Here is a 57,028-nt window from a genome sequence, read left to right on the forward strand (position 1 = left end):
GGGAAGGCGACCGGGCCGAGGTCCTTCTCCAGGTTGCGCATCAGCGCGTCGCGGATCCGCTCACCGTGCAGCACCCGGCCGGAGACCAGCGACCGGGTGATCGTCCCGGTCGTGGGTGAGCCGCGCAGCAGCAGTCCGACCTCGGTGACCCGGCCGTCGGGGTCGACACGCACCGGGACCGCCTCCACGTAGAGGATGGGCACGCGCCCGCGGGTCTCGCCCAGCTCCTCCTCGGAGAGCCACCCGGGCTCGGTGTCCCACTCGTTGCCGAAGGGCTCCTCAGGGAAGGACTGCTCGCCGAAAGCCTCCATCGTCATGCGTCGATCCTGCCAGACACAGGCGTACGTCACGGAGCAACGGCGCCGCAGTGTGGACTCTCACCGACGCAGGGCCAGGAAGCTGTCGGCCTTGAACGCCTTCTCGACCATCCACCAGGAGAAGCCGTCGTAGTAGGGACGCGCCTCGTCGCGGTCGAGGATCCGCGGCTGGGTGGCGGCGTGGTCGCGGCCTTTCCAGGTGATCGTGCACTCGCCGGCGGCCAGCACGTTGCGGACCCAGTTGGTGCCGGCACCCCACGGGAGCGTGATCACGAACTCGTCCTCGGTGTGCAGCAGGGCGACCGGGAGGCTCAGGTCGCGTCCGGTCTTGCGGCCGCGGTGGTGCACCACGGCCCAGAGCGGAAAGAGGCGGCGCCCGGCCATCCTCCGCATCATCGGGGCGGTCGCCTTCGCCATCCGCCAGGAGTCGTTGCTGGGAGTGATCGTCGTCGTCATGCTCCCACTGTGCCCAGGGTCGCGGGGTCGCCGCTTCCCGGACAGTGGGCAGCCGGGCTGACGGGTTCCCGTCAGTGCTTCCTCAGGCCGCGCCGTTGCGGATCGCCCAGGCGGTGGCCTCGGCGCGGCTGCGTACGCCGAGCTTGCGGTAGAGGTTGGCGGCGTGGCGCTCGACGGTGTGCTCGGCGATGCCGAGATCTCGGGCGATCGAGGCGTTCGTACGTCCCGTGGCGATCAGCCGCAGCACCTCGCGCTCGCGCGTGGTCAGTGCCGTCGGCCCCGTCGTGGCCGGTCCCGAGCCGGTCGCGGACCCGCGGTGCACCTCGCCGGTCAGGAACCAGCGGCTCACCATGGCGAGGTCGCGGGCTCCGCCCTCGACGAACAGCGTCGGGGTGCTGCCCTCGAGCTCGACCAGCGTTCCGTTGCGTACGCCGTCGGCCAGGCGCCGGGACACCTCGACCGGGATCTGGCTGGCTGCCTGCCGGTGCAGCACGAGCGTCGGCGCCACCACCTGGTCGAGGAGGTCGCTGACGTCCATCCGGGCGGCCTCCGCGAACCAGTCGCGGGCGACCGCGGGCGTCGCTGCGGTGCGGAACGCCTCGGCGACCCGGCCGGCGTTCTCACCCGACCCCCATCCCAGCCAGGCGGTCGCGGCGGCGTCGGCGAAGAGGTCCCAGTCCTGCTCGACCAGCGACAGCAGCGCCTGTGTCTGCGCGGGGCCCATCGCCTCGCGCATCCGCGCCGCCCCTCCGAACAGGAGCATCCGGTCGACGCGTTGCGGGTTGGTCGCTGCGTACGCCACCGCGGCCGCGACCGCGTGGTAGTAGCCGAGCAGGTTGACCCGGTCTGCCCCGACCGCCTCGATGACCGCCTCCAGGTCGCGCAGGTGTGCGTCGAGGCCGAGGTCGCCGGCGCGTCGGTCCGAGGAGCCGGTGCCGCGGCCGTCGTAGAGCACGAGCGTCAGGTCCTGACTGAGCCGTTCGTAGGCCATCCGCAGCGCGGGCACCCGCCACTGCGCCCGGATGTTGCTGAGCGAGGGCATCCAGATCATCACGGGCCCGCTCCCGACGGCCTGGTAGGCGATCGCGATGTCGTCGCTGGTCTGCGCGTAGCGCACCTCTGGCTCGCCGGTCACGCGGCCATTCTTGCGCGTGGGAGGGGTGAGTAGCGTCGTTGTCATGAACCGAGTCCTCCTCATCGGGCTGGCGCCCGAGGCAGTCGACCTCTCCGACGCACCGATCGACCTCGCTACGTTGAAGGAGCGGATCGCCGTCGGCAACGCCGAGGTCGCCGATGCCGGCTACGACGCGCTCTCCTGCGAGATCGGCACCGGTGTCGACGACGCCGTCGCGCAGGTGCGCGAGGCGCTCGGACAGAAGACCTGGGACATCGTCATGATCGGCGGCGGTGTCCGGGCCGTCCCTGCCCACACCGAGCTCTTCGAGGCGATCGTGAACCTGGTCCACGAGCTCGCGCCCGGGGCACGCTTCGCCTTCAACGCGGGCCCCGACACGACCCTGGCGGCGCTGCGCCGCGCGGCCGGCGCTCGAACCTGAGTCGGCTGACTCAGGTGTCGAGCCGCGCCACGGCGGCGTCGTACAGCGTCTGCGCGGCCTCCGCGGCCGCGTCGGCGGCGGCGTGCGTGACCGGCTTGCCGAGATAGTTGTTGGCGTTGCGGTCCAGGCGCATCACGTCGTAGTGGGCGGCCGCGTCGCGCGGCGGCGGGGTGTCGAAGATGGCGGCGAGGAACCTGCCGACCTTCACATGGCCACCGGCGCCGTACGTCGTCTTGTAGCCGTAGCCGGCAAGGACGGCCTCGCCGACGTCGTGGGCGGCCTTGTAGGCGAGGTTGTAGCGGTTCTCGGTCCGGGTGACGTTGGGTACGTCAGCGAGGGCCGACTCCGCGCCGGCCAGGAAGGCACGGGCCTTCTTCTCATCGGGTCTCACGGCGCGCAGGGCGCCGGAGCGTACGAGCGCGTCAACCGCCTTCTGCTGCGCCGGGGTCAGCGGCAGGGGCATCCGGTCCTCCTCCATAGATCTCGATCACCGGGCTGGCCCGGACCTCCTCGAGGAACCCGGTCTGCTCCTCGGCCTCCTCCGGGCTCATGATCGTCGGGTTCACGATGCGTCCGACGCTGTCGGAGACCTCCCGGCAGACGCGGTAGACCGCCCGTGCGTCGGGACTGCCGATCACCATCAGATCGATGTCGTTCGGCGGCGGCCCCGGCTCGCCCTTCGCCCTGGCCGCGAACGAGCCGAAGAGGAAGGCCCGCTCGATCCCGTCGAGGTCCTCGAGGGCCTCCCGGAGCAGCACGACCGGACCGGTGACCGTCAGCAGGATCTCTCGCGTCGGCGCCAGCAGCGGGCTCTGCTCGTTTCCCCTGATGAGCCGCGTCCTTCCGACTCGGCGGTCGACGAGCAGACCCGCCTCGAGCAGCCGCGCGACCTCGCGATGGACCGTCGGATAGGGCAGCCCGGCCCGCTCGGCGAGGTCGGTCATGCTCATCTCCTCGGCCGGCAGCAACAGTTCCGAGAGCAGCAGCGCCTGCGCCTCCGACCGGAACAGAGGCGCGAGCACCGGAGCCTGATTTCTCACAAAATGGATAATAACCTCCATTTTGTGGATATGGAACCCTCAGGTGAGCGGGTCGACGATCGCGTCGATGACGACCCTGGCCCAGTCGAGGAGATCCGGGCCGTCGAGGGGCTTGGCGGGGAAGCCGGAGGAGACCGGGCGCGGGACCATGATGGTGTCCAGCTGCGGCTTGACCAGGGACTTCGGGTACATCCGGTTCAGCCGGACGACGCGGGAGTCGGGCAGCGACACCGGGTGGAAGCGTACGTTCTTGCCGGCCAGGGTGACCTCGGAGACGCCGGCCTGGCGGGCGCGGGCGCGGAAGCGGGCGACCTGGAGCAGCGAGGAGACCTCCGCGGGCGGCTTGCCGTAGCGGTCGAGGAGCTCGGCGGCGACCGACTCGACGTCCTCGTCGGAGCGGACCTCGGCCAGGCGCTTGTAGATCTCGAGCCGCAGCCGCTCCGAGGGGATGTAGTCGTGGGGCAGGTGGGCGTCGACGGGGAGCTCGATGCGTACCTCGTTGAGCTCTTCGGCGGCGCCGTCCGGGCCGGCCTTGAACTCGGCCACGGCCTCACCGACCAGCCGCACGTAGAGGTCGAAGCCGACGTCGGCGATGTGGCCGGACTGCTCGCCACCGAGCAGGTTGCCGGCGCCGCGGATCTCGAGGTCCTTCATCGCGATCGCCATGCCGCCGCCGAGGTCGGAGTGTTGCGCCAGGGTGGCCAGGCGCTCGTGGGCGGTCTCGGTGAGCGGCTTCTCGCCGGGGTAGAGGAAGTAGGCGTAGGCGCGCTCACGCGAACGGCCGACACGTCCGCGGAGCTGGTGGAGCTGCGACAACCCCAAGGTGTCGGCGCGCTCGATGATCATCGTGTTGGCGTTGGAGACGTCGAGGCCCGACTCGACCAGCGTGGTGCACACCAGCACGTCGAACTCCTTCTCCCAGAAGTCGACCATCACCTGCTCGAGCTGCTTCTCGTTCATCTGGCCGTGGGCGACCGCGACCCGCGCCTCGGGCACCAGCTCGCGGATCCGCGCGGCCGCCTTCTCGATCGAGTTGACCCGGTTGTGGATGTAGAAGACCTGTCCCTCGCGGAGCAGCTCGCGCCGCACCGCGGCAACGATCTGGCGGTCCTCGTAGGCCCCGACGTACGTCAGGACCGGGTGTCGCTCCTCGGGCGGCGTGGTGATCGTGGACATCTCCCGGATGCCGGTGATCGACATCTCCAGGGTGCGCGGGATAGGCGTGGCCGACATGGACAGGAAGTCGACCGAGGTGCGCAGGCGCTTCATCGCCTCCTTGTGCTCGACTCCGAAGCGCTGCTCCTCGTCGACGACGATCATGCCGAGGTCCTTGAACCGGATGTCCTTGTTGAACAGGCGGTGGGTGCCGACGACGATGTCGATGGTGCCGTCGGCGAGGCCGGCCATGACCTCGGCGGCCTCCTTGTCGGTCTGGAACCGGGACAGCCCGCGTACGTTGACCGGGAAGCCCGACATCCGCTCCATGAAGGTCGACAGATGCTGGGAAACCAGCAGCGTCGTCGGCACCAGCACGGCGACCTGCTTGCCGTCCTGGACCGCCTTGAACGCCGCCCGCACCGCGATCTCGGTCTTGCCGTAGCCGACGTCACCGCAGACCAGCCGGTCCATCGGCACCGGCCGCATCATGTCCTGCTTGACCTCGTCGATGACGGCGAGCTGGTCGGCGGTCTCCTGGAACGGGAAGGCGTCCTCGAGCTCGCGCTGCCAGGGGTTGTCGGGGCCGAACTGGAAGCCCTTGGTCGCCTGCCGCGCGGCGTAGAGCTTGATCAGCTCGGCGGCGATCTCGCGTACCGCCTTGCGCGCGCGGGCCTTGCGCTTCTGCCAGTCGGCGCCGCCGAGCCGGTCGAGGCTGGGCTGCTCGCCGCCGACGTACCTGGTGACCTCGTCGAGGGCGTCGGCCGGGACGTAGAGCCGGTCGGCCGGTCCGCCGCGCTTGGAGGCGCCGTACTCCAGGACGAGGTATTCGCGGGTCGCGCCCTGCACCTCGCGCTGCTTCATCTCGATGAACTGGCCGACGCCGTGCTGCTCGTGGACGACGTAGTCGCCTGGCTTGAGCTCGAGCGGGTCGATCTGCTTCTTGCGCCGCGCGGGCATCTTGACCATGTCGCGCGTGGACGACTTCTGCCCGGAGATGTCCTCACCGGTGAGCACCACGAGCTGGTTGCCCTCGTCGATGAAGCCGTGGTTGAGCCGGGCGTGGACGACGGTGACCGTCTTGTGGACAGGCTTGGCGCTCTCTTCGTCACCCTCTGCCAGGCGGGCAGGGACGTCGCGCTCGCCCAGGGCTTCGACCGTACGCTGCGCCGTGCCGTGCGCGGGCTGGACCACGACCACGCGATAGGAGTCGTCGCGCCAGCTCTCGATGTCGGTCAGCGCGGCAGCGGTGTCGCCGCGGTAGGCCTTCGCGGGCTGCCAGTCGATCTTGCGAGTGGCGACGCCGACGACGTCGGGGTCGGTCTCAGCGGCCTGGTCGTCGAGGCCGAACGGGCTGACCGACCACCACGGCTTGCCCAGGGCGATGGCGTGCGCGCGTACGTCGGCCAAGTCCTTGTAGGAGGCCGCGGAGAGGTCGATCGGGGCGACTCCCCCGCTGGCCGCGGCGGCCCAGGAGGCGCCAAGGAACTCCTCGGCGGTGGCGACCAGGTCGTGGGCGCGGCTGCGGATCCGCTCGGGGTCGAGCAGCAGGACGTGGCTGTCCTCCGGGATCAGGTCGAGCAGCAGCTCCATGTCGTCGACGAGCGCGGGCGCCAGCGACTCCATGCCGTCGACCGCGATCCCGGCGGCGATCTTGTCGGTGAGCTCGATCAGGGTGGGGTGGGCCTCGCCGAGCGCCTTGGCGCGCGCCCGGACCTCCGGGGTGAGCAGGAGCTCGCGGCACGGCGGGGCCCACAGCCGCTCGGTCTCGCCGCCGTGCTCGGCAGGGATGGCACGCTGGTCGGCGACCGCGAAGTGACGGATCGAGTCGACCTCGTCGCCCCAGAACTCCACGCGTACGGGGTGCTCCTCGGTCGGCGGGAACACGTCCACGATGCCGCCGCGGACGGCGAACTCGCCGCGCTTCTCGACCAGGTCGACGCGGGAGTAGGCCGCGTCGGCGAGCTTCTGGACGACGACGTCGAGGGTCGCCTCCTGACCGGTGATCAGCTCGACCGGCTCCAGGTCGCCGAGGCCCTTGACCTGCGGCTGCAGCACGCTGCGGACCGGGGCGACGACCACCTTCAGCGGGCCGTGGGCACCGTCAGCGTCGGGGTGGCGGAGGCGACGGAGCACGGCGAGCCGACGTCCGACGGTGTCCGACCGCGGGGAGAGTCGCTCGTGCGGCAGCGTCTCCCAGCTCGGGTAGTAGGCGACCGAGTCGGGCGGGAGCAGGTCGGTCAGGTCGCTGACCAGATCCTCGGCCTCGCGAGAGGTCGCGGTGACCGCGAGGACGGTGCGCTCCTGGCGTACGAGACCGGTGACCACGAACGGGCGGAGCGCCTCCGGCCCGGTGACGTCGAGCGCGAGCATCCGGCCGCCCTTGGCCTCCGCCATCACCTCGCTCAGGGCAGCATCGCGCAGGACGAGATCGGCGAGCGGGGCGAGGATCACGGGTGACTCCAAAAAGACAGGCAAGCACGAGAGCCCCCGGCCGGGAAGACAGGGGGTGCTGGACCCAGTCTAGAAGACGTGTGTAAAGACGTTTGACTTCGAGCGCACGCGAGGCCGGAGCGTGGATCGCATGAGATACACGACCATCGGAACAGGCGCCGGGTCACGGCGCGTCAGCAAGCTCGCGCTCGGCGTGATGCGGTTCGGGACGGACACGGACGTCGAGACGTCGTACGCGATCCTCGACCGCTTCGTCGAGGCCGGCGGCACCTTCGTCGACACCTCCAACAACTACGCCTACTGGGCCAACGGCACCCAGGGCGGCGAGAGCGAGACCGTGCTCGGGCAGTGGCGCCGAGACCGCGGGATCAGCGAGGAGCTCGTCATCTCCACCAAGGTCGGCGCACGCCCGACGGACGTCGTCGAGCGGGTCGAGAACGGGTGGGCGAACCAGCGCAACCGCACCTGGGAAGGGCTGGCACCGGAGAACGTACGCGAGCAGGCCGACCGCTCCCGCGAGCGCCTCGGCGTCGAGCGGCTCGACCTCTACTACGCGCACGTGCCGGACATGAACGGCGTGCCGCTGGAGGAGTACGCCGCGGGCTTCGCCGCCCTCGTGAAGGACGGTGTCATCGGCCAGTTCGGACTGAGCAACCACTGGTCCTGGCAGGTCGAGCGGGCGCGGGCCGTCAACCCGGAGGAAGCCCGGCCGGGCGTGCTGCAGTATCACCACACCTATCTGCGGATGCGTACCGACATCCCCAACCCACGGCTCTCGGTCGACGGCGAGATCGGCGTGGCCGACGCATCCCTGCTCGCCTACCTACGGGCGACGCCGGGGCTGACGCTGGTGGCCTACACGCCGCTGCTCACCGGCGCCTACACGAATCCTTCGAAGCCGCTCGATCCCGCCTACGACCATCCCGGGACGACTGCGCGGCTCGCGGTGCTCGACGAGGTCGCGGCCGAGACCGGCGCGACCCGCAACCAGGTCGTGCTGGCCTGGATGCTCGGCGACGCCCTTCCGGTGATCCCGCTGGTCGGGGCCTCATCGGTCGCCCAACTCGACGAGAGCCTGGCGGCGGTCGACCTGGAGCTCAGCGAGGAGCAGAGGGCTCGGCTCGACGCTGCTGGGCGATGAGCTCGGCGTCGGGATCGGTCTCGCCGACCGCCGCGGCGTAGTAGGAGACCTTGAACTCGATGGCGTCGAGATGGGCAGCCGTCTCCTCCAGCTGCGCGCGCACCCGGTCGCGGTGTGCGCGCAGCAGGGCGAGGCGCGCCTCCTCGTTGCCGGAGCCGTCGCGGACCATCTCGGCGTAGCGCCGGATCTCCCGGATCGGCATCCCCGTCGAGCGCAGTCTGGTGATCAGGGTGATCCAGCCGAGGTCGCCCTCGGTGTAGGCACGGTGGCCCGACCCGTTGCGGCCGACGCCGAGCATCAGCCCGTCACGCTCGTAGTAGCGCAGCGTGTGCGCGGTCAGGCCGGTCCGCTCGGCCACCTCGGCGATGCTGAGCCCGTTGCTGTGCGCCTGCGTCGTCATGGACCCCAGTGTCCTGGTTCGAGTGCACTCGAAGTCAAGCCATTCAGAGGGCCGACCCGCCGGTCAAGTCGAGCGTCTCGCCGGTGACCCAGCGCGCCTGGGGCGAGGCGAGGAAGCCGACCGCGTCGGCGACGTCCTCCGGCGTGCCGATCCGGCCGAACACGGAGAGCGCGTCGGCCTGCGCCCTCGGCCCGGGCAGGTTGATCCAGTCGGCGTTGATGTCGGTCTCGATCACGCCGGGGAGAACCGCATTGACCGTCGCGCCACGTGCGGCGAGCGGCGCGGCCAGCGAGCGGGTGAGGTTGTTGATCCCGGCCTTGGCCGCGGCGTACGCCAGGTGGGTCGGCGCCGCGACCCGCGTGTAGCCGGTCGACACGTTGATGACGCGGCCACCCTCGCGCAGGTGCGGAGCGACCGCCTGGGTCAGGAACATCGGCGCGATCAGGTTGACCTCGAGCACGCGGCGCGCGGTGGCCGGGTCGAGCTCGTGGAGCTCCTGGTTGCCGTTGATGCCCGCGTTGTTGACCAGGATGTCGAGGCCGGCAACCTCATCGAGCACAGTCTCCTCGAGGGCAGCCGCCGTCCACGCCTCCGCGATCTCGGCCGCCGCCTTCGCGCCGTCCTCGCCGAGGTCCGCCCCGATCAGGACCGCCCGGGCCCCGGCCGCCTCGACGAGCCGCGCGGTCTCCTCGGCGGCCGCGCGGTTCGAGCCGTAGTGGACGCCGATCAGGCCGACGCCGTCGGCGGCCAGACGTACGGCGATGGCGCGGCCGATCCCGCGCGAGGCTCCGGTGACGAGTGCGTTGCGAGTCATCTCGGTCTCATTTCTGTAGTAGTCGCTAAATAATGCGGTGAGGGTTAATGTAGGGATCACTATGGAAATGCGCAAGCCCTCCCGCGGACGTCCGCGCTCCTTCGACGAGGACGCGGTGCTCGACGCCGTGATGCGGGCGTTCTGGGAGCACGGGTACGAAGGCACGAGCGTCGCGACGCTCGAGGCCGCGACCGGGCTGAAGGCACCCAGCCTCTACGGGGCGTTCGGCTCCAAGGAGCTGCTCTACCAAACCGCCCTCGAGCGCTACGCGAGCGAGCACGGCACCGTGCTACGGCCCAACGGGCCGGCTCGCGAGGCCATCTCGGAATTCCTGTACGAGGCCGCCGACCGGTTCAGCGAGAGCGGCCTTCCGCCGGGCTGCATGGTCTCGACGGCCGCGCTGGCACTGGGCACCGCCCAGCGCGGCGTCGCCACCCGCCCGGCGAAGATGCGCTCGGAGACGCTCGCCGGGATCGAGCAGCGATTGCGGACCGCGGTCACCGAGGGTGAGCTGCCGGACGGGACCGACGCGGGCGCCCTGGCGCGGCTCTTCGGCGCGGTGATCCAGGGCATGTCGGTGCAGGCGATCGACGGCGCCACCCGGCAGGAACTGCGCGGGCTCGCCACGGCCGCGATGGCTGCGTGGCCGCGATGACTTTGGGCGGATCGCTGAGAACCAGGACGTACGTCGCCGGGGCTGCGGTCCTTCTGCTCGCACTCAGCGCCTGCGGCGGGGCGCCCGAGGCCGAGCCGTCGCCGACGACCAGCGCCTCGGCTCCTTCGACCTCGGCGGAGCCGTCACCCAGCGACGTACCTTCGTCTTCTTCTCCGGCTGTCGCGAAGCCGGGGACCGTGCCGCCACCATGGCTCGGCACCCGGGTGCTGACGGAGGACGCGGAGGGCTACGGGATCGCCGGGCCGACGCCGAAGGAGCTGCGCAACCGGGCGTGGACGCTGCCGGACATGATGCCGATGCTGCCCGGTGACGGCTTCGCGGCTGAGGTCGACATCGCGCCGGACGACGTGATCGCGCGCTCGACCTGGGTGCCGGGGTGCCCCGTCTCGCGGCAGGAGCTGGCGTGGGTGCGGATGACGTTCTGGGGCTTCGACGGCGCCCGCCACACCGGCGAGATGCTGATCAACGCGCGAGTCGCCGAGGACGTCGTCGGGGTCTTCCGGCGGCTCTACGAGGCGAGGTTCCCGATCGAGCAGATGGACATCACCACGAAGGCGGCCCTGGACGCGCCACCGACCGGCGACGGCAACGGCACCGGCGGATTCGTCTGCCGCCCCTCAGTCGGCCAGACCTCGTTCTCCCAGCACGCCTACGGCCTGGCGATCGACCTGAACACCTTCCAGAACCCGTACGTCAAGGGCGACCGCGTCATCCCCGAGTTAGCCCGCTGGTATCTGGACCGGTCCAGGAAGGCGCCCGGGATGATCCACGAGGGTGACGTCGTGGTCCAGGCCTTCGCCGACATCGGCTGGGAGTGGGGCGGCGACTGGAACTCGCTGAAGGACTACCAGCACTTCAGCGAGAACGGCACCTGATACTCAACGCCGAGTCAGGCGGACTCGGCCTCGGCGAGCTCGCGCTTCCAGTCGCGGAAGGTCTCCTCGGTGCGGCCGCGGCGCCAGTAGCCGGAGATGGAGAGGTCGGCCTTCGGGACGCCGCGCTCCTTGAGGAGGTAGGGGCGGATGCCGTGCATGGTGACCGCGGCCTCGCCGTGGACGAAGGCGTGGACGCGGCCGTCGAGCCACTTCAGGTCGCGGATGGCAGTGACCAGCGGCTGCTCGTGGCCCTCGGCGTCCTCGGCGGCGTGGTGGGTGTGACCGCCGGTGACCAGCCAGGTCACCTCGACGCCGGCGGGGTGGTCGAGCGGCTGCTCGTGGCCCGGCGCCGGAATGTCGATGACGGCGTAGCCGCGGGCGTCGGCCGGCAGCGCTGCCAGCGCGGCGCGGATGGCCGGCAGAGCGGTCTCATCACCGGCGATCAGGTGCCAGTCGGCCTCCGGGTCGGGCGAGTAGGCACCGCCGGGACCGCGAGCCGCGAGGGTGTCGCCGGGCTTGGCCGCGGCGGCCCAGGGGCCGGCGTACCCCTCCGTGCCGTGAACGACGAAGTCGATGTCGAGGGTGCCCTCCTCGACCGAGGGGTTGAGAGCGGTGTAGGTGCGCACCACCGCGCCGTCGTCTTGAGGAAAGACGAGCTTCACGTAGCGGTCGGTGAAGACGCTCGACGAGAAGGCGCTCAGGTCCTCGGAGCGGAAGCTCACCCGGATCATCGTCGGACTGAGCCGCTCGGTGGCGGTGACGACGAGGATGGTCTCGGGCTTGGCGGGACGGGTCATGTAGGCAACCCTAACTTGCCTTCAAACACGCCGGGGTCAACCCGCCGACCGGGTGGAGTGCACGGACCGGGGCTGGGTCGCGTCCGCCGGAGGGGCCGGCGAGGGGATGTCGGGAGCGGGGCGCTGGGGCTTGGCGACCAGCGACAGGCTCGGCTCGAGCACCCGCAGCAGCGACTCGACGTGGCCCCGGGCCTCGGTCACCAGCCGTCGGGCCTCGCGTGGGGTCCGCTTCCGCAGGTCGAGGAGGTCGTCGTCGGCCGGCCGCCGGACCCGCCGCCGAGCCTTCTGCAGCGGCGCGAGCTGGACGAGCGTACGCACCCGGGCGGCCGCATCCGCCTCCGAGCCCGCGGGGCCGCCCAGGGCGGTGCGTCCGAGCAGGTCGCCGAGCGCGGCGATCTCGACGAGGGTGAAGGTGCGCTTGACCGCGGAGGGAACCAGCCGGGCGACCTCGCTGCGGTGGGAGCGTTCGGCGGTGATGATCAGGTCGGCGCTCTCGATGTCGTCGACGTCGAGCGGGTAGGCCTGGTGCCTGGTCAGCCGGACCCCGGCGAGGGCCACCTCGGAGGCGATCATCGGGTCCATGTCGTAGCCCTCGAGCGCCTCGCTGCCGGCCGAGATCACCGTGATGCCGTGGCGCGCGAGCCCACCGATCTGGCCGACGCCCTCACGGAGCATCGCCTCGATCGCCGGCGATCGTCGTACGTTCCCGGTGCAGACGACCAGGATCGTCGCGGTGTCCATCCCTGCCTACCTTCGAAACAGTTGCCTGCCGGTTCTCGAGCGTGGACGTCACATCCACGCGGCCAACCCCCCGAACGTGACGGACAGACATTACGCAGTCGGCGTACGGCTCCAGAAACTGACGACGGATCAATCCCCCATTTGGGTGAACGGGCCGGACACCCGGCCCTGTCATCCCCAAAACGGGGTGAGGATGTGCGATGGCCCCGTGGCCCTGCCCTGACGGCGCCACCCATTGCCGCGGGCTCCGCTTCGGCGGGTGAGTCCCGGACAAGCAGCCTGGCAAAGACATCGGATGGAGTGACCTGTTGGACCTGCGCGACTATGTCGCTGCCCTGCGAAAGCGCTGGTACATCGTCGCGGTGCTCGCGATCATCGGCGCCGGCGCGGCCTTCGCGCAGGCGCACGCGAGCCCGCCGCAGTACCGCGCGCAGAGCACCGTCTTCGTCTCGATCGCGCGTGGCGCGACGACCCAGGAGCTGGTCCAGGGCTCGACCTTCACCCAGGACATCGTCCAGTCCTACGCCAAGCTGGCGACGATGCCGGTGGTGCTCGACCAGGTCATCTACGACCTCGACCTCGACACGACCCCCAAGGCGCTGGCCGAGGAGATCACCGCCGAGAACCCGCTCGACACGGTGATCATCGAGATCGACGCGGTGGCCACCACCAGCACCGGCGCCTCCGACCTCGCCAACTCGGTCGCCGACGAGCTCACCACCACGATCACCAACCTCTCCCCCACCTCCAACAAGAAGTCCGCCGTCCAGGTGACCGTGGTCGCCCGCGCCGACCCGCCCCAGGAGGCGTTCGCGCCGCGTACGCGGCTGGCCGCCCTGGTCGGTTTCGCCGGCGGCTTCGGCCTCGGCGTCGCGATCGCCGTCGTCCGCGCCCTCCTGGACACCCGGGTCAGGACCGCGGCCGAGCTCGAGCAGCTCACCGACGTGGGGCTCCTCGGGGCGATCCCCCGGCGCCGGGGTCAGCGACGCTCGCGCGGCGCGGTGACCGCCATCGACCCGCACAACGTCGCTGCTGAGGCCTATCGGAGATTGCAGACCAATCTGCAGTTCCTCGACGCCTCCTCGAGGGTCCGCTCGATGGTCGTGACCTCCTCGATCGGCGGCGAGGGCAAGTCGACCACCTCGATCAACCTGGCCCTGGCGATCGCGGAGCAGGGTCAGCGCGTGCTGCTGGTCGACGCCGACATGCGCCGCCCGGCGGTCGCCGACTACTGCGGCTTGGAAGGAGCGGCCGGGCTGACGACGGTGCTGATCGGGAAGGCCGAGCTCGACGACGTCGTCCAGGTCTGGGGCGACGCCAACCTGCACGTCCTCACCATGGGTGAGATCCCGCCCAACCCCGCGCAGCTGATCGGTTCACCGCGGATGGCCGACCTGCTGAAGGAGGCGCTGGACGCCTACGACGTGGTCATCCTCGACTCCCCGCCGCTGCTCCCGGTGGCCGACGGCGCGATCCTGTCCCGACTGACCGACGGTGCTCTGGTGGTCGCCAACTGCCGTACGATCCACCGCCCGCAGGTGCTGGAGGCCATCGACAGTCTCGAGGCCGTCGATGCCCGCTGCCTCGGCATCGTCGCCAACCAGGTCCGCGACACCGCCGCGCACACCTACTACGGCCAGCCGGAGCAGGGCTGGTTCGCCCGCCTCCTCGCCGGTTTCGTACGTCCCCGGGAACCGCGCCAGCAGGGCTACCCGGCCGCCGGGAGCTGAGCATGGCCGTCGCGACGGCGGTCCGGGTCCGCACCGGTCGCACCGGGCGTACCCAGCGCGCCGAGCGCACCGGCTGGGAGGTGCTGACCGCTCTCCTGGCCGGTGCCGCGGCGTTCCTCGCCGGGACCGACTTCGATCTCGTCCGTGGCCTGACCGTGGGCGGGCTGATCGGGGCAGCCCTCGCACCGGTCTGGATCCGGGAGGCGAGCCGCTACCGCGGCGCGGCCCTGGGCGGCGTACTTCTTCTTGCCTGTCTCTTCTCCGCGCTGGCGCTCGCCACCTGGCGCTCGGCGACCCACCCGCCGACCGAGGCCGGCGTGCTGTTCGAGCTGCTTCCGGTCGTCTCAGCCGCGATGTGCGTCGGGGCGCTGCTGTGGGCGCAGCAGGTGCTGTCGCCGGGGGTCGTGGTGTGCCTCTACGCCGTCGGCTCGTTCTTGACCGTGACGTTGAGGCCGCAGTTCGCCGAGGAACCGTGGCGGTTCGGGTTCTCGATCCCGGCGACGATGCTGCTCCTGGGGGCGTGCCAGCTGATCAAGCGGCGGCCCCGGAAACAGCTCTTGGCCGAGCTGGTCGTGATCGGGGCGCTCAGCGTGGTCGGCGCGCTGTCCGGGGCCAGGTCGATGAGCGCGTTCCTGCTCATGACCGCGGTGCTGCTGGTGTGGCAGCACCGGCCGAGGACGGCGAAGCGGACCACCTCCGCGCTGCTCTCCCTGGTGTTGGTCGGCGCTCTCGGGCTGGGCATCTACAAGTCGCTCGAGGAGGCCGCCCTGGACGGCTATCTCGGCGCCTCGGCCCAGGAACGCACCGTCGAGCAGACCCGGGCGGCCGGGTCGCTCATCCTCGGCGGGCGGCCCGAGATCGGGGCCACGGTCGCACTGATGCTCCACGAGCCGCTCGGCTACGGCGCCGGTGTCATGGCCACCCCGACCGACATGCAGGCCGCGAAGCAGGGCATGTCAGTTCTGGGTTATGACCCGGACAACGGCTACGTCGAGCACTACATGTTCGGCACCCGGATCGAGGTGCACTCGCTGATCGGCGACCTGTGGATCTGGTTCGGGCTCGCCGGGCTGGTGCTGTCGGGATGGCTGCTGTGGCTCGCCACCATCTATCTGGGCCGCAGCATGGCCAACCGCACCGGCACCGCGCTCGGCATCTTCCTCGCCCTGCAGCTCGGCTGGAACCTCTTCTTCGGCCCGATCATCAGCTCGCTGCCGCCGCTCGCGCTCGCGCTCGGGGTGTTCCTGCTCCAGCGCAAGGAGGCTGCTGCTGAGCCGTCCCCACCGAAGCGGGTGCCCCCGGCGCCGCGGCGACACCAGGGTCGTCGGGACCAGCGCGCTCGCCGCCGCTACCTCGCCGGAGGTCCGCAGCGTGCGTGAAGGCTGGATCGACTCCGCGCGCGGCCTGGCGATCATCCTCGTGGTGCTCTTCCATGCCGTGATCAACCTCGACCTGGTCGGCCTCGCCGGCCCCTGGTCGCGGCTGGCCTACACCCTCGACACCTTCCGGATGCCGCTGTTCTTCTTCCTCTCCGGCCTCCTCGCTCCTTCGCTGCTCGCCCGCCCGCTCCGGGAGGTGTTGCGCACACGGTGCCTGAACCTGATCTACCTCTACGTCCTGTGGTGCCTACTCCTCGGCACCTTCCGCACGCTCTTGCCACACTCCCCACCAGGTGGCGTCGCCGCGGTTGCCCGGATGCTGATCGAGCCCAACGTCTACCTCTGGTTCCTCTACACGCTGTGCCTGTTCACGCTCGTGGGATGGCTGACGCGACGGCTTCCCGCATGGCTCGTCGTCGGGACCGCGCTGATCGTCTCCGCGGTCTTCGCCGCCGGGCTGGTCTCCACGGGCGATGTCCCCTGGGACAAGACGTTCCGCTATTGGTTCTTCTTCGTCCTGGCCTCCCGCGCCGCACCCGCGGTGCGGTCGGTCGTGCCGCGGATGCGGCCGGCTCACGTGGTCGGGCTGGGGGTGACGTACGCGGTGGTGTTGGGGTTCTTCCTCTACATCGCCGACGACCGGATCATCTTCGTGCGGCCGATGCTGGGACTGCTCGCGGTGGCCGCCGGCTGCGGGCTCGGGGTGATGATCGCGCGAGTCCCCGCGCTCGGATTCGTACGCCATCTCGGCACCCGCACGCTGCCGATCTACGTCGTCCACGCCTTCCCGATCACCGCCGCCGCGGCCCTGCTCACCGGCCGCGACCCTTCGACAAGCTCAGGACATCGCATCGACTGGCCCCCGGGCGCCGACCTGATGGCCGTGCCCCTGCTGACCCTCGCCGCGATCCTGCTGGCGCTGGCTCTCGACCGGCTGATCACCGGCCGGATTCGCGGCATCTTCGACTTCCCGATCGCGCGCTGGACCGCCAAGCGCAATCTCGCGCTGGCCCCGCCGCCCCCGCTGGTCGAGCCCGCGAGCGCTAGCGAGCGGTGTCGAGACCAACACGTTCCCATCCGCTCTCGATGGGAACGTGTTGGTCTCGACACGCCTCCGCCTAGCGGCTCCGGCGGCTCGACCAGCGGGGGCTAGCGGGCGTACTCGGTCACGTAGGAGCCCCAGGCGCCGCGGAGCATGCCGAGGCCGCGGAGGAGGGTGCGGGTGCCGCGGGCGTGGTGGGTCAGCGAGCCGGTGAGGCGGCCGAGGACGACGCGGGAAGATCCGCCCAGGACGCGTACGAGACCGCGGGCGGTGGCGCGGAGCCGGGCAACCGGACGGCGGCTGGAGGGAGCTAGGTAGACCTGCACGCGGGAGTCCGAGTTGCCGATCCGAGAGGCACGGGCGCGGACCCACTCCGGTGTCGCGCGGTCGGCGGGGACAAGATCATGGACCGGGGCTTCGTCGCACCACACGATCCGGCCCCCGGCGGCGGAGAGGCTGCGGGTGAAGACGGTGTCGGAGCCGCCGGAGAGGCCGAAGCCGAGGTCGAAACGGAGCGGGCCGACCTGGCTCATGTCGAGCAGCAGGTTGTTGGTCGCCGCGGTGGTGACGACGGTGCCGGTGACGTGCCGCAGCCGCTGGAAGAAGCCACCTGCCGTGATCCACGGATCCGGCTCGGCGGTGAACGTGGAGAGCACTGGCCCGACGACGGCAGCCGCTCCCGTCTCCTCCCAGCAGGCGAGCAGGGTCGCCAGCCACTTCTCCGAGGGCTGCTCGTCGTCGTCGATGAAGACGACGACAGCCTCGGGACCGGCCTCGTTCAGCGCCCGGTTGCGGGCGGCGGCGATGCCGGGGGTTGGCTCATGCACATACCGCACACGCACGTCATCCCCGGCCGCTTCCGCGACCGCGGAGGCGGCGCTGGGCTGCTCGTCGTTGTCGACGACGAGCAGCCGCGCGCCAGGGACCAGATCGAGCTGGGTGCGAAGCATGCCGATCGCCTCGGCCAGCCCCTCGGGGCGCCGATAGGTGAGCATGCAGACCCAGATCACTTGATCGTGACCGTCACCCAGTCGGAGCGGGAGATGTTGCCGAGCGGGTCCACTGCCTCGATCTTGTACTTCTGCGACGAGCCGCTGGTGCGGCCGGTGTCGGTGAAGGTCATCGCGGTGTGCTTCCAGAACGGGGCCGAGACCTTCACGGTCTTGATCGGTGTGGAGTCGATCGAGCCGCGGTAGAGCTTGTAGGTGACGGTCGCGTTGTCCTTGTCGGGGTTGCCCGGCCACTTCAGGGTGGCCTTGCCCGCGGAGGGTGAGGAGCCGGTCAGCGCCCACTTGGCGCCCTTCAGCGTCGGACCGACCTTGTTGGGCGCGATGTCCTTGACGGCGAACCGCACCAGGCCCTGCTGCGCGACGCCGTTGACCTTCAGGAACTCACCGCCGTACAGCACGTAGCTGCCGTTGGCGGTCACGGTCCAGGTCGACTGCTTGGCGCTGGTGTAGGTGCCGTTGGTCCACTTGGGATACCACTCCAGGAACTCCGGGCGCGGGGTGCCGGGGTGGTCGGGGTAGCCGTACTTGTCGTCGGCGATGTTGGTGCCGCGTACGTCCTGAGTGGTCGCGGTGGCGTGGTACCAAGCCCGCGGCTTGGTCTCCGGGAAGCCACCGGAGGTGTCGCAGCCGTGCTTGTGGCTGGCCTGGTAGACGGTCTCGGCGGTCGGCCAGACGGCGTAGGTGTCACCGTGGCAGTCCTCGAGCCAGGTCAGCTTGCCGGTGGCCCAGTCGGCCTTGAAGGAGCCCTCGGAGTTGCCGCCGCTGCCGTAGTCGTAGCCGGTGCCGTAGAAGCTGGTGCCGTCGGACTCCAGCGAGAGGATCGCGGCCTCGGCGCCACCGTTGCGGATCTCGGAGTTGACCGGCAACGCCAGCGACTTGCCCGAGGAGACCTCGATCCGGGCCATGCCGTAGCCCGGGTTGGAGGAGCCGTTGACGCTGGTGAACGCCCCGCCGATCACGATCTTGGTGCCGTCGGAGGAGACCACGATGTCGTTGACGTTGCCGCCGGCGACCTTCGGGTTCATCGGCAGCAGGCCGGTGCCCGTGTCGCCGGGCTTCACCGCGGCCACCTTCGTACGCGCCATGTTGTCGGCAGACGTGAACACGCCGCCGTAGAAGATCGCGCTCGACGTCGCCGCGACTGCGTTGGTGGTCGAGTTGAAGATCGGCCGGAAGCTGGTGGCCTTGCCGGTCGCGAGGTCGATGGCGGCGGCCCGGTAGCGGTTGACGCCGTCGACCTGGGTGAAGCCGCCCGCGACGTAGAGCAGCTTCTTGTCGGGCGAGAGCGCCATGTCCTTGACCTGGCCGTTGAACTTCGGCGCGAAGGTGGTGACCAGCTTCCCGGTCGAGAGCCGGTAGGCCAGCATGTTGGACCGGGCGGTCTCGCTGGTGCCGGCCGCGGCGCCCGCCGGGCGCGCCGAGGTGAAGTTGCCGCCGACGTAGACGATGTCGCCGACGATCACCTGCTTCCAGGCGACGCCGTTGATCTGCACGGTGGGAAGTACGTCGGCAGCGACCGTCTTCGGCAGGTCGGGATCGGTCGGCGCGGTGTCCGCCGATGCGGAGGTCGCGGAGGTCGCCAAGGTCAGGCTCGTTGCCGCGAGCAACAGAACAGCCAGGATCGGCTTCATCACATCTCTCATCGTGGGGGGAGGGTTATCGCTGTGGACGGCCCTTGAAGACCACCACGTCGGCGCCGTTGCCCAGATCGAGCTCGACGCGTACGGGGCGGGCTTCCTCGGGGATCTGGAAGACGTAGACACCCTTGGCGGACTCGCCGTCCGCGACCGAGGCCGGGAACGGCACCTCGCCGTCAGAGGCGACGCTCACCGCCGGGGTGCGCTCAGGCCCGTAGTAGGCGTTGACCACACCGAGCGCCAGGTCGAGCTTCTTGCCGGTCTGGTTCTTCACCTTCACGGTGATCGCGAGCGCGGGGCCGCCGATCTCGCCGGGCAGGCTCGCCGTGGCTTGGACCGAGTCGATCCTGGCCAGCCGCGCCGTCACGCCCGGGGCCGAGGTCGCCTCGGCCTTCAGGCCGACCGAGCGGTTGTCGCCCGACGGCTTGCCCGGCTCCGACTCCTCCGACTCCTCCGACTCGGAGGACTCGGACTCCTTCTCCGACGGGGTCGCCGTCGAGGAGGGTGCGGCGGCCACCGTCGAGTCCGACCCGGCGTTGGCCGGGCCGGACGGGTTGCGCACGATGAGCACGACCGCGACGCTCACGAGGACGACGGCAGCGACAGCTGCCGCGACGTACATCCTCGAGCGCGGGACTTGACTGAGCATGGGGGATCTTCCGCGGGCGGGTCGGACAAAGACATCGATTCAAAGACGTTGGATTAAAGCCCAACCCGGACGCCCGTGGGGGGATCCGCGCACGCACTCCCCAAGATCGGGTATGCCCCTACGGTTCGATGACCTTCAGGTCGTCGTAGCCGACCAGGACCGGCGTGGTGCCGATCGTCGAGGCGCCGAAGCTGCGCAGCATGACTCCGCCGAGGATCTGGTTGGCGAGGGTCGAGTCGGAGAGCTCGTACGTCCAGACCGACGGCTCCGCGGAGCCGGCCGGCCACACCTTGGTGCGCACAGTCGCCGGTGCCGTGCCGGTGACCTGGAGGCGTACCTTCAGCCGGTCGCCGGGCGCGACGCTCAGGCCCGGGACGGCGTTGGCGCCGACGACCGGGGTGCCGCTGCGTACGAGATGGACGCCGACGGTGCCGTCGGGGTTGAACCGGAGCCGCGAGGCGTAGTGGTTGGTGCCGGAGACACGGGCGCCGAGGATCGACCAGACGTAGCCCGCGTCAGGGAGACGGGAGACCCCGACGCTGACGGTGGCGTCGACGTCACCGGCCGAGACCTCCTCGAGCCGGGACTCGGTGGTGCCGCCGGGGGTGACGGAGTGCCAGCCGTGGCCCTCGGAGACCGAGAAGTTGCCGGCGGTGCCGGTGCGCGCCCAGGTGCCGCCGGTCCCGGCCGTGCCCCAGCCGCTCGCCTCGGCACGCTCGAAGGTGTCCTCGGCGACGATGCCCTCGGCCGGAGGGACAGGCTCGCCGGCCACGTCGACGGTGACCCACTCGGTGGGCGACTGGTTGCCGAAGGCGTCCTCGGCGACGACGCGATAGCGCTGGGTGGTGCCCGGCGGTGCCTCGGTGTCGAGGAAGCTCTGCGTGGTCTGCTTCCAGAACGCCGCGGTGACGGGCTTGGTGTGGATCGGGGCGACATCGGTCGAGCCGCGGTAGACCTTGTAGGTCACCGTCGCGTTGTCCCTGTCGGCGTTGCCGGGCCAGGTCAGCCGGACCTGGCCGTCGGCCGGCGAGGTCGCGGTGAGCCCGAACTCAGCGCCCGACAGGGCCGGGCCGACGTCGTTGGGGGCGATCGTGTTGACCGCGAAGCGCACCAGCCCCTGCTGGGCGACGCCGTCGACCTTCAGGAACTCGCCGCCGTAGACGACGTAGTCGGCGTTGGCCGTCACCGTCCAGGGAGCCTGGTTGGCACCGGTGAAGGTGCCGGGGGTCCACTTCGGGTACCACTCCAGGAACTCCGGGCGCGGGGTGCCGGGGTGGTCGGGGTAGCCGTAGATGTCGCGGGTGTTGGTGCCGCGTACGTCCTGGGTGACCGCCGTCGAGTGCTGGAAGCTGCGCGGGTTGGTCTCCGGGAAGCCGCCGGAGTTGCCGCAGTAGTGCTTGTGGCTGGCCTGGTAGACGACGTCGTCGGTGGGCCAGATCGAGTAGGTGTCGCCGTGGCAGTCCTCGAGCCAGGTCAGCTTGCCGGTCGCCCAGTCGGCCTTGAAGGTGCCCTCGGAGTTGCCGCCGCTGCCGTAGTGGTAGCCGCTGCCGTAGAAGCTGGTGCCGTCGCTCTCCAGCGAGAGGACCGCGGAGCTGGTGCCGGCGTCGCGGAACTCGGAGTTGACGGGCAGCGCCATCGAGGCGCCGGTCGCGACCTTGATGCGGGCCAGGCCGTAGCCCGGGTTGGAGGAGCCGTTGACCTTGGTGAAGTTGCCGCCGATCACGATGTCGGTGCCGTCGGGCGAGACCACGACGTCCTGCACCGACCCGTTGGAGACGGTCGGGTTCATCGGGAGCAGCTGGCTGCCCGTGTCGCTGGGCCGGACGGCGGCCAGCTTCGTACGCGCGGTGTTGTCGGCGGAGGTGAACACACCGCCGTAGAAGACCGCGTCGGCGGTGGCCGCGACCGCGTTGGTGGTCGAGTTGAAGATCGGCCGGAAGCTGGTCAGCGCCCCGGTGGCGAGATTGATCGCCGCGCCGCGGTAGCGGTTCACCCCGTTGACCTGGGTGAAGCTGCCTGCGACGTAGAGCAGCGTCTTGTCGGGCGAGAGCGCCATGTCCTTGACCTGGCCGTTGAAGCTCGGCGCGAAGCTGTCGATCAGCTCGCCGGTCGAGAGCCGGTAGGCCAGCATGTTGGACCGCGGCGTCTCATCGGTGCCCGCCACGGCGCCCGCCGGACGGGCCGAGCTGAAGTTGCCACCGACGTAGACGATGTCGCCGACGATCACCTGCTTCCAGGCGACCCCGTCGATCTGCACCGTCGGGAGTACGTCCGCCGAGACCGTCTCCGGCAGCTCCGGGTCGACCGGAGCCGTGTCCGCCGTCGCCCCTCCCGACATGACCAGGCTGCTCACCCCGAGAACAGCTGCGACCGATCCCGCCGCCAGCAGACGCCAAACGTGTTTCCGCGACATCATCCATCCCTGCACAAGGCGGCCACCTCGGCCGCGACACGGCAGTGTCGCGGACACACAGGGTCATCCGCCCGTCAATCGCACTTCTGATCCCCTGAATCGGGTATGTGTGGGGACGCAAGCATCCAACGCTCGCAAACTGCGTGGTTCAGGGGGCAGACTCCCACACGATCAGTTGGATGCAGAGTCCACAGGAAGGCGTACGTCTCTTGGCTGTCCCGTCCCGGGTCCTCCTCCTCGGTATCTCCACGGTCGCCACCGTGGTCGCGCTCGGCTCGACCTACGCGTTGACCTCCGGCCCCGCCGAGGAGCGCAAGCCGCGTGCGGAGAGGAACTACGGCGAGCTGCCGCCCGACGACTTCGGCGGGCCGGTGACATTGACGCCGTCCCCCTCTCCGTCGGTCTCTCCCTCTGCCTCCTCGACGCGCTCGGTCAAGCCCTCGGACGGTGCGGAGCCGAAGAAGCGGCCCACGGACTCGGGGAAGCCGAACCGCTCCGGCGATCGGCCGGGCGAGCAGGGGCCGCGCGAAGGTGAGCCGCTGAGCTCACCGCCGCCGGCGGGCGGCGCTCCGGGCTCGGGCGACACCGGCGTACCTCCGAAGAAGAAGCTGCGCGTCCACCGCGGCGACCTGATCATCAGGACCCCTGGGAAGGTGGTCGACGGCCTAGAAGTGCACGGCAAGGTCAGCGTCGAGGCACCGAACGTGACGATCCGCAACACCAAGGTGATCGTGCCGACCGGCTCGGAGACTGCCGGGATCTCCAACAACAACGACAACGGCCAGGGAATGCTGGTCAGCAACGTCGAGGTGCTGGCCGAGAACGCCGCGCCGGGCGTCAACGGCGTGGTCGGCCACGACTTCACCCTGCAGGACTCCGAGATCCACCACGTCACCGACCAGGTGCACATCACCGGCAGCAACGTGACCGTGCGCGACAACTGGTTTCACGACAACTACCACTTCGAGAGCGACCCTTACCAGGGCGGCGGTGCCTCCCACGACGACTCGATCCAGATCATCGGCGGCAGCAACATCACGATCGCGGACAACCGTTTCACCGGCGCCTACAACGCCGGCGTGCAGATCACCCAGAGCATCAGCGACGTCAACGGGGTCACGATCCGCGACAACCTGCTCGGCGGAGGGGGCTGCACCGTCAACATCGCCGAGAAGGGCCGCGGCCCGATCCGCGGCATGGTGATCAACGACAACCGGTTCCTCAGCGACCAGCGTATCGACGGCTGCGCGATCATCCACCCGTCCTCGACGAAGATCAGCCACTCCGGCAACGTCTGGGACGACTCCGGCCGCCCGGTGGCCCTCAGCCGCGGCTGACCTTCTGAGCCAGCGCGCCTCTGACGGTCACCACCAGCGACATCACGTCGCGGCGGATCGGCGGGACGAGCAGAAGAAGTGCGTACGCCGCCGCCCCGGCCACCACGCAGACCGGCACCGTCACCGCGGGTTGCTGACCGTGGAGGGCCTGGGCGGTGGCGTACGCAGCGGCGGCGACCGCCCCGGCGACCACCAGGATGCGTGCGGCGCCGAGGTAGAGCGGGCCTACCCGCAGACGGGTGCGTCGGGAGATCCACCACAGCGACAGCGGCCACTCGAGGAGGTGGGCGGTCGCGTAGCCGACCGCGACGCCGGTGACTCCGTAGCGCACTCCGACGAGCACGCAGAGGACCTTCAGCACCGAGGCGACCAGGGTGTAGTGGCGCAGCTCCGTGGTCAGCCCGTGGGCGAGGTAGACCCAGTAGCCGACGTAGGCCAGCGTCTGGAACAGCCCCGCGCAGGCGAGCAGGGCGACGATGCCGGCGACGTCCCAGCCCGGGCCGAGCAGGAGCGCACAGACCGGTGCCGCGGCGCCGGCCACCAGACCGAGCCCGGCGCCGAGGCTGTAGCCGAGCGCGACCTGGCCGCGCTGCACGAACCGCTGGGTCAGCGCCGGGTTGTCGCGGATCCGGCTCAGCACCGGCAGCGCCACCGTCGTGGTGGGGCTGCGCAGCTGGACCAGCGGGTTCATCAGCAGCTGCCAGGCGCGGTTGTACGTGCCCAACTCGTGGGCGCCCAGGCGGGTGCCGATGAGCACCGAGTCGATGTTGCTGGCGGCATAGTTGATCAGCTGCGTACCCGCCAGTGACCAGCCGAAACGCACGAACCCGCCCATCTCGACTCCGCGGCGGGGGCGGCCGGGGAGCCAGCCGGCGAATGCTCCGATGGCCACCAGGCCGACAGCGGCCTGGACCAGCTGCTGAACGACGAGGGCCCAGTAGCCGGCGCCGTTGGCCGCTGCGTACGCCGCGATCCCGAGGGCCAGCAGCGGCGCCAGGACTGTGGCGGCGGCGAGCCGGGTGAAGAGCAGCCGACGGGTGAGGTCGGCGCGGTACTGCGCGCCCATGCCGTTGAGGACGAACATCCCCGCCATCGCGGCGGTCAGGGCCGTCAGAGCCGGCTCGTCGTAGAGCGCGGCGACGAGCGGGGCGGCCGCGATGACGACGAGCGCGAGGCCGACGCCGAGGGCGGTGTTGAGCCACCACAGGTTCGACTGCTGCGCCCGGGTGAGCACCTTGGCCTGGATCGCGGCGGTCGAGAGGCCGAAGTCGCGGAAGATCTCGGCGACCGCGACCACCGCCAGCACCATCGCGACCAGGCCGTAGTCGCGCGGCGAGAGCAGCCGCGACAGCACCACGACCGAGGCGACCTGGACCAGGATGCGTACGCCCTGACCGGCGAGCACCACCATCCCGCCGCGGGCAGCGCTCCTGCCGAGCCCGCGCCGCTCGGTGTCCTCCACGCTCACGCCGCCACCTCCGTAGCGCAAGCGCCAGGGTACGGACGCGGCGACGTGTTGGACCAACGGTTCGCTCGCTGGCGCTCGCTCACCCGAGGACCTCGGCCGCGATCTCCTCGCGGTAGCGCTCGGCGCCGAAGCGCTCCTCGGCGTCCTTGCGGCCGGCGGAGGCGAGCTCGGCGGCGAGGGTGGGATCGGTGGCGAGCCGCTGGATCGCGTCGGCGAGGTCGTTCGCGTCGCCGGGGGTCACGAGGAGGCCGGTCTCGCCGTCGGTCACGATCTCGGCCAGCCCCTGCACACGGCTCGCGATCAGGGGCCGCTCGGCGAGCAGCGCCTCGACAGCGACGTTGCCGAACGGCTCGACACGTGAGGGCACCAGCACGACGTCGGCCTGCTCGAGCTCGCGGGCGGGCTCGGCGACGTAACCGAGGAACTCGACGTTGCCGGCGAGGTCGCTGTCGGAGGTACGAGAGCGGAGCTCCTGCTCGAACCACTCATAGCCCGCGAACACCGACCCGCACACCCGCAGCCGGGCGTCGATCCCCCGTCCGCGCACCTCGGCGAGCGCTTCGAGAGCCACGTCGGTCCCCTTGCGCGGCGAGAGCCGCCCGACCAGCACCAGCACCAGCGTCTCGTTCGGCGTCCGGCTGCGCGCCGCCGCCACGGACTCCGGCCCTGGCACCCCGTTGTAGACGACAGTCGTACGCCGCTCCAGCACCTTCACCGTGTGCGTGAGGACGCCGCGGGATGCCCGCGAGTTGGCCACCACGCGGGTGGCCAGCAGGAGCGGAGCGGTCAGGGCGAGGCGTACGGCCTTCGGCTGGTCATCCTCGGCCTCGTGGACGTGGCAGACCACGGGGACGCGGGCCGCCCGCGCGACGACGATCCACCACGGGATCGTCACGGTGTTGACCAGCAGCCGGCTCGGCCGGACCCGCCGCCACAGCCGCGCCGCACGGACCCAGAAGGCCATCAGCGCCGCGGCCAGCCGGACCAGTCCGGTGGGGCTGAGGTAGGCCTTGCGCAGCACGGGGAACGCCATCACCTCGACGCTCGCGCCGGCGGCCTCGAGCAGCGGGAGGAGCGGTCCGCGCTCGGGTACGACGACGGTGACCCGCTGTCCCGCCTGGTGCAGCCCACGCACCGTCTCGACCAGCTGAAGATCGGAACCGTAGACGTCCGGCGACGGGTGGGCGACCAACAAACGCATGATGCGCAACGGTATGTCACCGGCAAGGCCCGGGCCGAAGGTCCTGACAAAGTCCTACCCAGATCTGGGGAGCGGACGGCCTCGACGACCTGGAGCGATAGAGGGTCGTCTACGGTTTCCGACGTCACTCACCCCCACGTATGAGCGAAGCAGGATCGAGCATGGCCGCGACCGGCGCCGAACGCGCCCCAGCCGGGTTCCGTGCACATCTGGAGGCGCTGGCTCAGGCACAGAAGCCCTCGCTCAACACCGCTGCCTACTCGCGCCTCGTCAACCGGCCCGCCGGCCGGGTCGTCGCCGCGGCCGCACACACCCTCGGCGCGAGCCCCAACCAGGTGACCGCGTTGAGCGCGACACTCTCGGCGGCCGGGCTGGCGGTGCTCGCGCTGGTCGAGCCGCGCTGGTGGACCGGGATCCTGGTCGCGGTGCTGCTGGCGGCGGGATACGTGCTCGACTCCTCCGACGGGCAGCTCGCCCGGCTCCGTGGCGGCGGGTCGCGCTCGGGTGAGTGGCTCGACCACACCATCGACTGCTTCAAGACCGCCAGCCTGCATCTGGCGGTGCTCGTGTCCTGGTATCGCTTCGGTCCGGTCACCGACGGCTGGCTGCTGGTGCCGCTGGGCTTCGAGGTGGTTGCTGTGGTGACGTACTTCGGGCTGATCCTGATGCCGACGCTGCGCCCGGCCCCTGTGACCGAGCCTCCCGGGTCGCCGGCGGCGGTCCACGAGAACCCGCTGCGCAAGTGGGCGCTGCTGCCGATGGACTACGGCGCGCAGTGCTGGATGTTCGTGCTGCTCGGCTTCGGGGCGGTCTTCTCCTGGGTCTACGCCCTGGTCTTCGTCTGCAACGCCGCCGCGCTGGCGATCGCGCTGCGCAAGTGGTGGCGTGAGCTGCGCGTGCTCGACGGCTCGGTCGAGGTCTCGTCGTGAGCGAGCTCTCCCGGCTGGCCGTGGTCGTGGTCAGCTATGGCGATCCCGCCCTGCTGGAGCGGCACACGACCCAGGTCGCCGCCGCGCTCCGGCCCGCCAGGATCGTCGTCGTCGACAACCATTCGACCGACGCCAATCGCGACGCGGTCCGGGCCCTCTGCGGCCGCGAGGGCTGGACCGGCGTCTTCCCCGGCACCAACACCGGCTTCGGCGCCGGCTGCAACCTGGGCGCCGCGGCTGCGCTGGCCGACGGCGCCCAGGTACTGCTCTTCCTCAACCCCGATGCCACGATCGACGCCGAGTCGGCCGTACGCCTCATGGCCGCCGTCGAGGCCGAGCCGCTCCTGCTCGCCGGGCCGACCGTGCTGGGCCCGGGTGGCGAGGTCGCCTCCGCGGGTCTCGACCTCGACCTGGAGACCGGCGCGATGCGCCCCTGGCGGCGGCGCGCCGAGCACCCCGGCGCGGAGACGCTGCCGTGGGTCACCGGGGCCTGCTTCGCGGTCACGCGTGGGCTGTGGGAGCGACTGTCCGGCTTCGACGAGCGCTACTTCCTCTACTGGGAGGACGTCGACCTCTGTGCCCGGGTCCAGGCGCTCGGCGGCGGGGTCGCGGTCATCGACGGGGCCACCGCGATCCACTCCGGCGGCGGCACCCAGCGCGTGGAGGGTTCCCGCGCCAAGTCGCCGGCCTACTACTACTTCAACATCCGCAACCGTGCCCTCTTCGCGCGGACCTGGCTCAGCCAGGAGCGGCAGCGGGCCTGGCGTCGCGGGGCTGTCGGGGCCGCGTACGAGATCCTGATGCGAGGTGGCCGCCGACAGCTCCTGCACCCGGTACGACCGGTCTCCGCGGTCGTCCGTGGGCTACGCGACGGGCGCCGCGACCGGCCAGTCCGGGTCCTGGCGTCGGCCCGGGAGCTGCGCGCCACGACCAACCCCTACATCGTCCAGCTCGTCGAGACCCTGGGGCGGCGCGACGACACCGAGGTCGTGCTGTTCGGCTTCGCCCGGGCGATCGCGGGCCGTTACGACGTCTTCCACGTGCACTGGCCCGAGCTGCTGCTGACCTCGGCACGTACGCCGCTGCGCCGGCTCGCCCGCCGCCTGCTCACCACAGCGTTCATCATCCGGCTGCGGCTGACCCGGACCCCGGTCGTACGCACCTGGCACAACCTCGTCCGACCCGACCGCCTGAGCCGCTGGGACCACTGGCTCCTCGACGCCCTCGAGCACCGCACCAGGCACGTCATCCGGCTCACCGACCAGACCGCTCCCCCGCTCGACGTACCGACCTCGACGATCGTCCACGCCCACTACCGCGACTGGTTCGAGCCGGTGGTCGAGGCGTTCGCCGAGCCCGTGGAGACCGTCGAGAGGCGGGTCCTCTACTTCGGCCTGATCAAGCCTTACAAGGGCGTCGAGCAGCTCTTGGAGGCGGTCGCCGACAGCCCCGAGGCAGACGTGGACGTACGCCTGGTCGGCTCCCCCTCCGACCCCGCCCTCGCCGACCAGGTCCGCGCCGCAGCAACCGCCGACCCACGGATCAGCGCCGACCTGACCTACGCCGACGACGCCACCCTGGCCGCCGAGATCGCCGCCGCCACGTTGGTCGTACTGCCCTACAAGGCCATGCACAACTCCGGCGCCCTGCTCCTGGCTCTCTCCCTCGACACCCCAGTCCTGGCCCCCGACAACGAGGTCAACCGTCGCCTGGCCGAGGAGGTCGGCGAAGGCTGGCTCCACCTGTTCGAGGGCACCCTCACCATCGAGGACCTGGAGCGTGCGTTGAAGGCAGTCGCCGCCTCGTCGCCCGATGGGCGTCCTGATCTCTCGGCTCGGGAGTGGCCGGAGTCGGCCGCGCTCCACGCCGCGGCATTCCGGGCTGCGCTGTTGCCCTGAAGCGCTTGGGTTAGCATCTGGGGCATGTCGAGTCCGGAATCAGACAGGTCAGGGGCTGCCGGTCACACCGCCAGCCCCGTGAACGACTGAGCACGCCGGCCCGCGATCTGCGCGGGCCCGTTCGGCATCCTCCGGTCTGCTGGCCGTGGTGACCAGAAGAACCATCTTCTGACCACTCACCTCGGAGTACTCGATGCCCTTCGCCCTCTACATGCTTGCCCTGGCGGTCTTCGTCATGGGCACCTCGGAGTTCATGCTCGCGGGCTTGCTGCCCGCGATCGCCACCGATCTCGACGTCACCGTCGGTACCGCGGGTCTGCTGACCTCCGCGTTCGCCATCGGAATGGTCATCGGCGCGCCGCTGATGGCTGCCTTCGCCCGCCGCTGGCCCCCGCGGGCGGCGCTGCTCGTCTGTCTGCTTCTGTTCGCCGCATGCCATGTGATCGCCGCGGTCACGCCCGTCTTCTCCCTCCTTCTCGCCGCCCGCGTGCTCAGCGCCCTCGCCAACGCAGGCTTCCTCGCGGTCGCTCTGGCTACAGCAACCACGCTCGTGCCCGAAGACCGAAAGGGGCGCGCCCTTGCAATCCTGCTGTCAGGCACGACGATCGCCACGGTCGCCGGCGTTCCTGCAGGAGCGTTGCTCGGCGCCGCGGCGGGGTGGCGCGCGACGTTCTGGGCCATCTCGCTGCTGTGCGTGCCTGCCGCGATCGGAATCCTGCGAGGCGTCGCGGACAGGCGGAGCCGGGCCGATGCCAGCACCGGTTCGCCGAGTCTCCGCGCCGAACTGGGCCAACTGCGCTCGCACCGTCTCCTCCTCGCAATGATCCTCGGCGCACTGGTCAACGGTGGCACCTTCGCGGCCTTCACCTTCCTGGCACCGGTGGTGACCGATACGGCAGGGTTGACGGAAACATGGATCTCCGTGGTGCTTGTGATGTTCGGGGTCGGATCGTTCCTCGGCGTCACGCTCGCAGGGCGACTGTCGGACAACAGCCCGGGACTCGTGCTAGCGATCGGCGGCCCGTTGCTGCTGCTGGGATGGATCGCGCTAGCCCTGGTCGCGTCGGTCCCCGCGCTCCTGGTCGTCCTGGTCCTCTTCCAGGGGATGCTGTCGTTCGGCGTGGGCAGCACCCTGATCGCGCGGGTGCTCTACGCCGCGTCGGGCGCACCGACGATGGGCGGTTCTTACGCGACCGCTGCGCTCAACATCGGAGCCGCAGCGGGCCCTGTTCTCGGCGCGCTCGCACTCGCTACCGGAGTGGGCGAACTCGCGCCCGTGTGGGTCGCGGCCGGCCTCACAGCACTGACTCTCATCGTCATGCTCCTGTCGAAGACTCAGCTCAGGGCGGTCCCTGTGAAGACCCTCGGGTGAACTTGAGGCGCGCTCTCGCAGGCTCGGGGGCGCGGTGTGCGCGGTGGTCCTATTGGTCAGGGGCGGCGGGTGAACCGGATGCTGCCATCCGGTAGTCGCTCGTGGGTGTAGGCAGGGTTGTGGGCCAGGCGGTGATGGTGCGGGCACAACAGGGCGCCGTCCTTCAGATCCGTCTTCCCGCCTGCGGCCCAGGGTTCTAGATGGTGGGCGTCGCACCATTCCGGTGGCATGTCGCAGCCCTCGGCTTGGCAGCACTTCTGCTGGAGCCGCATCGCCTTGCGCTGAATCGGTTGGAAGAACCTGCTGCCACGGCCGGCGTCGAGCACTTCGCTGTCGCCGCCGAGGACCCAGGGGATGATGGTGGCGTTGCACGCCATCCTCCGGGCCTCCGCTGCCGAGATGGTGGTGCCGTTGGTCTCGTCGTAGCCCAGGGTGGCGATGCCGAGGTCTTTGCGGAGTTCCTCGAGGCTGATCACCACATTGATGGTGGTCGCGTCACCGCCGTGCCTAGGCAGCGAGGCCGGGTCGATGGTCTCCAGGAGCCGGGCGAAGCCTTGGCCCATGAGCCGCTCCCAGGGAGGCAGCGGGGCGCCCTTGGCGACGAGTTGCTGCTTGCGGGGTTGGGCCCAGGCCTCGACCAGCCGCTTGAACCTCATCCCGATCGAGACCGGCAAGACACCATCGAATCCGACGGTGCCGTCGTGGTTGTCCCAGACCCGCAGCGCGGTCTTCTGCTGGGCGCGTTCTTCTTCGGCGAGGAGGGCTTTGGCTTCGGCGTCTTCGAACCGGACCGGGTCGACCTCGCGCAGGATGCGTTTCCCGACGATCCGGAGTTCGTTGGCCGTCAACCGGATGGCGTAGTCGACCAGCAGCTTCTCGGCCAACACGAGATCTTCTGCACTGGCGACGGGGTTGGTCTCGATCTGGTCGAGCGCCTGGGTGATCACCCGGGCCTTGTCCTGGGACACGACACCCTCAGCGAGACCAGCAGCAACGAGGTCGTACTTCGCGACACCGGCGGCGAGCTTGATCTGCGAGCGGGCCACGGCCTTGTCGACCAGCAACTCGGCGCGCATCCACCCCGACGCATCCTTCGCGCCGGTGTCTTCGGCGATGTCGCCTGCCGTGGCGAGCACCCTCAGCTTCAACGCGGCCATCCGCGCCTGGAGTTTCTCCAGTCGCTCCAGGGAGTCCTTCTTCTGTCCGGTGCGCCAATAGGCGGGCTCGCGGGCGAGCAGTCTGTCGAGGGAGGATTCGATGGCAGTCAACTCTGCGTCGATCGCATCGTCAGGGTCGGTTCCCCACGGGTTCGCGTCGCGTTCGAGACTCATCGCCATCCCTCCCTTCAAAGAGGTGTTGTGATGGGTCTGATTCTACGCTGTCCGCCCTGCTCTGACCATCTATTTCCGCAGGTCAACCACTGTTTTCGCGGTGAGCGAACGACCTAGCGTCTGTGGATGGTAAGTGGCCCGAAGGGCCACCCTTCCACCCCATCAACCCCAACAAAACGCACAACAACTTCTCCGCGCCACACCCGGGCCGCCGCCCCGATAGCCAGCCAAATCTTTCTCGACGGGCCCCGGTGTCAAGGACCGCGAAGCGGCCGGCGAAGCCGGCGGCCGAAGGCCGTCCTTTACTCCGGGGCCCGTCGAGAAGACCATCAGAGAACGGGTCGGCGGCCCATCCCAACCCCGAAGAAGCATTCCGGCAGGGAGGTCTCGACAAACTCGACCAGCGAAGGCACAGGTGTTGGTCTCGACACGCCTCCGCCTAGCGGCTCCGGCGGCTCGACCATCGGAGAAGGGAGGTCTCGACAGGCTCGACCACCGGAGACCCCAGTCCTTTACTAACCTGACAGCGTGCCCCACACCCCAGCCCCAGACCCCAAACGCCCACCGGTCTGGATCTCCATAGCCTCGTTCGTGAGCAGCTTCGACCGGTTCGTGGTGAGCCCGATCCTGGTCCTGGTCGCGGCGACGTTCGAGGTCTCCGTGGGGCAGGCGGTGGCGATCGCGAGCGGCTACTACCTGGCGTACGGCCTCTGTCAGCCGTTGTGGGGTGCGCTCTCGGACAGGTTCGGCCGAGTACGGCTGATGCAGGGTGCGCTCGTCGGGGCGGGGATCGCAGGACTCGTCTCGGCGGCGGCCCCAAACCTGATCACGCTCGTCGTGATGCGAGTCGTCGCGGGAGCGTTCTTCGGGGCGGTCGTGCCGACCTCACTGACGTACGTCGGAGACACCGTCTCCCCGACCCACCGGCAGCGGGCGCTCTCGGACCTGATGGCCGCGATGGCGGTGGGAACCGCGCTGGCCGCAGCGGCGGCGGGGATCACCGGCCAGTTGGCCGGGTGGCGGGTCGTGTTCGCGGTGCCGGCGGTCGTGGCGCTGATCAGCGCCTGGGGTCTGCGCTCGCTCGCCGAACCGCCGAGGGCCACGAACAGCGGAATCAAGGCATCGTTCCGGGCGGCGCTGAGCAACCGCTGGGTGCTGGTGGTCGGGCTGCTCGTCTTCGTCGAGGGCGGCCTGGTCCTGGGCGTACTCACCCTCCTCGCCCCCGCGCTGCAGGCCCAAGGGGTCGACGCGGCGCGAGCGGGGCTCGCGGCAGCGGCGTACGGCATCGCGGTCCTGCTCTCCTCGCAGGTCCTCAAGGCTCTGACCCGACGGCTCCCGCGCTGGGCGCTGATGGCGATCGGAGGCGTCGCCCTGACTGCCGGGTACGCCGCCGCGACCGTGACGGTCTCGGTGCCCACCATCATCGGCATCGTCGTGATGCTCGGGATCACCTGGGCCTTCCTGCACACCTCGCTGCAGACCTGGGCCACCTCGATCGTCCCCGAGGCGCGCGGCACTGTCGTCGCCTGCTTCGCCGCCTCGCTCTTCATCGGCAGCTCCATCGCCGCCGTTATCGCCGGTCCTGCCGCGGACCACAACCAGTGGCACACCCTCTTCACGGCCTGTGCCGTCACCGCCGCGGTCCTCACCGTCGCCTGCGTCATCGCCTACCGCGCCTACACGGCCCGCGAACCCGCACCACCGACCGCGGACATCGCCACCGAGGTCTAGAACGGATCAGCGCAGGTGGGCGCGGATGAGCCGCTCGTACTGGTCGGTGATCCGGCTCCAGGTGAACTCGGCGGAGTGGCGGGCGCGGGCGTGGCCGGACAAGGACGCCGCCAGCGCGGGCTCGGACAAGAGCCGCTCCAACGCGGAGACGATGCCGGCCTCGTCGGAGAAGTAGAGGGCGGCCTTGTCGGCGACCCAGCGGTTGTAGCGGTTGTCGTGGGCGATGACGGCGTTGCCGCAGCCGAGCGCCTCGACCAAGGAGGGGTTGGTGCCGCCGACCTGATGGCCGTGGACGTACGCCACGGAGTGGAAGCGCAGGGCCGAGACGATGTCGGTGTCATAGATCGCGCCGAGGAAGACGACCTCGTCGCTGGCCGCCTCGAGGACAGCACGCTGGTAGTCGTCCGCCGGATCATAGGAACCCAGGACGACCAGCTGCCGGCCCCAGCGGCGGCTGGAGAAGGCCCGGACCACCTCGAGGATGCTGTTCTCAGGCACTGGCCGGGCGACCAGGGTCAGATAGGAACCCGGCTCCAGCCCGTGGTCGAGCACCGCCCACTCGGGGGCGTCGACGATGCCGGGGGCGCCGTAGGCGATCGTGGTGATCTTCTCGGCCGGCACCCGGGTCGCCAGGTGGCGGGCGATCTCGGGGTGGTCGGCGATGAGGTGGTCACCCAGCCAGCAGGCGGCCCGCTCCTGGGTCCACAGGAACGCCTTCTCGGGGCCCGACCAGCGGGCCCGCTTCCACTCGATGCCGTCCATGTTGATGATGTTGGGGACGCGGCGGGAGCGCAGCACCGCGTTGAGCGCGCCCGTGTTGTAGCCGAACGTCACGCACACGCTGCCGTCCTGCTCGGCCTCCCGGGCGGCGTGCCGCACTGCGCCGACGTCGAACTCGATCGTCCCGCGCGGACCGTCGTGCCGGGCCGGCACGTGGATGCGCTCGATGCCCTTCCACGAGTCGATCCGCAGGTCCGCCGAGGGCTCGTCGTCCTGGCAGTAGACGACGACTCGCCAGCCGCGGTCGACCAGGTCCAGACCTATGTTCTCCACCGCGGTCTCGAAACCGCCGTGGGCTGCGGGCACGCCACGGGTCCCGAGCATCCGTACAGTTGGGGTCACGTGGGGTTGACTCCTAGTTTCTAGGAGCCGATGGCTCCTATTTTCAGCACAAGGAGCCATCCAAGAGGATCCGCGTGGACCGCGGTCCCGAAGTCGGGGTCATATACCCGAAATCGGTTACGTCACCGCAGGTCCGCGCGTGAGCACGAACTGGCGCAGCGCGTCCGGGTCGTCCAGATCGACGTACTCGAACCCATCCACCGCCGCCGGCGCCTCGCCGATCGCGCACATGGAGTCGTAGACCTGCACGTACGCCGCCGACTGCGGGCCCCAGTCGAGCACCTTCGCCGCGCGCTCCCGCGCCCGCAGAGCCAGCTCGACCCGCAGCTCTGGATCGTCCAGCAGCGACTCGACCGCATCGGTGAACGCGGCCACGTCCCCGGAGGGAACGAAGAGCGCGGCGTCCTCGGCGGAGACCCGCGTCTCGACCAGGTCGAAGGAGACCGACGGCAGGGCGTACGCCATGTACTCCATCGTCTTGTTCATCGTCGAGACGTCGTTGAGCGGCGTCTTCAGGTCAGGACACAGGCCGATGGTGGCGGCGCTGAGGTGCTGCGCGATCAGCGCCGAGCCGGCCCGGCCGGTGAAGGTGACCACGTCGTCGAGGCCCAGCTCGGTGCAGCGGCGCTCGAGGTCCTCGAGGCAGTCACCGAAGCCCATCAGCACCGCGTCGACATCGCTGCGGCCGCGCCGATGGACGAGCTCGTCCATGACCTCCAGCACCGTGTCGACGCCGTCCTGGGGACCCATGATCCCGAGGTAGACCAGAGTGTGGCGGTTGGCGTTGGGCGACGGGTCGTGCGGCCGCACCGGACGCATCACCGAGGTGTCCGGTCCGCTGCGGACCACGGTCACGTCCGCGGGGGCCACCCCGCCGCGGGTGATCGCGACCTTCCGGTACGACTCGTTGGTCGAGATGACCTGGTCGGCGGTGGCGTACGTCTGCTTCTCGAGCCAGCGCAGCGCAGCCAGCTGGGCGCGGCCCGACAGGGAGGTCGGGGTGCCGAACCGGGAGAGGAAGAGCTCGGGGTTGAGATCGTGCTGGTCGAAGACGAACCGGACGCCCCGGCGCTTCCAGATGCGAGCCAGCAGCCAGTAGGTGTCGGGCGGGTTGCACGCCTGCATGATCGCGAACGGGCGGTCCCGCCAGACCTTGTTGGCCAGCAGCGCCGTGCGGATCCAGCAGTAGACGAACTCGAGCAGATAGCCGAGCACGCCACGGGCCTGCGGCGCGGGCCGGTACTTGTAGATGCGTACGCCGCCGAGCTGCTGGCGCCCGGGATCGCCGGGGCCCTTCGGGCAGATCACACTGACCTCGTAACCGCGCGCGACCAGCGCCTGGCACTCCAGCCAGACACGTCGGTCCAACGGCACGGGGAGGTTCTGGACGATGATCAGCACGTGCGTCTTTGCCACGCCATGTCTCTGCTGGGCTGCGTTGACCATGTGAGAAGCGTTGAGGGTGCTGAGACCGGCTTGTCGGGCATGTGCGGCATATCCCCGAATCCGGGGATCGTGAGTGGCGACGCCGGTGCCGGAGTGGCCAGCGGCTCCTAGCCTCGCATCCTGTGAACCCGCTGGCCGAGCGAATCCGATCCGTACGCACCCGACCCCGGTCGCAGGCCGTGATCGCGGACCGGCGCACCTCGGTCGGTGCGGACGGGCTGGTCGGCGCGGCCGAGGAGCTGCGGCTCGCCCTCGTCGGGGCTGCCGGTGTCCCGCGGCCACTGGTCGCGGTGTCGCTGCCGCTGTCCACCGACGCGGTGGTCGCGCTCGTGGCCGCGATCCTCGGTGATCTCTCGGTCTGCTTCGTGGACCCGTCGGCGGCCGAGGAGCATCGTCGAACCCTTCTCCAGGCACTGCACCCCGACGTCGTGCTCGACCGGTCGGGGATCCGGGCCGTCGCCTCGTCATCCTCCCGCTCGTCGCTGGAGGCCGGGTACGTCGCGATGTCCTCCGGCTCCACCGGCGGCGGCCCCAAGGGCGTGCTGTCCTCCTGGGCCGGCATCGACGCCTTCGTCCCGCACGGCGCGGCCGCGCTCGATCTCGACGCCTCCTCGGTGTGGGCCGAGGTCTCGCATCTCTCCTACGACCTGGCGATGACCAACCTGCTGGTCGCCCTGGCCGCTGGTTCCTCCCTCCACCTCTCCGGATCGCTGGGCGACCGGCTCCGGCCGCTCGGCTTCTGCGCCCGCGTCGAGGCGACGCACCTGCGGCTGGCTCCGCGGTTCATCGACCTCGCCGCCAACGAGCGCGGTCCCGCCTCCCCACGGACCCTGCGGGTCTGGGGCTCCGGCGGCGACCGGCTCTCCGCCGCCGACGCCCAGCGCGTCTTCGACCTCGGCGTCCCGACGGTCGTCAACACGTACGGCACCAGCGAGACGATCGGCTTCGCCAGCGCCGCCCGGTTCGATGCCGGCGACGACCTCCCGACGGTCCACGGCGCCCTCGGCATCGGGCGCGGGGCGGTCGGGGCGTGGCGTACGTCGTTGCTCCCTGAGGCCGCGGACATGCTGGCCATCGAGTCGCCGCACCTGCCTGGCGGCTATCTCTTCGGCAGCCCGAACGGGGAGTTCCCGCGCTGGGAGGGCCCGGAGCGGGTGCTCACTGGCGACCTCGGCGCTCGTCGCGGCGAGGAGCTCTTCTGCCTGGGCCGCGCGGGGCGTCGGGTCAAGCGCAGCGCGAGCTTCGTCGACCTGGACGCTCTCGACGCCGAGGTGAAGCAGGCCTTCGGCCTGGCCACCTTCACCGCCGCCACCCCCGAGGGTGACCTGGTCAGCCTCGTCGAAGGCCCCGGCGCTGACCTCGGCGACCTCCGCCGGCGGCTCCCAACGGTCCTGCGGCCCGACTCGCTCCCGGACGTACTCGTTCCCGTCGCTCAGCTCCCCCGCCTCGGCAACGGCAAGATCGACCAGGCCGCCGCTCAGGTGCTGGCCGAAGGCGGGATGCTCACCGAGTTACCTCGGTGAACGATCACTTCCTTCGCGGAACTCCGTGAAGGAAGTGACGCCAGACCGAGTTACCTCGGTGAGCATCACCCCACCTGCGCGCGCACGTACTCCGCCAAGGACCCGACGGACTCGAAGACCTCGGCGTTGATGTCGTCCTCGTCCATCTCGAAGCCGAAGCGGTCCTCGAGGACGGTGATCAGCTCGACCAGGGCGAGCGAGTCGAGCTCGGGCAGGGAGCCGAAGAGCAGGGTGTCCGCGCTCAGCGTGCCGGCGCTGTGGTCGGTGCCGATCACCTCGGTGATCGCCTCGCCGACCCGGTCGATGGTCGCTTCGGTGGTGTAGATGGTCATGGGTACTCCTTCGGGTTCAACGGGTTCAGGGACTCAGACGAGCACTTCGAGCGGTGCCGGGTGGCTGAGGAAGGCGGTGGGGCTGGCGGTGAGGCCGTACGCCCCGGCCTGGTGGACCACGACGAGGTCGCCCACCTCGGCGCGCGGCAGGCTCACCTTGTCGCCGAGCAGGTCGAGGGGCGTACACAGGCAGCCGACGACCTGGACCGTCTCCTCATCGCCGTCCTGGGCGGCCGCGACAGAGATCGGGTAGTTGCGGCGGATGACCTGGCCGAAGTTGCCCGAGGCGGCGAGCTGGTGGTGCATGCCACCGTCGACGATCAGGAAGGTCTTGCCGCGGGAGATCTTGCGGTCGACGACCCTGGTCACATAGACCCCGGCCTCGCCGACCAGGTAGCGGCCGAGCTCGATGACGACCTGCGCGGACGGCAGCGAAGGACGTACGCGGGTGGCCAGCAGCTCCTCGAGGCGCGCCCCGACCAACGGGAGGTCGAGGGGCTGGTCCTGGGTGTAGTAGGGGATGCCGAAGCCGCCGCCGATGTTGAGATAGGTCATCGCCTCCGGAAGGTCACCGGACAGCCGCAGGACGAGGTCGACGGTGCGCTCCTGAGCCTCGGCGAGGATCTCGGCGTGCAGGTTCTGGGAGCCGGAGAAGACGTGGAAGCCGGCCACCTCGACGTCGCGGTCGTGCAGCGTCTTGAGCAGCAGCGGCACCGTCTCGGCGTCGACCCCGAACTGCTGGGCGCCGCCGCCCATCCGCATCCCGGAGCCCTTGACCTCGAAGTCCGGGTTGACCCGCACCGCGACCCGCGGCCGGATCCCGAGCCGTTCGGCGGCCTCGACCAGGCGGTCGGCCTCCAGCGGCGACTCGATCTCGACGAGCACCCCGGCCGCGACGGCCTGGGACAGCTCGGCGACCGACTTGCCCGGCCCCGCGAAGCTCACCGACCCCGGGTCCGTCCCGGTGTCGAGCGCCACCCGCATCTCGGCTCCCGAGGCGACGTCGAGCGCGTCGACGGTGCGGGCCAGGTGCTGCACCACCGCGGGCATCGGGTTGGCCTTGACCGCATAGCTCAGGTGCACATCCCCGGGCAGCCCGGACCGCAACGAGGCGACCCGGGCGTCGATCGCGGCCCGGTCGTAGGCGAAGAACGGCGTCGAGCCGACCCTCTCCGCCAGCAGCCGTACCGCCAATCCTCCGACAACCGGCCCCCCGACGTACGTCATCTCACCACTCCAGACATGTCAGCTCGCTGTACAGGTAGTCGACCCGCGCCGGGTCGAGGGCGTCGCTGCGCAGCATCTTCGGCCGCGACCGCGAGAGCCGGTAGGAACCGCCCGGGGCCCCGCCCGCGACCCGGTGCTCGACCAGGGTCGCCGCGGTGCCGTGCTGGGTCAGCAGGTGCGAGGCCAGCCGCGGCGCGTGCCGCCGGAGCAGCTCCGGGTTGCTCGCGTAGAGGACCGAGGCGAAGGCGCGTACGCCCTTGCGGGTGTCCTTGCGGGCCACGACGTAGCAGTGCTCGGAGCCCGTGCTCAGCACCACGTGCAGGGCCGCCGCCGCGGCACGGTGGTCGGCATAGAGGTCCCGCTCCTCGCCCTGCAGCACCGAGTCCAGTACGTCGGGACGACTGCTCACCCGCACCCCTCGCCGCCCCGGCAGCACAGCGCCGGGCGACAGCGCCGGCACCAGCGAGGTGGTCGTGTCCAGGTCGGTGAACTTGAGCTTCCGGTTGAGCGCGATCACATTGCCCGAGGGCGAGAAGTCGGTGAACTCGTAGCCGGGCTGCTTGAGCAGCGTGGTCAGCAGCCGCAGTCCCTGATGGCGGTGGCTGTCGAGCACGCACCAGGCGCCCAGGTTGCAGACCTGCAGTGTCCCCGCGCCAACCCGACGCTCGGAGTAGTAGGCGAGGTAGGCCCCGACCACCCGCTCCCCCTCGGCGAGGAAGAACCCGTGGTTGGGCTGGGGTACGTCCCACGGCACCCGCAGCGCCTGGGTCCACTCCAGCTCCTGCACCCGCGGGTTGAGCTGCTCGTGCAGGAACGTCGAGACGACCGGAAGGTCCTCGGCGGTGATCGGGGCGAGCACGGCCTTCATGCGCTCGCCACCCACTCGGGCCCACGCGGGGCGCTCATCCGGCGAGGGCTCACCAGGGTGCGAACGGCGCGCCGCGACGTCTGCTTCCCCAGCAGCGCCCGGCTGCACTCGCGGGCCAGCACCATCAGCCAGTACGCAGCCCCCTGGACCCGCCCACGGCGGACCGTGAAGAGCCGTACCCGGTTGGCGACCAGGAGTGCCCACAGCCCCGGTGAGGTGGTGGACTCGCCGCCGAGGTGCACAGCGCGGGCGGCGGGCACGAACCGCACCCGGAAGCCCCGGTCCCTAGCGCGCAGGTGGAACTCGGTCTCCTCGGAGTAGAGGAAGTAGGACTCGTCCCAGGGTCCGCACGCGCGCCAGCACTCGGTGCTGATCAGCTGCGTCGACCCCTCGGCCCAGTCTGTGTCCTGGCCGCGGTCGTACTCGGCCGGGTCGGCCACGATCTCCCCCGCCCACCGGACCCGGCCGGCGCGGTTGGCGCCCACCACGGCGTCGGCGAAGGCCCGCACCAGGCTCGGGGCGCCACGCATCGACTCGATCAGCCGGCCCTCGGCGTCGACCAGCCGGGGCACGGCTACGCCGACCCCGAACACGAGCTCGCGGGCAAGCGCCGCGACGCAATCGGGCTCGAGACGTACGTCCGGGTTGAGCACCAGCACCGCATCGACGTCCGGATCTGCGGCGAAGGCGGCCGCGACGCCGGCGTTGATCCCGGCGGCGTAGCCGCCGTTGCGACCGGTCTCGACGACGGTCGCGTCCGGCGCGAGGCGGCGCGCGGTCGCCACGGTGTCGTCGGCGGAGGCGTTGTCGGCGACCACCAACCGCCACCCGAGACCGGCGAGCCCACCCGGCAGAGAGCCGACTAGATCGGCCAGCAGGTGAGCGCTGTTGTAGGTCACCACCACGACGGCGATGGTTCGGATCGGGAGCGACACGTCATGAGTCTCGACGGGGTCCACCCCCGCCGGACCCGGCTCCCGACCGCAGATCCCCCGTATGAGGTAGGCCTTCGCAAAGGTCGGCCGGACACGGCCTCCGGATCCTTAGCGTGGAGGACATGCCCGCCCACGTGACCAACATCTGCTTCCACGGCATCGGCGAGCCCGAGCGCGAGCTGGAGCCGGGCGAGGACCGTTACTGGATCAGCCAGGACGCCTACGAGGACATCCTCGATGCCGTCGCCGGCCGCCCCGAGGTGCGAATCAGCTTCGACGACGGCAACCACTCCGACGTCGCGATCGGACTGCCGGGCCTGCAGGCCCGCGGCCTGAGCGCGACCTTCTTCGTGCTGGCCGGACGGCTGGGGAAGCCGGGGAGCGTCGACCGCCTCGACGTCCGTCTCCTCCGGGTGGCGGGCATGCGGATCGGCACCCACGGCATGGACCACGTCAGCTGGCGTGGCCTCGACGCCGCAGGCGTACGCCGCGAGCTGATCCAGGCCCGCGAGCACATCACCATGGCGGCCGGCGAGACGGTGGACGAGGCGGCGCTCCCGCTCGGCCGCTACGACCGCGCCACGCTGCGTCACCTGCGCCGCCTGAGCTACCAGCACGTCTACACCAGCGACCGCGCCCAGGCGGTGGCCGGAGCCTGGCTGCAGCCGAGGTTCAGCATCACCGCGGACGACGACGGGGCCAGCGTACGCAGCCACATCCTGACCGGGCAGGGCATCGCCAGGAGGGTGGAACGTCAGGCGGCAGGCCTGGTCAAGAGGCTGCGCTGAGCCTCTGCGCCGGCCTGAGGAAGTAACCAGTTTGAAGGATGCCCCCGACCACGAGGTCGGGCAGTGTCGACGCGACAGTGCCGACAAGACGATGGCCATCGAGACGCGAACGGGTGCGAACACATGCCAACCAAGCCAGGCCGGCGCCGGCGGATCGCGATCGTGGGTGGGCTGGCTCTGCTGCTGGTCGCCATGACCTGGTTCCTGTGGCCCGACTCGGACCAGGTGAGCAACGTCGGCTCCGACTCGCTGCCGACGGTCGAGCCACCCGCGAGCGTGTCTCCCTCCCCATCGGCCGACCCGAGCCCGACCGTCTCATCGACCCCGCCGACACCGACGCCCGCGCCGTCGGCGACCCCGGAGCGTACGCAGTCCTCGACCGCCGCGCCGCCGGTCAAGGGATTCCCCACCCGTGAGTCGGCGGGCCTGCCCGCCGGCTGGAAGCCGAAGCGCACCGCGACCGGAGACTTCTGGATCCGGCATCGCGGAGCGGTCGTGGAGGACCTGCGGATCACCAACGGCGTCATCTACGTCACCGCGCCCGGCGTCACCCTGCGCCGCGTCGAGGCGATCGCCTCGGTCGTGGTCAACGACTACAACGACCAGTGCAACACCGGGCTGCTGATCGAGGACTCCGACTTCATCCGGAGCAGCGCCCCCACGACCGAGGAGGCCTGGCCGGCGGTCTCCGCGGGCGGCTACACGGTGCGCAACGTCGTCATCGACGGCGTACCCGAGGGACTGCGCGCCTCCAACAAGGAGCGCTGCGGAGGCATCGGGATCCAGGACTCCTTCATCCGGGTCACCTCGCCGGACGTGTGCAGCGACTGGCACGGCGACGGCCTGCAGGGCTACGGCGGCGGCAAGGTCAAGGTACGCCGGACGGTGATGATCCTGGACGTCAAGAACGAGTGCCACGGCACCGCCCCGTTCTTCAATCCCACCGATCAGGGCAACGAATCGGTCGACATCGACGGCCTGGTCGTGGCGGGCGGCGGCTACCCGTTCCGCAACGGCATGCCGGGGCCGGTCCGCAACCTCTACGTGGTCGATCAGAGCTGGGTCTACAGCCCGCTCGACGTCGACTGCTCGGTGGTCACCGAGTGGAGCGCGGCCGTGGTCACGATGGACTCAGCGGGCCAGCCGGTCCCGATCCGCGACCTACCCTGCGAGTGACGTCTGAGGCTGGAAAACCCGTCATAGATACCGAGTTTTGGGGGTGTCAGTGCCGGACGGATCAAACGTAGTGTCGATGCCTTCGGCGGTATCCCATACGAACAGGTGCATTCATGCCCTCCCACAGCATGCCCCCCAGCACGTATCGACGACGGATCGACCGACCTCCCCACGGTCGCCGCAGGACCACTCGGTGGCGGCGTACCGCTTTCGCCAGCGTCCTGGTCACCCTCATCGCCGGCAGCGGCCTGTGGGCGTTCGGCACGGCGACCGCGCACCCGGAGACGTTCAGCCTTCTCCCCGACGACGCGGTCCCCGCGGTCCTGACGGACTCCGACTCCCGGCCGGTCGAGCTCGGGATGCGGTTCCGGACCTCGGAGCCGGTCGAGGCGGTCGCGGTCCAGGTGTACCTGGGCCCGAACAACCACGGCCCGCACCAGGCGACCCTGTGGTCGGGACGGGGCCGCGCGCTCTCCCGCGTCCAGCTCGGCGGTGCGGCCGGAGACGGCCTGCGGGCCGCCACGCTCGAGCGGCCGGTACGTCTCGAGCCAGGCCGCTCCTACGTCGTCTCCTACACCGCGCCCGGTGGTCACTACTCGACCGACGAGCACTTCTTCGACCGTTCGATCAGTAACGGTCCGCTGTCGGCCGGCACGAACGCGGGTGTCTACACCTACCAGCCGGGCGAGTTCCCCCGCTCGACCTACCGCGCCACCAACTACCAGGTCGACGTCGTCGTGCGGCCTGCCGGCTCTGGCGAGGAGCCGACGACCTCACCGACGCCGTCCGGCAGTGCATCGCCCCCCAGCGCGCCGCCGTCCCAGAGCTCCAGCCCCTCGACGAGCGTCAGCCCGAGCACGCCGGCGAGCTCGTCGACAGCTCCGTCGACCTCCCCGAGCTCCCCGACCAGCACTCCGACGACATCCGCCCCATCGCCGACCTCCGCCCCTCCCACCGGTGGCTTCCCGACCCGCGCCTCGGCCGGGCTGCCGGACGGTTGGCAGCCGAAGCGGTCGGCGACCGGGACGTACACGATCAATACGCCTGGGGCAGTCGTCGAGGACCTGCGCGTGACGAACGGGACGATCAACGTCACCGCCAAGAACGTGACCCTGCGCCGGGTGCAGGCGGTCGGCTCGGTGATCGTCAACTACGCCAGCGCCACCTGCGCGACCGGTCTCGTCATCGAGGACTCCGAGATCGTCCGTGGCACGGCCCCGACGACGGACGAGGCCTGGCCCGCCGTCACCTCGGGCGGTTACACGGCGCGCAACGTACTCATCGACGGAGTTCCGGAGGGCTTCCGGGCCCAGGGGAAGTCCGCGTGCGGCGGCGTCGCGATCCACGACTCCTACGTACGTGTCGTCTCGCCCGACGTCTGCACCGACTGGCACGGTGACGGCATCCAGGGCTACGGCGGTGGGGCGCTCACCGTCCGGAAGACGGTCATCGACTTCGTCGACACCAACAACTGTGGCGGCACCGCCCCGTTCTTCTACCCCGACCAGGACAACACCTCAGTCGACATCGACGGCCTAATCGTGAGCGGCGGCGGCTACCCCTTCCGGCTCGGCACACCAGGCACGGTGAGGAACCTGTACGTGGTCGACCGGAGCTGGGTCTTCGGGCCGCTCGACGTCAGGTGCAGCCTGGTCACCCAGTGGCAGGCCGCGACCGCGACGCTGAACTCCGCCGGCCAGCCCGTCGTGGTGCGCAACCTGCCCTGCACGACCTGACGGGACGGGCTGACGGGACGGGCTGACGGGACGGGTCACCCGGGGCGTACGGTCTGCGCGACCTCGCCCACGGCCTCGGTGCGATCCGGTGGCGCCTTCGCAGATGGTGACAGTGCGTTCAGCCGGGTGACCGCGCTGGCCAGCCCGAGCACCAGGAAGATCGTGCCCATCGTCATCGGGAAGGCGAACGCGTCGAAGAACGCCAGCCCGGCGAAACCGGCGGCGGCGGCGCCGATGAGCGCGACGACGAGGTCGCGCGTCTTCGGGTCCTCGCAGGCGCGATAGACCCTGGCGAGCTGGATGAACGTCGCGACGACGAACGCCACGAAGAGGAGCACGCCGATGATCCCGATGCTCACCATCATCTGGAGGTACTGGTTGTCGAAGATGCGGTACTTCGGCAGGAACGTCCCCAGTCCGCGCCCGAAGAACGGGTTGCGGTCGACGAAGAACCAGGCCACCCCGTAGCTGTCCGTGCGCGAGGTGACGCTCGGGTCCTCCTCGGCGCCGACGAACATGCCGGTCACCGAGTTGATGATCCGGGGCGCGACCAGGAACACCAGGCCCAGCCCGCCGGCCGCGAGCCCCAGCACCATCGCGCGCTGCTTGCGCGACCAGCCGATCATGCAGACCGCCACCGCGATGGCGGCGCCGAGGTAGGCAGACCGGCTCGAGGAGGCGGCGATGATCATGCAGATCAGCACCACCGGGGTCCAGCGGACGAGCGGGTTGAGGTTGCGGTGCTGGAAACCGACATGGAGCGCGATCGGCACCAGCATCCCCATCAGGGTGCCGTACTCGATCGGGCTCAGGGCGGTCCCGGCGGGACGTACGAGGCCGTTGCGCATCGCCAGCTCGACCGTCGTCATCGGGGTCAGGACCGGGATCGATATCCGGTCGACGAAGATCTGCCGGGCGAAGAACTGGGCCAGGCCGAGGACCGCGAGGACGGTGCCGCCCACGACCAACCGCCACACCAGCACGTGGACCCTGGCCATGCTCGGGATGGCGTCACCGGCGAGCAGCAGCGTGCCCACCCAGGAGACCATCGCGAGGATCGCGACGTCGGCCGGGCTCACCTCGTCGCGGCTGATCGGACGCGACATCGCGATGACATAGGTGACCCCGATGCTGAACAGGAACAGCGCCAGCACCACTCGCATCGGCTGCGGAGGCCGGTCGACCGGCAGCGGCCGGCCGATGCTCAGCAGCGCCCAGAGCGCGAAGCTGCCCAGCCCCATCAGCATCGAGACCGAGCCGGCGCTGCCCAGCGGCCGGAAGACCAGCCAGGACGGGATCACGAAGACGGCGAACGTGTAGAGGCTCAGCCACGTCACCGCATCGACACCACGGCGTACGGCCATCGTTCCAGCCTCAGCCGTGGAGGCGCTGGACGACGTGGTCGTCGCCCCGGTCGCCCCGATCGTCCTGGGCGTACTGCCCGTACTGGTCGTCCTGGTCGGGATCGTCGTCGTAGGCGGCGTCCTGGGCAGCCAGGGACGCGGCCCGCTCCTCGCGGGCCAGGCGGCGGCGCAGCACGATTCCGTCGATCGCGTAGACCAGCACCGCGGTCATCGCGAGACCGAGCACGACGGCCATGATCCGCGCCCGCAGCGGACCGCTGCCGTCGATGGCAGCCGTCTCGTCCAGCGCAAGCGTTCGGGAGCGCAGCCGGGCGTTGCCCTTCGCGTTGACCTCGTCCTGGAGGCGGCCGAGGGTCTCCGGGATGGAGTCGGCGACGAAGTCGAGCGCCTCGATGGCGTTGGCCTCGCTGTCCGCACTGACGTCGATCGCGATCACCGGCCCGCGCGTCGACTCCTCCATCGAGACCGTCACCGCGGCGCCCGGGGTGACCTCCGCGATCGCCTCCTGGGCGGGCGCGCTGGTGTAGTAGGCGACCACGACCCGGGCCGGCAGATCGAGCCCACCGAGCCCCAGGAACGGGTTGCCGCCGGGGCCGACCGCGTTCTTGGAGGGGAGCATCAGGACAAGGCCCCGGGCGGTGTAGGTCGGCGCCACGAAGGCCGATGCGCTCCAGCCGAGCACTCCGGTCAGCAGGATGCCGACCACCGCGAGATACCAACGTCGCCGGATCGCACCGACGAACTCCGACAACACCATGCGGCCGAACGTACCCAGCCAGGATCGGTGCGAGCCGACCTCGCCGACGTCCTACCCGATTTGGGCGATGACCCCGCTGACCTGGGCTGACCCGGCCTCGGCGGACCTAGCGTTCCGACCATGGCGCTGTGGGACCTGCTGCGGGCGATGGTCCGACGATGGCCGATCGTAGTGGTCGGCGCGATCCTCACCCTCGCCGCCGCGAACTACGCGAGCCAGGACCGGAGCGTCTACTGGACGCGTACGGACCTGGTCTTCCTGGCTCCCAAGAACGCGCAGTATCCCAACGCGCTGCGAGCGACCTCCGAGGACCTGGTGATCACCGCCGGCGTGGTCGGCAAGCTCGTCGTCGGCACCCGGCAGATTCCGAAGTTCACCGCCACCGACGCGGGGCTGATCGGGATGGGCGTACGCGACGGCTGGACCGTCCGGCTGCCCGACACCGGCGGCCAATGGGCGCCCAACTACACCGACCAGTGGCTGATCATCGAGGTCGTCGGCTCCGACCCGGAGACCGTGCGCACCCGCAAGGAGCAGCTGGTCGAGGACATGACGGCCGCGCTCGACCGCGTGCAGGACGAGTACCGCGTGGACAAGGCGTTCCGGATGACGACCAAGGAGGCGCCCGGCTCGACCGTCGTCTACCCCGTCGGAGGGAGCTCCAAGCGGGCGTTCGCCGTCACGGGGCTGCTCGGCGCCGCGGCGACCCTCTACCTGGTCGTACTCATCGACCCGATCCTGCTGCGGCGCAAGGCGCGCCGCGCCGAGACGCCGCCGGAGACCGACCTTGGCTGAGACCCGCCCCCACACCGCCCTCGCCTGGAGCATCGCCAACACGGCGGTGACCAAGCTCGGCACGATGGTCGTCGGCATCCTCGTCGCGCGGCTGCTCGGGCCGGAGAGCTACGGGACGTACGCCGTCGCCTTCCTCGCCCTGATGGCGGTGCTGAGCTTCAACGAGCTCGGCGTGAGCCTCGCGGTGGTGCGCTGGAAGGACGACCCGCGCGAGATCGCGCCGACGGTGACCACGATCTCGGTCGTGGCGAGCCTGCTCATCGCCGCGGGGATGGTGATCGGGGCCGGCCCCTACGCGCGGGCGATGGGTGAGCCGGACGCGGCGGTGCTGGTGGCGATGTTCGCCATCCCGGTGGTGCTCAGCGGGATCACCGCGACCCCGGCGGCGCTGCTGCAGCGCAACCTGATGCAGGGCAAGCGGATGCTGATCGACCAGATGGCCACGATCGTGGCGGTTCCGGTCATGCTCGGGCTCGCGTTGGCCGGCGCCGGGCCGTACTCCCTGGTCATCGGTCATCTTCTCGGCGTATCCGTCACCACCGTGATGTTCCTGCGGATGTCGCCGCTGCCGTGGCGGATGGGGCTCTCTCGTGCCCACGCGGTCACGCTGCTTCGCTTCGGCACCCCGCTGGCGGTGACCAGCATCCTGGTCTTCGCGGTCGGGTTCGCCGACCAGATCGTCATCGGCAGCATGCTGGGTGCGACCGCGCTCGGTTTCTACGTGGTCGCGTTCAACCTCTCCAGCTGGCCGGTCACGATGCTTTCGCGACCGTTGCGGCAGGTCACGCCGGTGATCTTCGCCCGGCTGCAGCGCGACCCGGCCGGGATGCGGCACGCCTTCACCCGCCTCTCCGCGCTGGTGCTGACCGTGACGCTCCCGGGCTGCTCGGCGCTGGCCGCGCTGGCCCCGGAGGTGATCGGCCTCGTCTACGGCAACGTCTGGCAGGCGGCAGCGGCACCGCTCCTCTGGCTCGGCGCGCTGGCCGTGCTGCGGATCTCCTTCGAGCTCGCCTACGACTTCCTGGTCATCGCCGGCTCGACCCGCAGCCTGATGACGATCCAGATCGTCTGGCTGACCGCCCTGGTGCCGGCGTTGCTGGCGGGGGCGGCGTGGGATGGCGTCGGCGGGGTCGGCCTGGCCACGTTCGCGGTCGGCCTCGTCGTCATCCTGCCGCTGCACCTCTTCTATCTGGCGCGGGCCGGGGTCGGGCTCCGTGGCCTCGCCGCCGGAGCCGCTCTGCCGGCTCTCGGCGCGCTCGCCGTCTGGGCTGCGGCCGTCGGGATGCGCGTCGCGCAGCCGTCGGTCTGGGTGACCTGCGCAGTCACCGGCCTGGTGCTCGCCGCCGTGTGGGCGGTGCTGCTGCGACGCCGACGCGAGGACGTGCGCTGGTTCCGCTCCGGCGCCGGCTCCCCCACCCCCAGTGAGCCCCCCACGACACTGAACGAGGACGTCCATGTCTGACCGTCTCGACGACAACCACGAAACCCTGGAGAAGATGTACGCCGCCGCCGCGGCTGCCGCTCGACGAAGGCCGCAGCGCGCGGCCGCGCTGGCGCAAGCCGCCGCCGAGTTCGCCTGGGGCAACCACACCGGCTGGTTCGCCTACGAGCCGCTCGAGCTGCTGCTCACCGAGCTGGGCCGCTCGCTCCCGTCCGTGCCCGTGCCGACCCGGCCGCGGCGCACGCTGCACGTGGTCACGCAGATGTACCAGAGCGGCGGGCACACCCAGATCATCGCCGGCTGGACCGACCAGCTCGCCGACCGCTCCCACGAGATCGTCGCCACCCGGCAGATGACCTCGCCGGTGCCGGCCAAGATCGCGTCCCGGCTCGGGGACCGGGTCGGCCTGACCATGCTCGACACGACACCCGGGAGCCTGCTCCACCGCGCCGCCCGGCTGCGTGCGCTCGCCTCGACCGCCGACCTGGTGGTCTCCCACTGCCACCCCTTCGACGTGGTCCCCGCGCTCGCCTTCGCCGACCGCCGCGACCTGCCGCCCGTGGTCTACATCGACAACACCGACCACGTCTTCTGGGTCGGGGTGCGGGCCTACGACCGGGTCGTCCACCTGCGCCGCAGCGGCCAGGACCTCGCCCAGCACCGTCGCGGCCTGCCGATGGAACGGTCGATCGTGCGCAACCGGCCGTTGTCCGTCCGCGGCCGGACCAAGCGTCGCGAGACCGCGAAGCCGCAGTGGAACGTACGCGCCTCCGACGTGCTGGTCGTCACCGCGGCCGACTCGAGCAAGTTCCAGGGCGGCGACACCTACCTGGCGGCGGTCGAGGCGGCGGTGGCCGCCGAGCCCCGCCTGCAGTGGCGGGTCGCCGGCCCCAATCCGGAGTCAGAGCCGTGGGCCGGGCTGGCGCGGCGTACGTCCGGACGGATCCAGGCCGTCGGCATGCTCACCGACGTGGCTCCCCTCCACCACGCGGCCGACGTCTACCTCGACTCGTTCCCGTTCGCCGGGCTCACCTCGCTGCTCGAGTCCGGCGGCCTAGGCAACCCCGTCGTCACCTTCCGCGGCCACCGGCCCGAGTGTGCCGTGTGGGGCTCGGACTCTCCTGGTATCGACCACCTGATGCTGCGCCCGAACAGCGCCGACCAGCTGCGCGACACCCTCCTCGACCTGGTCCGCCGGCCGCGTGAACGGGTCTCGCGCGGCAGCGCGACCGCCCAGGCGATCCTCGAGTGCCACACCGGCCCCGGCTGGGTCGCGGACGCCGAGTCGCTCTATCTCACACCACAGCGCCTCGGCGACGACCTGCTCGCCCCCGTCCGCGGCCGCGGCCACCTCGACCTGCTCACCGTCTCCGTCCAGGCGACCAACCCGTTCAGCCGTACCGGCGCCGACATCACCGCCGGCCTCCTCGGCGCGATGCCGCTCACCGACCGCATCTCGATGTGGCGCCAGACCCGCCGCGGCGGCGCCGGCCGCGTCCGCGACCTCGCCCCCGAGTGGGCCGCTGCTGCGGTTCGGGCGCGGCTGCGCCGCCGACCGGCAGGGATACCCGGTTAACCGGGTATCCCTGCGCCCCGTCACCCCACGAAGAACGGCCGGTTGCGCGGACGGCTCCACAGCGGCGTGAGAGCAGCCGGGTCGGCGCCGAGGAGGAGCCAGAGGCCGGTGTCGCGGGCGAGGCCGACGACGTAGGGGCCGGTGGCGGTGGCGGCGAGGGGGGCGATCTCCTCGGGCCGTAGGCCGGAGACGAGGAGGAGCTGGTCGGGGGTGATGGCGGCGACGGCGGCGACGACGCCGGGCCAGCGGAGGGTGGCGGCGGAGAAGGCGAGGCCGTTGCGCTCGAGTCCCTCGGCCTCGCCGACGGTGCCGTCGCGGGAGGGGTCGATGACGCGGATCGAGGAGCTGCCGGCAAGCCGGGCGACGTCGTCGACGAGCAGCCGGATGTCGGCGAGCACCACCTGGCGAGCATGGCCCCGATCCTGCGCGACCCCGCGCAGGGAGCGCCTCACCCGGCGAGCACGGACGGACTCGCCCCAGAACGTCCGCGCGCCACGGGCGCGCCGGACGGGCCACGACGTGGTCCCGGCGCCGTGCTCACCGCCCACGATCCCGCACGTGGTGCGGACGGGAACCAGGCCGGCATAGGTGTGGCCGACGCTGCGGTGGGCGACGTCGAGGCGGGCGAGGTTGGTGGTCATGCTGTTGTGGGTCAGCGGGATGTCGACTGCGGCGGCGCGGCGGCCGGAGGCGCGCATGCGGAGGCAGTACTCGACGGCGTACGCGTGCCAGGCCAGGTCGGGCGACTCCGAGAGCGGCTCGCGCAGCACCTGCGAGCGGGTGACCATGAAGAGCACCTCGTCGAGGGAGTCGACGTCGACCGGGACCGAGGTGGACCGGCCGAGCGGGACGACCCGGTCGCGCATCGCGCCGATGACCTCGCCGCGGTGGTCGACGCCGACCGCACCCAGGACGCCGATCGCCGGGTCGGCGAGGAGGGTCGCGGCTGCGGCTTCCAGCGCGGGCAGCGAGTGCAGGTAGACGTCCTGGTGGACGAAGACGACGACCTCGTTGCGTGCCATCCGGGCGCCGTGGTTCAGCGCCGCGCCGGCGCTCGCGAACGCACCCGAGACGTTGTCGACAGGGATCACCTCGGTCTGTCGCGATGCGCCCGGACCGGCCTTGATCGAGGCCGCCAGGCACGACTCCAGCACCGCCGGGTCGTTGTAGACGCAGACGATCGAGACCGGTGTACGCACCTCACCCATGCCTCACCGCCGCGGTGAGCACCTCGGCGACGTACTCCTGCTGCTCCGGGCTCAGGTGCGGGAACATCGGCAGCGACAGGATCTCGCCCGCCGCCCGCTCCGCGACCGGGAAGGAGCCCTCGCCGAACCCCAGCGAGGCGTACGCAGCAGTCAGATGCACCGGGAACGGATAGTGGATCCCGGTGCCGATCCCGGCCTCCAGCAGCGCCGCGAGCACCCGGTCACGGTCGGCGACCCGGACGACATAGAGGTGCCAGACGTCGACGTTTCCCGGCGCGGACGAAGGCAGCCGAAGACCGGGCACCCCGTCGAGAAGAGCGTGGTAGCGGTCGGCGGCCTGCCGGCGCAGCTCGTTCCACTTCTCCAGCCGCGCCAGCTTCGCAGACAGAACGACGGCCTGGATCGTGTCGAGACGAGAGTTCATCCCGACGACCTCGTGGACGTACTTGGTCTCCGAGCCGTGCGCCGCGAGCAGCCGGACCATCCGCGCGATCTCCGGGTCGGAGGTCGTCACCGCGCCAGCGTCGCCGGCCGCACCGAGGTTCTTGCCGGGGTAGAAGCTGGTCGCCGCGACAGTCGCGAGCGAGCCGCTCGCGCGACCGTTCCGGCGGGCGCCCTGAGACTGAGCCGCGTCCTCGATCACCGGGATCCCCGCCGCGGCCGCGAGCGGCAGCAGCTGCTCCACGAACGCGGTCTGCCCGAACAGGTGCACCGGCACGATCGCCTGCGTCCGCGGCGTAAGGGAACGCTCGACCGCGGCCGGGTCGATCAACAGGTGCGACTCGTCGACGTCCACGGGCACCGGTACGGCCCCGATCCGGCTGGCCGCCTCGGCGGTCGCGATGAAGGTGTTGGCGGGCACGATCACCTCGCCACCGGGCCGCACCCCGACGGCCCGCATCGCGAGCTCGAGCGCGTCGGTCCCGTTGCCGACGCCGACGCAGTGGTCGGCACCGACGAAGGCCGCGTACGCGTCCTCGAACGAGGTCACCTCCGGCCCGCCCACGAAACCGGTGCGCTCGAAGACGCGGTCCAGCCCGAGGCGTACCTCGTCCTCTATCTCCGACTGCTGCGACCCGAGGTCGACGAACGGCACCTTCACCAGATCAGCTCCTGACGTGAATTGAGACGGCGGGCGGGCACTCCGGCCCAGGTCTCCCCGGCGGGCAGGTCGTTGAGCAGGACCGCTCCCATGCCGAGGACGGAGTCGGCTCCGACGGTGGTGCGCTGACGCACCGAGGAGCTCATCCCGAGGTAGGCGGCCTCACCGATCACGACCTCGCCGCCGAGGGTCACCCCGGCGCAGATGGTCGCGTAGTCGCCGACGATGTCGTCGTGGGTGAGGACGGCGTTGGGCATCGCGACGACATGGCGCCCGACGCGTACGCCGGCGGTCAGCACGACCCCGGCGAGCAGCACGGTCCCGGCACCGAGCTCGCAGCCGGCCGGCACCGACGCGGTGGGATGGACGATGGTCGCGTAGCGCTCCGGCGCCACCCCGTAGCCGATCAGCCGGTTGTAGATGCGTCGGCGCGTCGACCCGGCCCCGGCGCAGATGACCAGGTCGTCACCGCAGTCGGTGGCGACCTCGACCGGCCCGATGACCTTGACCCCGCCGGTCCCATCGACCGAGCCGATCATCTGGCCCCAGCACTCGCGGTCGTCATCGACGGCGACGATCTCGTCGTACTCCGCCGCCGCCGCGACCTCCCCTGCGAGCCCACTGGCCGCGACGAGAACCAGCGTGGTCATCGACGTCCTCCCCCCTGTCGGAGTACGTCGATGACCCGCGCCTGCTCCGAGTCCGAGATCTGGTGGAAGAGCGGCAGGATGAGCGTGTTGTCGGTGAGGTGCTCGGTGGCCGGGAGGCTGAGTGACGGCGAGGCGTACGCAGGCTGCCGGTGCGACGCCATGATCCCGCGTCGCGCCGAGATCCCGGCCTCGGCCAGGGCGCTCAGCAGCCCCTCCCGGTCCAGCCCGTAGGGGTACCCCACCTCGATCCAGAACGACTGGAAGTTGCTGGTGCCCCAGGCCGGGTCGGCCACCGCCCGCAGCCCGCCGATCTCGGCGACCGACTTCGCGTAGACGGCGGCCAGCTCGCGACGCCGGGCGACGATCTCGGGCAGCCGGTCGAGCTGCACCAGGCCGACCGCGGCCTGCAGATCGGTCATCCTGAAGTTGAAGCCGACCTCGTCGTAGGACTCCGGCGGCGAGACCAGGCTGGCGTGCCGGTCGGCGGCGGAGACGCTCATCGCGTGCTCGCGCAGCTTGCGCGCCCGCTCGGCCAGGTCAGCGCGCGAGGTCGTGAACATCCCGCCCTCGCCGGTGGTGAGGATCTTGCGCGGGTGGAAGGACCACGCCGCGATCTCGGCCCCTGCGCCGACGGGACGACCTCGGTAGGTCGACCCGGCACCGCAGGCGGCGTCCTCGACGACCATGATGTCGAGCGGGTCGCAGACTTTCCGGATCGAGTCCAGGTCGACCGGCACCCCGCCCTGGTCGACCACGATCACGGCCGTCGTCCGAGGCGTCAGCGCCTCCCGGACCGTCTCGGCGGTGAGGTTCCCGGTGACCGGTGAGACGTCCGCGAAGACCGGCCGGGCGCCGACGTAGACCGCGGCGTTGGCGGTCGCGATGAACGAGAAGGACGGGACGACGACGTCGTCCCCGGGGCTCACTCCCGCCACGACCAGCGCCAGGTGAAGCGCCGTCGTACAGCTCGAGGTGGCGACCGCGTGAGCAGCCTGCTGCGAGGAGGCGAAGCGGCGCTCGAACTCGGCCACGCGCGGCCCCTGGGCGACCCAGCCGGACCGGAGCACCTCGGCGACCGCCTCGACCTCCTCCTCGCCCAGCCAGGGCTGCATGACGTTGATGCGGCTCACGACGTACCCCCGCTCAGGGCACGCCCCGCGGCGATCTCGGAGCGCAGCGGCGCCCACCACTCCACGAGCTGGCGCAGCCCGTCCTCGAGCCCGATCGTCGGGGACCAGCCCAGGTCCTCGCGGGCCGCGGAGATGGAGGCGAGCCGCCGGGTGACCCCGTTGACCGCCCGCTCCGGACCGTGCTCGACGCCGAGCGGCGAGTCCATCGCGCGCAGCAGCGCCTCGGCCAGCTCCAGCAGCGAGGTCTCGGTGCCGGAGGCGATGTTGTAGACGCCCTCGTTCACGTCCGAGGCGGCCGCCAGGATGTTGGCGCGGGCGATGTCGGGGACGCAGACGAAGTCCATCGTCTGGCGCCCGTCGCCGAAGATCAGCGGCGGCTTGCCGTCGGCGATCCGCTCCATCCATCGCACCAGCACCTCGGTGTAGGCGCCGTGGACGTCCATCCGGGGTCCGTAGACGTTGAAGTAGCGCAGCCCGACGTAGTCGAGCCCGTGCATCGCCCGGAAGGAACGCACCAGCCCCTCGTTGTAGGACTTCGCGGCCCCGTAGAGGGTGTCGTTGTTGTTGTGGTGGTGACCCTCCGGCGTCGGGAACTCCTCGGCGAGCCCGAAGACCGAGGCCGAGGAGGCGTAGATCAGCTTGTCCACCCGTGCCTGCACGGCGGCCTCGACCACGTTGAAGGTGCCGTCGACGAGCACCTCGTTGGCCAGCCGGGGCTCCTCGGCACACAGCGTGATCCGGATGGCCGCCTGGTGGAAGACGAGGTCCTTGCCGGCGGTGAGGTCGCCGACCAGGTCCCGGTCACGGATGTCGCCCTCCACCAGCCGTACGCGACCGGTGGCGAGGGCGTCGTCGAGGTTGGCCTTGCGACCCCGGATCAGGCTGTCGAGGACGTCGACGTGCGCGACCCCCGCGTCGAGGAGCTGGTCCACGATGGTGGAGGCGATCGTGCCCGCACCTCCGGTGACCAGGACATTCGCACCGTTCAGTTTCGTGAGGTCGGGAGAGGTCATCGGATCAGCTCCAGGGTCGGGGTCTCGGCGGCCACCTCGACGAGGGCGCCACGGGCTCGGAGGCTGGTCTGGGCCGCCTCCAGGACGGAGAGGACACGGAGCCCGGCGGCCCCGTCGGTGCGCGGCGTACGGCCCTGCCGGATCGCCTCGGCGAACTCGCCGACCATCCGGGCGAGCGCCTCGTACTCGGGCAGCGCGGGCGCCCAGGTGTCGCCCAGCCGGTAGGAGATGGTCGCGGCGGCGCGGTCGGCGATGTCCACGCTCTGCTGGACCAGGTCGACGCCGCGGTCGAAGACGCTGAGCCGCTGTTGCGGGTTGAGGTCGTCCCAGACCAACGTACGCCGGCTCCCGCCGATCACCATCTGCCTGATCTTGGTGGGGCTGAGCCAGTTGACGTGGACGTGGGCCATCGCCCCGCCCTCCAGCGGCAGGGTCAGGTAGCCGACGCAGGACTTGCCCGCCCTGAGCGGGTCGGCGCCGTGCGCGGCGACCCCGGTGGGGCGCAGCCCGCCGGGCAGGATGAAGTCGAGGATGGAGAGGTCGTGCGGGGCCAGGTCCCAGAAGACGTCGACGTCGGGCTGCACCAGCCCGAGGTTGATCCGCACCGAGTCGACGAACAGGATCTCGCCGAGCGACCCGTCCTCGATCAGCTCGCGGATCTTCTGCACGACCGGCGTGTAGCAGTAGGTGTGGTCGGCCATCAGCACGAGATCGTTGGCGCGCGCGGCCTCGACCATGCTCCGCCCGGACTCCACGTCGTCGGCCAGCGGCTTCTCGACGAGCACGTGCTTCCCGGCCCGCAGCGCCCGCTCGACGAGCTGCCGATGCGTGCCCGCCGGCGTCGCGATCGCGACCGCGTCCACGTCCTCGCGCGCGAGCACCTCGTCGAGGTCGGTCGTGGCCAGCACGTCCGTGCCGCCCCCGATCACCTCCTGGGCCCGTGTGAGGTCCAGGTCGACCACCGCGACCAGCGACCAGTCACGTGCGTTCCGGAAGTTGCGGACCAGGTTGGGCCCCCAGTAACCGGCCCCGACCACTGCCACGCCGAGCGGATCCCCATCAGTCATGACGACCATGAAATCGGCGCGGGCGAGGCTCCGAAGAGCCTCGCCCCACCTATCCCTTCAATTAGGGACCGTTCAGCCGGCCTACGGCGACGCCGGGCGGAACCTCACGTCCACGAAGTAGTTCGTGGAGTTCCAGGATCGGTTCGGGAGCCCCCCTCCGGACCCGTACCGATACCTGCCGTTGGCTCCGCCCGGAGCTGTCAGCGGGCCGACGGTCCGCGAC

The 57,028-nt window shown here is 70.7% G+C and carries 51 protein-coding genes (2 of these 51 cut by a window edge); 19 read left to right on the forward strand and 32 right to left on the reverse strand.

Features of this window, described 5'->3' with window-relative positions:
* From OH802_RS27970 to OH802_RS27980, 3 genes are all read right to left on the reverse strand, one after another.
* A protein-coding gene (locus OH802_RS27970) for an NUDIX hydrolase family protein (RefSeq protein WP_355021663.1) crosses the window boundary here: on the reverse strand, positions 1–317 show its 5' portion. Its footprint begins 265 nt before the window's first position; only the first 317 of its 582 coding nucleotides appear in the window; its start codon is at positions 315–317; the stop codon falls past the left edge of the window.
* Between the two features lie 60 nt (positions 318–377).
* Complete coding sequence (locus tag OH802_RS27975) at positions 378–773, reverse strand: hypothetical protein (RefSeq protein WP_406023627.1); 396 nt, start codon at positions 771–773, stop codon at positions 378–380.
* Positions 774–855: 82 nt separating this feature from the next.
* Positions 856–1,908, reverse strand: a complete 1,053-nt coding sequence (locus OH802_RS27980) for an alpha/beta fold hydrolase (protein WP_406023628.1) — start codon at positions 1,906–1,908, stop codon at positions 856–858.
* A gap of 43 nt (positions 1,909–1,951) precedes the next feature.
* On the opposite strand from OH802_RS27980, the gene OH802_RS27985 reads away from it, so the two are divergent.
* On the forward strand, positions 1,952–2,329 hold the full coding sequence (locus OH802_RS27985; RefSeq protein ID WP_406023629.1) for a hypothetical protein: 378 nt from the start codon (positions 1,952–1,954) through the stop codon (positions 2,327–2,329).
* 10 nt (positions 2,330–2,339) lie between these two features.
* On the opposite strand, the gene OH802_RS27990 is transcribed toward OH802_RS27985, so the two are convergent.
* The 3 genes from OH802_RS27990 to mfd are packed head-to-tail and all read right to left on the reverse strand — an operon-like array spanning position 2,340 to position 6,921.
* Positions 2,340–2,792, reverse strand: a complete 453-nt coding sequence (locus OH802_RS27990; RefSeq protein ID WP_406023630.1) for a hypothetical protein — start codon at positions 2,790–2,792, stop codon at positions 2,340–2,342.
* A complete protein-coding gene (locus tag OH802_RS27995; RefSeq protein WP_406023631.1) occupies positions 2,752–3,369 on the reverse strand; it encodes a MarR family transcriptional regulator in 618 nt (205 codons plus the stop codon). Before OH802_RS27995 ends, OH802_RS27990 begins: the two co-directional genes overlap by 41 nt.
* A 39-nt stretch (positions 3,370–3,408) precedes the next feature.
* Positions 3,409–6,921, reverse strand: a complete 3,513-nt coding sequence (gene mfd / locus OH802_RS28000; protein WP_406029429.1) for a transcription-repair coupling factor — start codon at positions 6,919–6,921, stop codon at positions 3,409–3,411.
* Between the two features lie 187 nt (positions 6,922–7,108).
* Between mfd and OH802_RS28005 the strand changes: the two genes are divergently transcribed.
* On the forward strand, positions 7,109–8,119 hold the full coding sequence (locus tag OH802_RS28005) for an aldo/keto reductase (protein WP_406023632.1): 1,011 nt from the start codon (positions 7,109–7,111) through the stop codon (positions 8,117–8,119).
* Here OH802_RS28005 and OH802_RS28010 read toward each other — a convergent pair.
* Both OH802_RS28010 and OH802_RS28015 read right to left on the reverse strand, forming a co-directional pair.
* Positions 8,076–8,519, reverse strand: coding sequence for a MerR family transcriptional regulator (locus OH802_RS28010; RefSeq protein WP_378822149.1), 444 nt, complete (start codon positions 8,517–8,519; stop codon positions 8,076–8,078). The two genes, OH802_RS28005 and OH802_RS28010, sit on opposite strands and share 44 nt — an antisense overlap.
* A 43-nt stretch (positions 8,520–8,562) precedes the next feature.
* On the reverse strand, positions 8,563–9,333 hold the full coding sequence (locus OH802_RS28015) for an SDR family NAD(P)-dependent oxidoreductase (RefSeq protein ID WP_406023633.1): 771 nt from the start codon (positions 9,331–9,333) through the stop codon (positions 8,563–8,565).
* Positions 9,334–9,400: 67 nt separating this feature from the next.
* Here OH802_RS28015 and OH802_RS28020 point away from each other — a divergent pair, with 67 nt between their 5' ends.
* Positions 9,401–9,988 carry a TetR/AcrR family transcriptional regulator gene (locus OH802_RS28020; RefSeq protein ID WP_406023634.1) on the forward strand — a complete coding sequence of 196 codons (588 nt, stop codon included), beginning with the start codon at positions 9,401–9,403 and terminating at the stop codon, positions 9,986–9,988.
* Complete coding sequence (locus OH802_RS28025; RefSeq protein WP_406023635.1) at positions 9,985–10,884, forward strand: M15 family metallopeptidase; 900 nt, start codon at positions 9,985–9,987, stop codon at positions 10,882–10,884. Before OH802_RS28020 ends, OH802_RS28025 begins: the two co-directional genes overlap by 4 nt.
* A 14-nt stretch (positions 10,885–10,898) precedes the next feature.
* Here OH802_RS28025 and OH802_RS28030 read toward each other — a convergent pair whose 3' ends face one another.
* Both OH802_RS28030 and OH802_RS28035 read right to left on the reverse strand, forming a co-directional pair.
* Entirely contained in the window at positions 10,899–11,681 is a 783-nt protein-coding gene (locus tag OH802_RS28030) for a siderophore-interacting protein (RefSeq protein ID WP_406023636.1), read from the reverse strand.
* A gap of 36 nt (positions 11,682–11,717) precedes the next feature.
* The gene (locus OH802_RS28035) at positions 11,718–12,422 is read right to left on the reverse strand and encodes a hypothetical protein (protein WP_378822230.1); all 705 of its coding nucleotides are present in this window, start codon (positions 12,420–12,422) and stop codon (positions 11,718–11,720) included.
* A 308-nt stretch (positions 12,423–12,730) separates the two neighbouring features.
* On the opposite strand from OH802_RS28035, the gene OH802_RS28040 reads away from it, so the two are divergent.
* Genes OH802_RS28040 through OH802_RS28050 form a run of 3 tightly spaced genes read left to right on the forward strand, consistent with a single transcriptional unit; the run spans position 12,731 to position 16,684 of the window.
* A complete protein-coding gene (locus OH802_RS28040) occupies positions 12,731–14,152 on the forward strand; it encodes a polysaccharide biosynthesis tyrosine autokinase (protein ID WP_406023637.1) in 1,422 nt (473 codons plus the stop codon).
* Between the two features lie 2 nt (positions 14,153–14,154).
* Positions 14,155–15,531, forward strand: coding sequence for a hypothetical protein (locus OH802_RS28045; RefSeq protein WP_406023638.1), 1,377 nt, complete (start codon positions 14,155–14,157; stop codon positions 15,529–15,531).
* The gene (locus OH802_RS28050; RefSeq protein WP_406023639.1) at positions 15,524–16,684 is read left to right on the forward strand and encodes an acyltransferase family protein; all 1,161 of its coding nucleotides are present in this window, start codon (positions 15,524–15,526) and stop codon (positions 16,682–16,684) included. Before OH802_RS28045 ends, OH802_RS28050 begins: the two co-directional genes overlap by 8 nt.
* On the opposite strand, the gene OH802_RS28055 is transcribed toward OH802_RS28050, so the two are convergent.
* The 4 genes from OH802_RS28055 to OH802_RS28070 all read right to left on the reverse strand — a co-directional run bounded on the left by OH802_RS28055 (position 16,681) and on the right by OH802_RS28070 (position 22,222).
* Positions 16,681–17,568, reverse strand: coding sequence for a glycosyltransferase family 2 protein (locus OH802_RS28055; RefSeq protein WP_406023640.1), 888 nt, complete (start codon positions 17,566–17,568; stop codon positions 16,681–16,683). The genes OH802_RS28050 and OH802_RS28055 overlap by 4 nt on opposite strands.
* 11 nt (positions 17,569–17,579) lie before the next feature.
* Positions 17,580–19,214, reverse strand: a complete 1,635-nt coding sequence (locus OH802_RS28060) for a hypothetical protein (RefSeq protein ID WP_406023641.1) — start codon at positions 19,212–19,214, stop codon at positions 17,580–17,582.
* A gap of 25 nt (positions 19,215–19,239) precedes the next feature.
* Entirely contained in the window at positions 19,240–19,869 is a 630-nt protein-coding gene (locus tag OH802_RS28065) for a hypothetical protein (protein ID WP_406023642.1), read from the reverse strand.
* Between the two features lie 118 nt (positions 19,870–19,987).
* Positions 19,988–22,222, reverse strand: a complete 2,235-nt coding sequence (locus tag OH802_RS28070) for a hypothetical protein (RefSeq protein ID WP_406023643.1) — start codon at positions 22,220–22,222, stop codon at positions 19,988–19,990.
* Positions 22,223–22,461: 239 nt separating this feature from the next.
* On the opposite strand from OH802_RS28070, the gene OH802_RS28075 reads away from it, so the two are divergent.
* Positions 22,462–23,619 carry a right-handed parallel beta-helix repeat-containing protein gene (locus OH802_RS28075; RefSeq protein WP_406023644.1) on the forward strand — a complete coding sequence of 386 codons (1,158 nt, stop codon included), beginning with the start codon at positions 22,462–22,464 and terminating at the stop codon, positions 23,617–23,619.
* Here OH802_RS28075 and OH802_RS28080 read toward each other — a convergent pair.
* Both OH802_RS28080 and OH802_RS28085 read right to left on the reverse strand, forming a co-directional pair.
* On the reverse strand, positions 23,606–25,087 hold the full coding sequence (locus tag OH802_RS28080) for a lipopolysaccharide biosynthesis protein (protein ID WP_406023645.1): 1,482 nt from the start codon (positions 25,085–25,087) through the stop codon (positions 23,606–23,608). The two genes, OH802_RS28075 and OH802_RS28080, sit on opposite strands and share 14 nt — an antisense overlap.
* Positions 25,088–25,166: 79 nt before the next feature.
* The gene (locus tag OH802_RS28085) at positions 25,167–26,288 is read right to left on the reverse strand and encodes a glycosyltransferase family 4 protein (RefSeq protein WP_406023646.1); all 1,122 of its coding nucleotides are present in this window, start codon (positions 26,286–26,288) and stop codon (positions 25,167–25,169) included.
* A 161-nt stretch (positions 26,289–26,449) separates the two neighbouring features.
* On the opposite strand from OH802_RS28085, the gene OH802_RS28090 reads away from it, so the two are divergent.
* From OH802_RS28090 to OH802_RS28100, 3 genes are all read left to right on the forward strand, one after another.
* The gene (locus tag OH802_RS28090; protein WP_406023647.1) at positions 26,450–27,217 is read left to right on the forward strand and encodes a CDP-alcohol phosphatidyltransferase family protein; all 768 of its coding nucleotides are present in this window, start codon (positions 26,450–26,452) and stop codon (positions 27,215–27,217) included.
* The gene (locus OH802_RS28095) at positions 27,214–29,115 is read left to right on the forward strand and encodes a glycosyltransferase (RefSeq protein ID WP_406023648.1); all 1,902 of its coding nucleotides are present in this window, start codon (positions 27,214–27,216) and stop codon (positions 29,113–29,115) included. Before OH802_RS28090 ends, OH802_RS28095 begins: the two co-directional genes overlap by 4 nt.
* A 193-nt stretch (positions 29,116–29,308) precedes the next feature.
* Complete coding sequence (locus tag OH802_RS28100; protein WP_406023649.1) at positions 29,309–30,487, forward strand: Cmx/CmrA family chloramphenicol efflux MFS transporter; 1,179 nt, start codon at positions 29,309–29,311, stop codon at positions 30,485–30,487.
* Positions 30,488–30,543: 56 nt separating this feature from the next.
* Here the strand turns inward: OH802_RS28100 and OH802_RS28105 are convergent, their stop codons facing one another.
* A complete protein-coding gene (locus OH802_RS28105; protein ID WP_406023650.1) occupies positions 30,544–31,818 on the reverse strand; it encodes a DUF222 domain-containing protein in 1,275 nt (424 codons plus the stop codon).
* Positions 31,819–32,409: 591 nt separating this feature from the next.
* Between OH802_RS28105 and OH802_RS28110 the strand changes: the two genes are divergently transcribed.
* Positions 32,410–33,549, forward strand: a complete 1,140-nt coding sequence (locus tag OH802_RS28110) for an MFS transporter (RefSeq protein WP_406023651.1) — start codon at positions 32,410–32,412, stop codon at positions 33,547–33,549.
* A gap of 6 nt (positions 33,550–33,555) precedes the next feature.
* Here the strand turns inward: OH802_RS28110 and OH802_RS28115 are convergent, their stop codons facing one another.
* A complete protein-coding gene (locus tag OH802_RS28115) occupies positions 33,556–34,671 on the reverse strand; it encodes a DUF1972 domain-containing protein (RefSeq protein ID WP_406023652.1) in 1,116 nt (371 codons plus the stop codon).
* 117 nt (positions 34,672–34,788) lie between these two features.
* Complete coding sequence (locus OH802_RS28120) at positions 34,789–36,087, reverse strand: glycosyltransferase family 4 protein (protein ID WP_406023653.1); 1,299 nt, start codon at positions 36,085–36,087, stop codon at positions 34,789–34,791.
* A gap of 152 nt (positions 36,088–36,239) precedes the next feature.
* On the opposite strand from OH802_RS28120, the gene OH802_RS28125 reads away from it, so the two are divergent.
* Positions 36,240–37,640, forward strand: a complete 1,401-nt coding sequence (locus OH802_RS28125) for an AMP-binding protein (RefSeq protein WP_406023654.1) — start codon at positions 36,240–36,242, stop codon at positions 37,638–37,640.
* Between the two features lie 65 nt (positions 37,641–37,705).
* Here OH802_RS28125 and OH802_RS28130 read toward each other — a convergent pair whose 3' ends face one another.
* The 4 genes from OH802_RS28130 to OH802_RS28145 are packed head-to-tail and all read right to left on the reverse strand — an operon-like array spanning position 37,706 to position 41,002.
* Positions 37,706–37,972 carry an acyl carrier protein gene (locus tag OH802_RS28130; RefSeq protein ID WP_406023655.1) on the reverse strand — a complete coding sequence of 89 codons (267 nt, stop codon included), beginning with the start codon at positions 37,970–37,972 and terminating at the stop codon, positions 37,706–37,708.
* 33 nt (positions 37,973–38,005) lie between these two features.
* Entirely contained in the window at positions 38,006–39,199 is a 1,194-nt protein-coding gene (locus tag OH802_RS28135) for a pyridoxal-dependent decarboxylase, exosortase A system-associated (RefSeq protein WP_406023656.1), read from the reverse strand.
* 1 nt (position 39,200) lies between these two features.
* Positions 39,201–40,067, reverse strand: a complete 867-nt coding sequence (locus tag OH802_RS28140; RefSeq protein WP_406023657.1) for a hypothetical protein — start codon at positions 40,065–40,067, stop codon at positions 39,201–39,203.
* A complete protein-coding gene (locus tag OH802_RS28145) occupies positions 40,064–41,002 on the reverse strand; it encodes a glycosyltransferase family 2 protein (protein ID WP_406023658.1) in 939 nt (312 codons plus the stop codon). Before OH802_RS28145 ends, OH802_RS28140 begins: the two co-directional genes overlap by 4 nt.
* Positions 41,003–41,124: 122 nt before the next feature.
* Here OH802_RS28145 and OH802_RS28150 point away from each other — a divergent pair, with 122 nt between their 5' ends.
* The 3 genes from OH802_RS28150 (at position 41,125) to OH802_RS28160 (ending at position 44,702) form a co-directional block, all read left to right on the forward strand.
* Positions 41,125–41,790, forward strand: a complete 666-nt coding sequence (locus tag OH802_RS28150; RefSeq protein ID WP_406023659.1) for a polysaccharide deacetylase family protein — start codon at positions 41,125–41,127, stop codon at positions 41,788–41,790.
* A 123-nt stretch (positions 41,791–41,913) separates the two neighbouring features.
* Positions 41,914–42,966, forward strand: a complete 1,053-nt coding sequence (locus tag OH802_RS28155) for a hypothetical protein (RefSeq protein WP_406023660.1) — start codon at positions 41,914–41,916, stop codon at positions 42,964–42,966.
* A gap of 128 nt (positions 42,967–43,094) precedes the next feature.
* Complete coding sequence (locus tag OH802_RS28160; RefSeq protein WP_406023661.1) at positions 43,095–44,702, forward strand: DUF4082 domain-containing protein; 1,608 nt, start codon at positions 43,095–43,097, stop codon at positions 44,700–44,702.
* 35 nt (positions 44,703–44,737) lie between these two features.
* Here the strand turns inward: OH802_RS28160 and OH802_RS28165 are convergent, their stop codons facing one another.
* A complete protein-coding gene (locus OH802_RS28165) occupies positions 44,738–46,066 on the reverse strand; it encodes an O-antigen ligase family protein (RefSeq protein WP_406023662.1) in 1,329 nt (442 codons plus the stop codon).
* Positions 46,067–46,076: 10 nt separating this feature from the next.
* Complete coding sequence (locus OH802_RS28170; RefSeq protein ID WP_406023663.1) at positions 46,077–46,823, reverse strand: hypothetical protein; 747 nt, start codon at positions 46,821–46,823, stop codon at positions 46,077–46,079.
* A gap of 120 nt (positions 46,824–46,943) precedes the next feature.
* Between OH802_RS28170 and OH802_RS28175 the strand changes: the two genes are divergently transcribed.
* The 3 genes from OH802_RS28175 to OH802_RS28185 are packed head-to-tail and all read left to right on the forward strand — an operon-like array spanning position 46,944 to position 50,635.
* Positions 46,944–47,618: a hypothetical protein gene (locus tag OH802_RS28175; RefSeq protein WP_406023664.1), complete on the forward strand. Its 675-nt coding sequence runs from the start codon at positions 46,944–46,946 to the stop codon at positions 47,616–47,618.
* On the forward strand, positions 47,611–49,080 hold the full coding sequence (locus tag OH802_RS28180) for an oligosaccharide flippase family protein (RefSeq protein ID WP_406023665.1): 1,470 nt from the start codon (positions 47,611–47,613) through the stop codon (positions 49,078–49,080). Before OH802_RS28175 ends, OH802_RS28180 begins: the two co-directional genes overlap by 8 nt.
* Positions 49,073–50,635, forward strand: coding sequence for a hypothetical protein (locus tag OH802_RS28185; RefSeq protein WP_406023666.1), 1,563 nt, complete (start codon positions 49,073–49,075; stop codon positions 50,633–50,635). Before OH802_RS28180 ends, OH802_RS28185 begins: the two co-directional genes overlap by 8 nt.
* 20 nt (positions 50,636–50,655) lie before the next feature.
* On the opposite strand, the gene OH802_RS28190 is transcribed toward OH802_RS28185, so the two are convergent.
* The 7 genes from OH802_RS28190 to OH802_RS28220 all read right to left on the reverse strand — a co-directional run.
* Positions 50,656–51,843, reverse strand: coding sequence for a glycosyltransferase (locus tag OH802_RS28190; RefSeq protein WP_406023667.1), 1,188 nt, complete (start codon positions 51,841–51,843; stop codon positions 50,656–50,658).
* Positions 51,836–52,945, reverse strand: coding sequence for a DegT/DnrJ/EryC1/StrS family aminotransferase (locus OH802_RS28195; protein WP_406023668.1), 1,110 nt, complete (start codon positions 52,943–52,945; stop codon positions 51,836–51,838). The genes OH802_RS28190 and OH802_RS28195 overlap by 8 nt, the downstream gene beginning before the upstream one ends.
* Positions 52,942–53,595: an acetyltransferase gene (locus OH802_RS28200; RefSeq protein ID WP_406023669.1), complete on the reverse strand. Its 654-nt coding sequence runs from the start codon at positions 53,593–53,595 to the stop codon at positions 52,942–52,944. Before OH802_RS28200 ends, OH802_RS28195 begins: the two co-directional genes overlap by 4 nt.
* On the reverse strand, positions 53,592–54,725 hold the full coding sequence (locus OH802_RS28205) for a DegT/DnrJ/EryC1/StrS family aminotransferase (RefSeq protein WP_406023670.1): 1,134 nt from the start codon (positions 54,723–54,725) through the stop codon (positions 53,592–53,594). The genes OH802_RS28200 and OH802_RS28205 overlap by 4 nt, the downstream gene beginning before the upstream one ends.
* Positions 54,722–55,738, reverse strand: a complete 1,017-nt coding sequence (locus OH802_RS28210; RefSeq protein ID WP_406023671.1) for an NAD-dependent epimerase/dehydratase family protein — start codon at positions 55,736–55,738, stop codon at positions 54,722–54,724. Before OH802_RS28210 ends, OH802_RS28205 begins: the two co-directional genes overlap by 4 nt.
* Entirely contained in the window at positions 55,735–56,805 is a 1,071-nt protein-coding gene (locus OH802_RS28215) for a Gfo/Idh/MocA family protein (protein WP_406023672.1), read from the reverse strand. The genes OH802_RS28210 and OH802_RS28215 overlap by 4 nt, the downstream gene beginning before the upstream one ends.
* Before the next feature lie 81 nt (positions 56,806–56,886).
* Positions 56,887–57,028 carry the end of a DUF4082 domain-containing protein gene (locus OH802_RS28220; protein WP_406023673.1) on the reverse strand. Its footprint extends 4,613 nt past the window's final position, so 142 of the gene's 4,755 nt are visible here — the last part of the coding sequence; its start codon lies off the right edge, out of view; the stop codon is at positions 56,887–56,889.

Origin of the sequence: Nocardioides sp. NBC_00850 (assembly GCF_045207335.1) — a bacterium.
GTDB lineage: Bacteria > Actinomycetota > Actinomycetes > Propionibacteriales > Nocardioidaceae > Nocardioides.

Bases quoted from the DNA above. Each gene is read 5' to 3' on its own strand.
- OH802_RS28170 (WP_406023663.1), bottom strand. From the start codon at position 46,823: ATGGTGTTGTCGGAGTTCGTCGGTGCGATCCGGCGACGTTGGTATCTC.
- OH802_RS28065 (WP_406023642.1), bottom strand. From the start codon at position 19,869: ATGCTCAGTCAAGTCCCGCGCTCGAGGATGTACGTCGCGGCAGCTGTC.
- OH802_RS28200 (WP_406023669.1), bottom strand. From the start codon at position 53,595: ATGACCACGCTGGTTCTCGTCGCGGCCAGTGGGCTCGCAGGGGAGGTC.
- OH802_RS28165 (WP_406023662.1), bottom strand. From the start codon at position 46,066: ATGGCCGTACGCCGTGGTGTCGATGCGGTGACGTGGCTGAGCCTCTAC.
- OH802_RS28215 (WP_406023672.1), bottom strand. From the start codon at position 56,805: ATGACTGATGGGGATCCGCTCGGCGTGGCAGTGGTCGGGGCCGGTTAC.
- OH802_RS28155 (WP_406023660.1), top strand. From the start codon at position 41,914: ATGCCAACCAAGCCAGGCCGGCGCCGGCGGATCGCGATCGTGGGTGGG.
- OH802_RS28075 (WP_406023644.1), top strand. From the start codon at position 22,462: ATGCAGAGTCCACAGGAAGGCGTACGTCTCTTGGCTGTCCCGTCCCGG.
- OH802_RS28150 (WP_406023659.1), top strand. From the start codon at position 41,125: ATGCCCGCCCACGTGACCAACATCTGCTTCCACGGCATCGGCGAGCCC.
- OH802_RS28130 (WP_406023655.1), bottom strand. From the start codon at position 37,972: ATGACCATCTACACCACCGAAGCGACCATCGACCGGGTCGGCGAGGCG.
- mfd (WP_406029429.1), bottom strand. From the start codon at position 6,921: ATGGCGGAGGCCAAGGGCGGCCGGATGCTCGCGCTCGACGTCACCGGG.
- OH802_RS28025 (WP_406023635.1), top strand. From the start codon at position 9,985: ATGACTTTGGGCGGATCGCTGAGAACCAGGACGTACGTCGCCGGGGCT.
- OH802_RS28035 (WP_378822230.1), bottom strand. From the start codon at position 12,422: ATGGACACCGCGACGATCCTGGTCGTCTGCACCGGGAACGTACGACGA.
- OH802_RS28140 (WP_406023657.1), bottom strand. From the start codon at position 40,067: ATGAAGGCCGTGCTCGCCCCGATCACCGCCGAGGACCTTCCGGTCGTC.
- OH802_RS28005 (WP_406023632.1), top strand. From the start codon at position 7,109: ATGAGATACACGACCATCGGAACAGGCGCCGGGTCACGGCGCGTCAGC.
- OH802_RS28190 (WP_406023667.1), bottom strand. From the start codon at position 51,843: ATGGGTGAGGTGCGTACACCGGTCTCGATCGTCTGCGTCTACAACGAC.
- OH802_RS28185 (WP_406023666.1), top strand. From the start codon at position 49,073: ATGTCTGACCGTCTCGACGACAACCACGAAACCCTGGAGAAGATGTAC.
- OH802_RS27975 (WP_406023627.1), bottom strand. From the start codon at position 773: ATGACGACGACGATCACTCCCAGCAACGACTCCTGGCGGATGGCGAAG.
- OH802_RS28085 (WP_406023646.1), bottom strand. From the start codon at position 26,288: ATGCGTTTGTTGGTCGCCCACCCGTCGCCGGACGTCTACGGTTCCGAT.
- OH802_RS28030 (WP_406023636.1), bottom strand. From the start codon at position 11,681: ATGACCCGTCCCGCCAAGCCCGAGACCATCCTCGTCGTCACCGCCACC.
- OH802_RS28210 (WP_406023671.1), bottom strand. From the start codon at position 55,738: ATGACCTCTCCCGACCTCACGAAACTGAACGGTGCGAATGTCCTGGTC.
- OH802_RS28160 (WP_406023661.1), top strand. From the start codon at position 43,095: ATGCCCCCCAGCACGTATCGACGACGGATCGACCGACCTCCCCACGGT.
- OH802_RS28135 (WP_406023656.1), bottom strand. From the start codon at position 39,199: ATGACGTACGTCGGGGGGCCGGTTGTCGGAGGATTGGCGGTACGGCTG.
- OH802_RS28015 (WP_406023633.1), bottom strand. From the start codon at position 9,333: ATGACTCGCAACGCACTCGTCACCGGAGCCTCGCGCGGGATCGGCCGC.
- OH802_RS28060 (WP_406023641.1), bottom strand. From the start codon at position 19,214: ATGAAGCCGATCCTGGCTGTTCTGTTGCTCGCGGCAACGAGCCTGACC.
- OH802_RS28020 (WP_406023634.1), top strand. From the start codon at position 9,401: ATGCGCAAGCCCTCCCGCGGACGTCCGCGCTCCTTCGACGAGGACGCG.
- OH802_RS27985 (WP_406023629.1), top strand. From the start codon at position 1,952: ATGAACCGAGTCCTCCTCATCGGGCTGGCGCCCGAGGCAGTCGACCTC.
- OH802_RS28105 (WP_406023650.1), bottom strand. From the start codon at position 31,818: ATGAGTCTCGAACGCGACGCGAACCCGTGGGGAACCGACCCTGACGAT.
- OH802_RS28090 (WP_406023647.1), top strand. From the start codon at position 26,450: ATGGCCGCGACCGGCGCCGAACGCGCCCCAGCCGGGTTCCGTGCACAT.
- OH802_RS28100 (WP_406023649.1), top strand. From the start codon at position 29,309: ATGCCCTTCGCCCTCTACATGCTTGCCCTGGCGGTCTTCGTCATGGGC.
- OH802_RS28175 (WP_406023664.1), top strand. From the start codon at position 46,944: ATGGCGCTGTGGGACCTGCTGCGGGCGATGGTCCGACGATGGCCGATC.
- OH802_RS28010 (WP_378822149.1), bottom strand. From the start codon at position 8,519: ATGACGACGCAGGCGCACAGCAACGGGCTCAGCATCGCCGAGGTGGCC.
- OH802_RS28045 (WP_406023638.1), top strand. From the start codon at position 14,155: ATGGCCGTCGCGACGGCGGTCCGGGTCCGCACCGGTCGCACCGGGCGT.
- OH802_RS27990 (WP_406023630.1), bottom strand. From the start codon at position 2,792: ATGCCCCTGCCGCTGACCCCGGCGCAGCAGAAGGCGGTTGACGCGCTC.
- OH802_RS28055 (WP_406023640.1), bottom strand. From the start codon at position 17,568: ATGCTCACCTATCGGCGCCCCGAGGGGCTGGCCGAGGCGATCGGCATG.